Source organism: Actinomadura spongiicola (assembly GCF_003432485.1).
In the GTDB taxonomy this organism is placed as follows: Bacteria; Actinomycetota; Actinomycetes; order Streptosporangiales; family Streptosporangiaceae; genus Spirillospora; species Spirillospora spongiicola.
Window position 1 is genome coordinate 111,338 of the sequence record NZ_QVNQ01000009.1, and the last position, 55,804, is coordinate 167,141.

Consider the following 55,804-nt stretch of genomic DNA (forward strand, 5'->3'; position numbering starts at 1 on the left):
GCGGGCGTCCCGTCGGCGGCGACCTCCTCGGCGGTCCGGCCGAACGCCAGCGCCGACGTCTGCGCCAGCATGTTGGCGGTGAGCAGGTCGTGCATGCCCGCGCGGTCCTCGAACGGCTCGGCGAACCCGATGAAGTCGGCGGGGACGAGCCGGGTGCCCTGGTGCAGCAGCTGGTAGAAGGCGTGCTGCCCGTTCGTGCCCGGCTCGCCCCAGAAGATCGCGCCGGTCTGCGCGACGACGGGCGCGCCGTCGGCCCGCACCGACTTGCCGTTGGACTCCATCGTGAGCTGCTGGAGATAGGCGGGGAACCGGGCGAGGCGCTGGCTGTAGGGCAGCACGGCCCGGGTCTGCGCGCCGAAGAAGTCGGTGTACCAGACGCCGAGCAGCCCCATCAGGACGGGCATGTTCGCCTCGAACGGGGCGGTCCGGAAGTGCTCGTCGATCTCGCGGAACCCGGCGAGCATCTCGCGGAACGCCTCCCCGCCGATCGCGATCATCAGGGAGAGGCCGATGGCGCCGTCGAGGGAGTAGCGGCCCCCCACCCAGTCCCAGAACGCGAACATGTTCGCGGTGTCGATGCCGAACTCGGCGACGCGGTCGGCGTTGGTCGACACGGCGACGAAGTGCCGGGAGACGGCCTTGTCGTCGCCGAGCCGCTCCACGAGCCACTGCCGGGCGACCTTCGCGTTGGTGAGGGTCTCCAGGGTTCCGAACGTCTTGGAGCTGACGACGAACAGCGTCCGCTCGGGGTCGAGACCGGCGAGCTTCCCGACGATGTCGGCGGGGTCGATGTTGGAGACGAACCGGCAGGTGATCCCGGCGTCGGCGTGGTCGGCGAGGGCCTCGTAGGCCATGGCGGGACCGAGGTCGGAGCCGCCGATGCCGATGTTGACGACCGTGGTGATGCGCTTGCCGGTGAAGCCCGTCCACTCCCCCGCGCGGACGCGTGCGGCGAAGTCGGCCATCGCGTCCAGGACGGCGTGCACGTCGCCCGCGACGTCCTGCCCGTCGACGGTGAGCGCCTCGCCGGGCGGGAGCCGCAGCGCCGTGTGCAGGACGGCGCGGTCCTCGCTGACGTTGATGTGCTCGCCGGAGAACATCGCGTCGATCCGGCGGCGCAGCCCGGCCCGCTCGGCGAGCGCCACCAGCAGCCGCAGCGTCTCGGCGGTGGCGCGGTGCTTGGAGTAGTCCAGGTGGAGGTCCCCCGCGGTGACGGTCATGCGGTCGGCGCGCGCCGGATCGTCGGCGAAGAGTTCGCGCAGGTGCCGACCGGCGAGCGCCGCGTGATGCTCGACCAGCGCGGACCACTCGGGCGACTCGGTGATATCTGCCATTGCCTCTCTCATCTCGTCACGGGGCGGACGGCGCCGCCGTCCCCCGGACGCGCGGCCGTGCCCCACCGGCGATCATAGGGCGGCCACGGACGCCGCCGCGGGCGGGCGGAAGGGCAAGCGGCGCTTACCGATCCCTCCAGGAGATCGCATGCTCGCCGTCTCGACGACCGTGCGCCGACGTTTCACGCTTTCACCATCCCTCCCACGAGCGACACGCATGAGGCGCCGATGACTCGATCGACCTCCCGGGACCGCGGACGCCGGTTCCGTCTCCTCACCGCGACCGGAGCCGGTCTGGTGCTCGTCCCCCTCGCCGCGGCCTGCGGGTCCGGCGACTCCGGCGGCTCGGGCGCCATCAGGATCGGTGTCCCGGCGCCGTTGAGCGGCGACTCCGCCTCGGCCGGGCAGGACATCCTCGCCGCCGCCAAGGTCGCCGCCGCCGAGATCAACCAGGCGGGCGGCGTGGACGGCCGCGACGTCCAGATCGTGGAGGCCGACGACCAGTGCAGCGCCCAGCAGGGGGCGCAGGCCGCGCAGAAGCTCCTCAACAGCGGGGTCGTGGCCGTCGCCGGCGGCTACTGCTCGGGCGCCGCGGTGCCCGCGATCCCGATCTACGGGCGGCGGAACGTGCCGTTCGTGCTGGACGCGTCCACGAACCCGTCCCTGACCGACACCGGGAAGGGCAAGGTCTTCCGCACGTGCGGACGCGACGACAACCAGGGCCTCGTCGCCGCGAAGTTCATGACCGGGCAGCTCAGGGCCAGGCGGATCGCCCTGCTGCATGACAACACGACGTACGCCAAGGGCCTCGCGGACGCGGCGGCGAACTCGGTGAAACAGTTCGGCGGGCAGGTCGTGTACCAGGACGCGCTCCAGCCCGGCCAGTCCGACTACAGCCCGGTCCTCACCAAGGTCGCGTCGACGAAGCCGGACGTGCTGTACTTCACCGGCTACTTCGCCGAGGCGGGGCTGCTGATGAAGCAGCGTAAGCAGCTCGGGCTGACCTTCACGCTGATGGGCGGGGACGCGACGACCGACTCGACCGTCCTGAAGACGGCGGGCCCGGCGGCCGACGGCTACATCGCCACGACGGCGCCGCTCGCCAAGGACCTGCCCGCCGCGGCGGCGTTCGTGTCGGCGTACAAGGCCGCGAACAAGGCCGACCCGGGGCCGTTCTCGGTGTACGAGTACGACGCGGTGAAGGTCGTCGCCAAGGCCGTCGACGACGCCGGGTCCACGAAGGGCGCGGACATCACCGAGGCGCTGCACAAGATCAAGGACTTTCCGGGGATCACCGGCCCCATCACCTTCGACGACAAGGGCGACCGCACCGACCCGCTCTACATCACCGTCCGGGTTCGGAACGGCGCGTTCACCGCCCACAAGAAGCTCGACAAGAGCGGCGGTACGTGGGTGGACGCCAAGTCCTCATGAACAGGTCATGAGCGCATGAGCGAATTCGTCCAGTACCTCGTCAACGGGCTGACGATCGGAGCGTTCCTCGCGCTGATCGCGCTGGGCTACTCGATGATCTACGGGGTGGTCCGGCTGATCAACTTCGCGCACGGGGACGTGTTCATGATCGGCGCGTTCGCCGGGTTCGGCACGCTGACCACGCTCGGCGTGACCGGCGGGACGGCGCTGCCCGCGATCGTCGCCGCCGTCGCCGTCGGCGCCCTGACCACCGGGGTCGTCGGCACCGGGATCGCCAGGGCCGCCTACGTCCCGCTGCTGGCCTCGCCCCGGCTGGCGCTGCTCATCGCCGCGATCGGGGTGTCGCTGGCGTTGCAGGAGGGGGTGAAGGTGCTCACCGACGCCCGGTTCAAGTCGTACCCGAACACCCTTGACGGCGGTCAGATCCTCAGCGGCTCCGTCCGCGTCACCTGGGGGCAGCTCGCGCTGGTCGTGCTGTCGGTGGCGCTGATGGCGGGGCTGTGGCTGTTCGTCACCCGCACCATGACGGGCACGGCGATGCGCGCGCTCGCGATGGACCGCGACGCCGCCCGCCTCCAGGGCGTCAACGTGGAGCGCCTCATCCTCGTGACGTTCTTCGTCGGGTCGCTGCTGGCGGGCGCGGCGGGCGTGATGTACGGGCTGTACTACACGCAGATCAGCTTCGGGATGGGGTTCCTCATCGGGCTGCGCGCGTTCACCGCGGCGGTGCTCGGCGGCATCGGGAACCTGCCGGGGACGATGGTCGCGGGCGTGGCGATCGGCCTGGTCCAGTCGTTCTCCGCCGGGTACGTGTCGTCCCGCTGGACCGACGTGATCATCTTCGGGCTGCTCATCGCCGTGCTGGCGTTCAGACCCACCGGCCTGTTCGGCGAACGCGTCGTGGAGCGCGCATGAGGGCCCGTGTGGAACTCGGGCGCGCGGAACAGGTCGTCCGGTACGGCGGTTGGCCGTCGCTTGTCGTCGTGGCGCTGGTGGCCGGGCAGGCGATGGACGACTACGGCCTCACGGTCGGCGCCACGATCCTGATCTACGCGATCCTCGGGCTCGGCATCAACATCGTCGTCGGGTACGCGGGCCTGCTGGACCTCGGGTTCGCGGCGTTCTTCGCGATCGGCGCCTACACGGCGGGCCTGCTGATGGTGGAGCTGGAGTGGAACTTCTGGCTCACGCTGCCCGCGGCGGTCGCCGCCGCCGCGGTCGCCGGGGTCGTGATCGGCTATCCGACGCTGCGGCTGCGCAGCGACTACCTCGCGATCGTCACCCTCGGGTTCGGTGAGATCATCCGGATCACGGTGATCAACCTGGAGGTCACCGGCGGGCCCAACGGCCTGACCGGCATCCCGCCGGTCACGCTCGGCGGCCGCGAGATCGTGATGCCGAGGGACTTCTACCATCTGGCGCTGGCGTTCTTCGTCGTCGTGCTGGCGGCGACGGCGCTGCTCGCCCGGACCCGGCTCGCGTACGCGTGGCGCGCGGTCCGGGCCGACGACACCGCCGCCGAGGCGGTCGGGGTGCCGACCCGGCGGGTGAAGCTGCTCGCCTACGTCCTCGGCGCGATGACCGGCGCGGTCGCCGGGCCGCTGAACGCCGCGCAGCTCGGCACCGTCGACCCGTCCAGCTTCACGTTCCTGACCTCGCTGATGATCCTGCTCGTGGTGATCATCGGGGGGATGGGCAGCCGGCCCGGCGTGGTGATCGGCGCCGTGGTGATCGTCGCGCTGCCGGAGGTGCTGCGCGAGGTCCAGGAGTACCGGGGGCTGTTCTTCGCGCTGCTGCTCATCCTGATCGTGCTGCTGCGCCCGCAGGGCGTGTGGCCGTACCGGCCGCGGCGGTTCCGCCTTCCCGCCGGGGCCGGGCCGGCGCCGGAGCCGGTGTCCGCGACGGGCACGCTGCTGGAGGTCGCGGGCCTGTCCCGGAGCTTCGGCGGCGTCACGGCCGTGGCGGACCTCGCGCTCCGCGCGGACGCCGGACAGGTGGTCAGCGTGATCGGCCCGAACGGCGCGGGCAAGACCACCGCGTTCAACTGCGTCACCGGGCTGATCCCGCCGTCCGCGGGGACGGTCGTGCTCGCCGGACGGGACGTGCGCGGCCGGGCCCCGCACCGGGTCGCCGCCGCCGGGCTCGCCCGCACGTTCCAGAGCATCCGCCTGTTCGACGAGATGACCGTCGCGGAGAACGTCCTGATCGGCCGGTTCGCCCGCGACCGGCGCCTGCTGCGGCCGCTGTCGCGCGCCGACCTGGACGCGGTGCGCCGCTGCCTGGACTTCGTCGGGCTGCTGGACGCCGCGGACCGTCCGGCGGGCGGCCTCGCCTACGGGGACCGGCGGCGGCTGGAGATCGCGCGGGCCCTCGCCGGGGATCCTCGTGTCCTGCTGTTGGACGAGCCCGCCGCGGGCGCGAACCCGACCGAGAAGCGGGCGCTGATGGGCCTGATCGCGCGGATCAGCGCGCTCGGCACCGCGGTCGTGCTGATCGAGCACGATGTCGCGCTGGTCATGTCGATCTCCGACCGGGTGACGGTGCTGGAGCACGGCCGGACGATCGCGGTGGGCCCGCCCGCCGAGATCCAGGAGGACCAGCGGGTCATCGCCGCCTATCTCGGCGTCCCCGACGATCCGGACCCCGACCTCGTCCCGGAGGTGCCGCGATGACGCTCCTGCGGGTCACCGACCTGCGCAGCCGGTACGGGCAGGTCGAGGCGCTGGCCGGGATCTCCTTCGACGTCGCGGACGGCGAGATCGTCGCGCTGCTCGGCAGCAACGGCGCGGGCAAGACCACCACCCTTCGCACGGTCACGGGCCTGCACCGGGCCCGTTCCGGGCGTGTCGAGTTCGACGGCCGCGACATCACCCGCCTCGGCGCGCACCGGATCGTCGCGGCCGGGCTCGGGCACGTCCCGGAGGGCCGCCGCGTGTTCCCCGCGCTGAGCGTCGCCGAGAACCTGCTGCTCGGCGGGTACCTCCGCCGCCGCGACCGGGCCGCGGTCGCGGCCCGCCGGGAGGAGGTGTACGCGATGTTCCCCCGGCTCGGGGAGCGGCGCGGCCAGCTCGCCGGGCTGCTGTCCGGCGGCGAGCAGCAGATGCTCGCGATCGGCCGCGCGCTGATGATGCGTCCCCGCCTGCTCGCGCTGGACGAGCCGACGATGGGACTCGCGCCGCAGATGGCACAGCAGGTGCTGCGGGTCGTCCGGGAGATCCGCGACCAGGGCGCGACGATCCTGATCGTCGAGCAGAACGCGCACCAGACGCTCCGCCTCGCCGACCGCGCGTACGTCCTGGAGACGGGCCGGATCGTGCTGTCGGGGCCCGCCGCCGACCTGGCGCGGGACGACCGGGTGAAGGCCGCCTACCTGGGCGGCGACCCGGTCATCGACGACCGGTGAGCAGCGCCTCCGCCGCGTCCTCGACGGCGTCCTCGGACAGCAGGACGTGGCGGGCGGCGTCGCCGAGAGGGATGAAGCTGTCCTCGCTCGCGACCCTGACCGCCCGGCCCTGGAAGCCGGCGTCGGCGAGCGCGGTGAGAACCGCCTCGGACACCCCGCCGGTCCGGCGCGTCTCGTCCGCGATCAGGACGGCCCCGGTGGCGCGGGCCTCGCGGAGCAGGTCGTCCACGGGCAGCGGCGCGAGCCACCGCAGGTCCAGGACGCGGCACCGGACTCCACGGGCCTCCAGGCGCCGGGCGACCCGCAGGCTCATCCGCACGCCGTTCGCGAACGTCACGATGGTGAGGTCGCCGCCGTCGCCGTAGGTGCGGGCACGGCCGATCGGGACGGGCCCTCCGGGCGGTGCGAGCCACCCGCCGTCGTCGTCCTCGTGCAGGTCCCGGACGTGGTACAGCGCGATGGGCTCCAGGAAGGCGCACACCCGGCCGTCCGACGCGGCGACGTCCACGCAGGCGCGGAGCATCCCGGCGGCGTCGTCGGGGCGGGCCGGCGACGCGATGACGAGGCCGGGGATGTCGCGGAGGGCGGCGACGGCGTTGTCGTTGTGGAAGTGGCCGCCGAACCCCTTCTGGTAGGCGTAGCCGGGGACGCGGACGACCATCGGGTTGCGGTACCGGCCCGAGGAGAAGAACGGCAGCGTCGCGGCCTCGCCTCGGATCTGGTCGGCGGCGTTGTGCAGGTAGGCGAGGTACTGGATCTCGGGGACGGGCAGCATCCCGGCCGGGCCGAGCCCGAGCGCCAGGCCGAGGATGGACTGCTCGTCCAGGATCGTGTCGAACACCCGCGCCGCCCCGGCCCGTTTCAGCAGGCCGCGCGTGACCCCGTAGACGCCCCCCTTGCGCGCCACGTCCTCACCGAAGACGAGCAGGTCGGGACGTTCGTCCAGGAGGTCGCCGAGCGTCCGGTTGATCGCCTGCGCGACCGTGACCCGCTCCCCCGTCCCGGGCGGCGTCGTGCTTTCGGGGGTCACGTCCTTGGTGGACGTGGCGGTGCGGATCGGCGCCATCACCGCGGCGGCGGACGCGAGCCGCGGCGCGTCCGCCACCTCGGCGGCGAGCGACATCACCTCGTCGCGTTTCGCCTCGTACAGGTCGATGATCTCGTCGGCGGTGGCGGCGCCGTGGTCGACGAGCAGCCGCGCCGTCCGCGGGAGCGGGTCCCGGTCGAGGTCGGCGGCCAGTTCGGCGGGCGTCCGGTAGGCCGATTCGACGTCGGACCCGGCGTGTCCCATCAGCCGGACGGTCCGCAGATGCAGGAACGCGGGACGGCGACGTTCCCGGACCCAGCGGACGGCCTGGTCCGCGACGGCGTGGGCGTCGGCGAGGTCGCACCCGTCGGCGTGGAAGTAGGCGAGCCCGGGACGCGACCCGTAGGCGGCGTGGATCCAGCCGGGCGGGGTGCGGACGCTGATGCCGATGCCGTTGTCCTCGCAGACGAGCAGCAGCGGCAGCGGCAGGCCCTGGAAACCGCAGTTGACGGCCGCGTTGATGGCGCCCGTGGCGGTGGAGTGGTTGGCGGAGGCGTCCCCGAAGCCGCACACGGCCACCGCGTCCCGTGGCCAGGGCGTGTCCACGCCGAGGCGGGCGGCGCGCTCGATCGCGAACGCCACGCCGAGGGCGCGCGGCAGGTGCGAGGCGATCGTGGACGTCTGCGGGATGACGTGCAGGCGGTGGCTGCCGAACACCTTGTGACGGCCGCCCGCGATGGGTTCCTCGGCGGCGGCGACCAGGCCGAGGAGCACGTCGCGGAGCGGGTTCCCGCCGGGCACCTGACGGGCCCGTTCCAGGAAGAACGCGCCCGACCTGTAGTGCAGCAGCGCCGGGTCGTCCGGGCGGAGCGCGGCGGCGACCGCGGCGTTCCCCTCGTGACCGGCCGACCCGATCGTGTAGAAGCCGTGCCCTTCGGAGCGCAGCCACCGCGCGGCGAGGTCGAGGTGCCTGCTGCCGAGCTGGGCGTCGAACAGTTCCAGGAGCCGCTCGCCGCCCGGCGTGCCCGGCGGAAGCGGCGCGCCCGACGGGGTGAGGGACGCGGCCTTCTCCAGGAAGTGGACGTCGACGGGCTCGGCCATTCGGTCTCCTGCGCGGAATCGAAACGCGGTTCGAGCGTCGAGGGAATGCTAGAACGGCCCTTTCGGCCAGCCTCAGCCGGGCTGGGCCTGGGGGTTAGGAAGCCGCGCGCTGCACGATCTTGGCGTGGACGCCGTGGCCCGTTCAGGCTGGAGGCGTGTCCACCGTGCTCACGTCCGTCATCGGCGGCGCCCGGGTCCCGTCCGGGGCGGGCCGCCTGTACCGATCCACCGATCCGTCCCGGACCACCGATGTGGTCGCGGAGGTGTCCCTCGCGGACGCGGACGACCTCGTTCGCGCGTGCGAGGCGGCGCGGAACGCCCAGGACGCCTGGCGGGACGTGCCGCCGCCCGTGCGCGGGCAGGTCGTCGCCGCGATCGGCCGGCTCGTCGAGGCCAACAAGGCGGCGCTGGCCCGCGTCGTGACCCGCGAGGTCGGCAAGCCGTACGCCGAGGCGCTCGGCGAGGTCCAGGAGATCGCGGACACGTGCGCGTTCTTCCTCGGGGAGGGACGGCGGCTGTACGGGCACACCGTCCCGTCGGAGATGCCCGACAAGCAGCTGTTCACGTTCCGCGACCCGGTCGGCGTCGTCACCGCGATCACGGCGGGGAACTTCCCGGTGGCTGTGCCGTCCTGGTACATCGTCCCGGCGCTGCTGTGCGGGAACGCGGTGGTGTGGAAGCCCGCGGAGTACGCGGCGGCGTGCGCCGAGGCGTTCTACCAGGTGTTCGCGCACGCCGGGCTGCCGGACGGCGTCCTGAACGTCGTGTACGCGGACGGGCCGGAGACGTTCCGCGGCCTGGAACGGGCCCTGGTCCGGGGGCTGGTCGACAAGGTCGGGTTCACCGGGTCCACCGAGGTCGGCGCGCGGATCGGGGAGCTGTGCGGGCGGCACCTCCAGTCGCCGTGCCTGGAACTCGGCGGCAAGAACCCGATGGTCGTCACCGAGGACGCCGACCTGACGCTCGCCGTCGAGGGCGCGCTGTTCTCCGGGTTCGGAACGGCCGGGCAGCGCTGCACGTCGCTCGGCACGGCGATCGTCCACGAGTCCGTGCGGGACGAGTTCGTCCGGCTGCTGGACGAGGCGACGCGGGCCGCGACCGTCGGGGACCCGGCGGGCGACGTCCTGTACGGGCCGCTGATCGACGAACGGTTCGCGGACGGGTTCGAGAAGGTCCTCGGCTGGATCGGCCCGCGCCACGCCGTGCACGGCTCGTCCGGGACCGGCCGGATCTCGCCGTCGAACCCGCGCGACGGCTTCGACGGCGACGCCGAGGCCGGGCTCTACTACCACCCGGTGATCGTCGACGGGGTCCGGCCGGACGACGAACTGTTCCTGCACGAGACGTTCGGCCCGATCGTCGGCGTCGCGCCGTACCGGACGCTCGACGAGGCGATCGCTCTCGCCAACGCCCCCGGTTACGGGCTGTCGGCGTCGATCTACACGACGGACCCGGCGGAGGTGTTCGCGTTCCGGCGGCGGATCTCCGCGGGGATGGTCAGCGTGAACAACTCCACGTCGGGCGCCGAGGCGCACCTGCCGTTCGGCGGGAACGGACGGTCCGGGAACGGCGGCCGCCAGTCGGGCATCTGGGTTCTGGACCAGTTCACCCGCTGGCAGTCGATGAACTGGGACTTCTCGGGACGGCTCCAGAAGGCGCAGATGGACGTCGTGGAGATCACGCCCGACCTCGGCTTCCGGCTGTAGGAGGGCGCTCACGCCGAGGCGGGCGGGTCGGTCACGCCGCCGATCTCCGCCTCGACACCACGGGCGACCTCGGTGAGGCCGCGCAACACCTCCTTGACGAGGGGGTTGGTGTTGGTGGCGCGGCACAGGACCGTGACGTGCCGCCGCGGGGCGCGGCGGCTGAGCCGCAGCGCCCGCAGGCCCGGCGCGGGCACGCAACCCAGCTCCGGGACCAGCGCGATCCCCAGGCCGCAGCCGACCAGCCCGCACACGACCGCGTAGTCGTTGCTGCGGAAGGCGATGTTCGGCGTGAACCCGGCGGTGCCGCACAGCCGTTCCAGCGCCTGCGCGCCGGGGCTCTCCGGGCGGCTCGCGATCCACGTCTCCGACCGCAGGTCCCGCAACCGGGCCGTGCGGCCGCCCGCCAGGGGATGGTCCCGGGGTACGCACAGCACGAGGTTCTCGTCCATGACGGGCGTCTCCACGATCTGGTCGGGCCAGGTGCGCGGGAACTGGTCGTACCGGTATACGAGCTGGAGGTCGAGGTCGCCGTCGAGCAGCTCGGGCAGCAGCTCGTCCGGTTCGCCCTCCGACAGGGTGATCTCGATGCCGGGCCGGATCCGGGACAGCTCCGCCAGCACCCGCGGGAGGATGCGGGCGCTGGCGGTCGGGAAGCTGCCGAGCTGCAGGGCGCCGCGCTCGCCGCTCGCGACCGCGCGCAGTTCGCGTTCCAGCGTGTCGAGCGCCGACAGCACGTCGTTGCCCTTGCTGACCATTAAGAACGCGGCGCCGGTCGGCCGGACGCTGCGCGCCCGCCGCTCGAACAGCTCCAGCCCGCAGGCCCGTTCCAGCGCGGCGATCTGCTGGGAGACGGCGGACGCGGTGTACCCCAGGTTGCGGGCCGCGTCCGCGAAGGAGCCGGTGCGGACGACCTCGCGCACCGTCTGGATGTGCAGGGGACTGATCAATGTGCGCACTCCACCAGTGATCGTGACGTCTCCCCCGGCGACGTCCCTCCGGACTCGTCGTGTTCCGGTCGCTCGGCGACCAGTGGGAGTCCTGCCACCCCGGGGGCCCGTTCACGCCTCGTAGAGATGACAGCGGGTCCGGGCTCCGTTTGTGCACTCCGGCCGGAGCGCCCGCCCCGTCCCCTTACCTCCGACGTAATCGCCCGGCCTCCGACGCGTCCGTAACGTCGAGGTCATCGACGAAGAGAGAGGGACCACGATGACCGCGATCCGTTCCATCACCCCCGCCGGCCTGTCCACCGACGCCTCCCGCCTGCTGCGCCTCGCGCTCCGCCTGGACGCCGTCGTGACCGGCGTCAACGGGCTCGCCTACCTGACGCTCGCCGGCCCCCTCGGCGACCTGCTCGGCCTGGACGCGGGGCCCGGCCGCGCGATCGGCGTGTTCCTGCTGCTCTACGCGGTCGCCGTGTGGGCCGTCTCGACCCCGGCCCGCCCCCACCGCCGGGCCGTCGGCGCGATCGTGGAGGCGAACCTGCTGTGGGCGGTCCTGAGCGTCGTGACGGTCGCCGCGGGCTGGCTTTCCCTGACCACCGTGGGCGGCGTCTGGGCGGTGCTCCAGGCGGGCGTCGTCGCCGGGTTCGCCGCGCTCCAGTACACGGCGCAGCGCCGGGCCCTCCGCTGAAGGCACTCGCGATCAACACGTGGGCCGGCGCATCGACCGGGCGGGAGGGGGCACGAGCAGCGCATGGAACAGATGATGCTGAGGAGCGCCGCGTTCGACGATCACACGCTCATGCCGGCGGACTACTCGCACGACAGCGGCGACGTGTCCCCTCCGCTGGAATGGTCGGAGCCTTCCGGGGAGGTGGTGGAGCTCGCGCTCGCCTGCGAGGACCCCGACGCGCCCACCGGCACGTTCGCGCACTGGCTGCTGGCCGGGATCGACCCGGCGACCACGGGGCTGGACGCCGGTGAGCGGCCCACCGGCGCCGTCGTCGGCCGCAACGACTACGGCGCCGACGGGTACGGCGGCCCGAAGCCCCCGGCGGGCGACGACCCGCACCGGTACTTCTTCCGGCTGTACGGGCTGTCGGAGCCGTCCGGGCTCCGCGACGGCTTCACCGCGGAGGACCTGCGCGTCGCCGTCCAGGAGAAGGTCGTGGCGTCCGGCACCCTCGTCGGCACGTTCGTGAGGTGAGCGGTGGCCCGGGGTCCGTACCGCCACCGGCAGCCGGCGGGGAGAGAGCCGCTGGAGGCGCGCAGCCCGCTGCGGCTACGGGCGATCCTGTCCACGATCGCGCTGGTCGCGGCGACGGCGGCCGCGGTCGTGTTGGCGGTGGCCGCGCAGCGCGACGACGACGGCGGCCTCTGGACGGCGGCGGCGCTGTGCGCGGCGGTCGCCGTCGTCGCCGCGATCGACCTGGTCGTGATCGCCCGGCGGTCCAGGTCCTGAGCCTCGGGCGGGGTCAGTGCCGGTGGTCGAGGGCGGCGGCCCCGGGGTCGGCGAGCAGCCGGTCGATCCGCTCGCGGCTCCGCTCGTCGCTCGGCGTGTAGACGATGAGCCGCGTCTCCGGTGACGAGCCGACGTCCATGACGGTGGTGCGCGTCCGGATGTGCCCGGCGGCGTGGTGGCGGAACACCCGGACGGACGGGCCCGGCGTGGCGACGTCGTGCGAGGCCCACAGCCGCGCGAACTCCGGACTGGCGTCCTGCAACCGCCGGACGAGGTTCTTCCAGCCGGGCTCACCGAGGTGCCGGCTGTAGCGGTGCCGGAACACCGCGACGTTCCCCGCCGCCGTCTCCTCCAGGTTGGCGATCGGGTTGCAGCACGGCGGCAACGTGAACGAGATCAGCAGGAAGTTCCGCTCCCCCGGGGGCGCCGCCACGACGTGCGGGAAGACGGCCGCGTAGGCGGCGTTCCAGGCGAGGACGTCGCAGCGGCCGTTGGCCACCGCCGCGGGAAGCGGGACCAGCGCGTCGACGATGCCCTGGAGGTCCTCGGGCAGGCACTCGGACTCCCCGCCCACCGTGGCGTCCGGGACCTCCGCCAGGTGGTACAGGTGCTCCCGCTCCGTGGCGTCCAGTCTCAGCGTCCGCGCCACCGCGTCCAGCACCTGGGGGCTGGCGTTGATCGGACGGCCCTGTTCCAGCCACGTGTACCAGGTGACGCCGATCCCGGCGAGCTGGGCGACCTCCTCGCGGCGCAGGCCCGGGGTGCGGCGCCGGATTCCGGGCGGCATCCCCACGTCCTCGGGCGTGATCCGCTCCCGCCTGCTCCGCAGGAACGCCGCCAGCTCGGTACGACGCGGCCGTGCCCGGGCGCGGGTGCGGCCGACGGCGCGGGAGGCGGTGTCGGAGTCCATGGTGGCGGTGTCCAGGGTGGTCACGGGATCAAGCCTGCACCCGGTCGGCGCTCGGTGCCAGGTGCTGCCGGTACCAGGATCGGCAGGCTCTCGTTACCGGTATCCGTTTCCTCGCAGACTGCCACATATGACACAGACAACCGATCGGCGGGGGATCATTCCCGACCGGGGGTCGCGGGACGGGGCCGGTGGGGTGGCGCTGGCCGTCATCCTGCTCGGGCAGTTCATGTGCATCCTGGACACCAACATCGTCAACGTCGCCCTGCCGACGCTGCGCGCCGACCTGCACGCGTCCGGCGCCGGGCTCCAGCTCGTGGTGGCCGGGTACATCATCGCCTTCGCGGTGCTGCTGATCACGGGGGCGCGGCTCGGTCGCCTCGCCGGCCATCGCCGCATGTACCAGGCGGGCCTCGCGGCGTTCACCGTGGCGTCGCTGGCGTGCGGGCTGGCGCCCTCCACGGGGACGCTCGTGGGCTTCCGCTTCCTCCAGGGGGCCGCGGCGGCGCTGCTGACACCGCAGGTGATGTCCATGATCCAGCGGAGCTTCACCGGCGCGGCGCGGGGGCGGGCGATCGGGCTGTACACGGCGACCATCGGGGGCGGCGTCGTGGTCGGGCAGGTGGCCGGGGGCGTGCTGGTGAGCGCGGACCTGTTCGGCGCGGGCTGGCGGACGGTCTTCCTGGTGAACGTGCCGATCGGTGCCGCGCTGCTGCTCGCCGGGCCGCGCGTCCTGCCGCGCGACGAGCCCCGGTCGCGCGGTGCGGGGGTGCGCGGCGAGCTGGACGTCGCGGGGCTGCTGACGTTGAGCCCGGCGGTGCTGCTGTTCGTCGTCCCGCTGATCATGGGGCATGAGCTGGGCTGGCCGGCGTGGGGGTGGGCGTCGCTGGCGGCGAGCGTCGTGTTCGTGGCCGCCTTCGTCCTCGTGGAGCGGCGGTTCGCGGCCACGGGCGGACGGCCGCTGCTCTCGGCCCGGGTGCTCCGGGCGCCGCTGCTGGCACCGGCCTGTGTCGCGCTCCTGTTCGGGCCGGGGAGCTGGGGGGCGTTCCTGTTCACCACGACGCTGCACCTCCAGGGCGGGAGGAACCTGTCGCCGGTGGAGTCGGGGCTCGCGTTCGTGCCGTGCGTCCTGGCGTACGCGCTGGTCGGGCTGACCTGGCAGCGGCTGCCCGACCGCCTGCACCGTGCCGCGGTCCCCGTCGGGTTCGTCGTCGCCGCGGCCGGCTACGCGTGGCTCGGGCCGCTCGGCGGGGGCGGCGTGGCCTACGAGGCGCTGACGGCGGTCATCGGGATGGGCCTCGGCGTCATGTCGATCACGATGACGGTCGCGCTGGCGCACGTCCCGGCCCGCGACGCGTCCGACGCGAGCGGGCTGCTGCTCACGGTGATGCAGCTCGGGCAGGTGATCGGGATCGCCACCGTCGGAACGCTGTTCCTGACGCTGGCCGGGCCCGGCGGCGCGACCGGGCACGCCGAGTACGGCACGGGGTGGGCGCTCTCGGCGGTGGCGCTCTTCGGCGCCGCGGCGGGGCTGTTCCTCGCCCGCGGCCGAAGGCCGAAGGCTCAGTAGCGCGTCAGGCGGGCGCGGGCCGCCTCCACGGCGGGCGGGACCGGGCGGCGGGCGCCGACCAGGCCGGGCAGGGCGCGGGCCGCGTCGGCGAGCCCCGCGCGGCCGTCCCGGGTGGTCAGCGCCGACACGGCGGCGCGGCCGACGACCGGGAGCGGGCGGCGCAGCCACGCGGTCAGCACCCGGTTGCGGACCTCGCGGCGGCGGCGCGCGGACGGGTCGCGGCCCGCCGTGGACGGGTGGTGGTGGACGACGAGTTCGGGCACGTAGGCGAGGCCCCACCCGGCGGCGGCCAGGTCGAGGGCGAGCAGTTCCTCCTCGCCGCCGAAGTGCAGGACGCGGGAGAACCCGCCCGCGTCGAGGAACGCGTCGCGCCGCACGATGACCGAGCAGGCGAGGAAGCCGAGGACGGCGGGTCCTGGCAGCCCGTCCGGGCGGCCGAGGGGCGAGCGGGCCATCAACTCGGAGACGGGCTCCGGCCGCTGCTCGTCGCCGACGAGCACGCGGGCCGCGAGCAGCGCCGTCCGTGGATGCGCGTCGAGGATCTCCACGGCGCGGTCGAGGGAGCCGGGCGCCCACCACGAGTCGTCGTCGGCGAACGCGACGAACCGGGTCGTGGCGTGCTCGGCGGCGACGGTGCGGGCGGCGGCGCCGAGGTTGCGCGGCAGCCGGAGCACGCGGGCCCCGGCCGCCTCGGCGACCTCCGCGGTGTCGTCGCGGGACGCGTTGTCGGCCACGATGACCGGGGCGTGCCCCTCACCGGCGGCGTGCCCGGCGGCGTGGCGGGCGAGGCTGCGGCGCAGCTCCGGCGCGCGGTCGCGGGTCGCCACCACCACGGTCACGGCGGCCCCGCCATCGGTGTCGACGCCCATGGGGTCCTCCTAGCTCACGTAGCGGCGGGCCGTGGACTCCCGCTGGGAGGTCTCCAGGCGGCGGAGCCGGGCCTCGACGTCCGGGGGCAGCGGCCGCCGCTCCCGGGCCACCCAGGCGAGGCCCGCGGCGGCCTCGGCGAGCGCGCCCGCGGTGACGCGGTCGCGCGGGAGCGTGCGCAGCAGCGCGGCGGTGCGGCGGGCGGCGGCGGGCAGCGGGCGGCGCAGCCAGGTGAACCACAGCGTGTTGCGGATGCCGTGCCGCCGCCGCAGGTGCGCCTCGCGGACCCGGGACGGCTCGTGGTGCACGACGACGTCCTCGGCGAAGCACAGCCACCAGCCGAGCGCCATCAGGTCGGCGCTCAGCAGTTCCTCCTCGCCGCCGAGCCACAGCCGCGCGGAGAACCCGCCCGCCTCGCGGAACGCGTCCGTCCGCACCATGGACGCCCCGGCGAGGAACGACCCGAGCGCGGGGCCCGGCAGCCACGGCGGCCCGGGGACGGGCGAGTGCCGCAGTTCGGGCACGATCGGGTCCTCGCGGCCGCCGGGGTCGACCAGGATCCGTCCGGTGACGACCGCGAGCCGGGGGCGCGCGTCGAGCAGGTGTGCGGCACGGGACGGCGCGTCCGGCTCCCACCAGGTGTCGTCGTCGCAGAACGCCACGTAGGGGGTGCGGACGTGGTCCACGGCGACGTTGCGGGCGACGGCGCCGAGGTTGCGCGACGACCGGATCAGCCGGGCTTCGGGGTACTCGCGCGCCACGGCGTCGGCGCTGCCGTCCCGCGAGGCGTTGTCCACGACGATGACCGGAGACCGCTCCCGGAGCTCTCGGACGCGGGCGAGCGTCGCGAGCAGGGACCGGCGCCGGTCCCGGGTGATGACGACCACCGTGAACCTCATGAATCCGCTGTACCCGGGCCTTTCGCCTGTATGTGAAGACAATCCTCATTATCTGGCACTTCAACTACAAGCGACTTTTCGGACTTTAGCGTTTAGGGCCATGGTCTGCGGCAATGTCCCGGCCGGAGGTCGAAATCACCTATAGGGAATTTCGCTCCCCGTAGGAACCACCAGGGCCGATGCCTACGACGACGGCATCGCCCATTCACCGAACGCTGCGCCGAAACGGGGTCATCCATGCGCGTGCTCGGAATAAATGCGATCTTCCACGACCCGGCCGCCGCGCTGACCGTGGACGGCGCCGTCGTCGCGGCGGCGGAGGAAGAGCGCTTCAGCCGCCGCAAGCACGGGAAACGTCCGGTGCCGTTCTCCGCCTGGGAACCGCCCGAGAAGGCGGCCCGCTGGTGCCTGGAGGAGGCCGGGCTGGAGCCCGGTGACCTCGACGCGGTCGCCTACTCCTACGACCCCGACCTCGTCGAGCCCGGAATCGACGGCCACGACGAGCAGTGGGAACGGTTGCGCACGCTGTACGCGCGGCGCGCCCCGAACTTCCTCGCGACCGCGCTGCCCGGGCTGGATCCCGGGATCGTCCGGTACGTCCCTCACCATGTGGCGCACGCCGCGTCCGCCGCGCTCGCCGCGCCCGGGCCGGGCGACGGCGACGTGCTGGTCCTCGACGGCCGCGGCGAGTCGCACTCCCATCTGGCCGGGACCTACCGGAACGGCGTCCTGACACCGCTGTGCGCGCAGCGGCTGCCGCACTCGCTGGGCCTGATGTACGAGGAGCTCACCGAGCACCTCGGCTTCCTGCGCTCCAGCGACGAGTACAAGGTGATGGCGCTGGCGTCCTACGGCGAGCCGCGGTTCGCGGACGAGCTGCGCGAGCACGTCCGCGCCACGGGAGACGGCGGCTTCACGGCCGCCCGCGTCGACTGGGGCGCGCTCGCCAAGGCGCGCCGGCCCGGCGGCGAGTGGACCCGCGACCACGCCGACCTCGCCGCCAGCGCCCAGGTCCGCCTCGAAGAGGTCCTGCTGGAGCTGGCCGCGTGGCTGCACGGCCGCACCGGCTCCCGGCGCCTGACGCTCGCCGGGGGCGTCGCGTTGAACTGCGTCGCCAACTCCCGGCTCGCCGCGACCGGCCCGTACGACGACGTGTGGGTGCAGCCCGCCGCGGGCGACGCGGGAACGGCGCTCGGCGCCGCGCTGCACGTGGCGCGCGACGGCGGCGACCCGCTCACCGCCATGCCCGGCGCGGACCTCGGCCGCCACTTCGACGACCGGGAGATCGCCCGGTGGCTCGACACCGCCGGGATTCCCCACGAGCGGCCGGACGACCTGGCCGCCGCCGTGGCGGACGCGCTCGCCCGCAACGAGATCGTCGCCTGGTTCCAGGGCCGGTCGGAGTTCGGCCCGCGCGCCCTCGGACGCCGCTCGCTGCTCGCCCATCCCGGGCACGCGGGCAACGTGGAGCGGCTCAACGACGTCAAGGGCCGCGAGCAGTTCCGGCCGATCGCGCCGATGGTCGCGCTCGACCACGCGGCGGAGATCTTCGACGGTCCGCTGCCCAGCCCGTACATGCTGTTCGTCCACGAGGTGCGACCACACTGGCGGGAGCGGATACCCGCGGTCGTGCACGTGGACGGCACCGCCCGCATCCAGACGGTCGCGGCCGCCGACGAGCCGCTCCTCGCGCGCCTGCTGGAGGAGTTCCGCCGCCGCACCGGCCTGCCCGTCGTCGTCAACACCAGCCTGAACACCGCCGGAAGGCCGATGGTCGACGACCCGCGCGACGCGCTGGAGTGCTTCGGCTCCGCCCCGGTCGACCTGCTCGCCATCGGCCCCTACGTGGTGCGCCGCCGGGAGGTGCACGCCCGATGAACCGCACCGTCGTCATTCCCACGATCGGCAGGGAGAGCCTGCGCGCGACGTTGCGCGCCCTGCTCGACGCCAGCGCCGCCGACCCCGGATCGGCGCCGCGGGAGATCATCGTCGTGGACGACCGTCCCGGGCCCGGCGCCCCGCTCCCCCTCCCGGCGGAGACCGCCCCCGTCCCTGACGGGGGCACGACCGCCCGCGTCCCTCGCGACGGCCCGGAGATCCGGGTGATCCGCTCCGGCGGGCGCGGCCCCGCCGCCGCCCGGAACGCGGGCTGGCGCGCCGCGACGACCGAGTGGGTCGCGTTCCTGGACGACGACGTCGTGCCCGCGCCCGGGTGGCCCGCCGCACTGGCCGCCGACCTCGGTGGCCTGCCACCCGGGGTCGGCGGTTCCCAGGGCCGGGTCACGGTCCCGCCGCCGGACGGCGGCCGGGCCCCGACGGACTGGGAGCGGGGCACCGCCGCGCTGGCGGGCGCCGACTGGATCACCGCCGACATGGCCTACCGGCGCGGCGTCCTGGAGGAGGTCGGCGGTTTCGACGAGCGGTTCCGCCGCGCCTACCGGGAGGACGCCGACCTGGCGCTGCGCGTCCTGGACGCCGGGCACGGCCTCGTCCTCGGCGCCCGGAGGGTGACGCATCCGGTGCGTCCCGCCGGGTTCTGGGCGTCGGTGCGGGCGCAGGCGGGGAACGCCGACGACGTCCTCATGTGGCGGGTGCACGGCCGGTGCTGGCGCGCCCGCGCGGGCGAGGGGCGCGGCCTGCTCCGCCGTCATGTCACGACCACCGCGGCGGGCCTGCTCTCGGTCGCGACGGCGCCGGCGGCCCGGCACGGCCGCCCGACCGTGCACCTGGCCGCCGTGGCCGCGTGGGCCGTGCTGACGGCCCGGTTCGCGCACCGGCGGATCAGGCCGGGGCCACGGACACCGGACGAGATCCTCAAGATGACCGTGACCAGCGCCGCGATCCCGCCCGTCGCGGTGTGGCACCGGCTCCGGGGTCTGGTCGTCCACCGCCGCGCCGGACGCTGGGACGGGCCGTGGGCCGTGCTGTTCGACCGCGACGACACCCTCATCAAGGACGTTCCGTACAACGGGGACCCGGCGCGGGTGGAGCCGATGCCGGGCGCGCGACGCGCCCTGGACCGGCTGCGGCGCCACGGCGCCCGCATCGGCGTCGTGTCCAACCAGTCGGGCGTCGCCAAGGGGCACATCACCGCCGACGACGTGCGGCGCGTCAACGCGCGGGTCGAGGAGCTGCTCGGCCGCGTCGACGTCTGGGAGTTCTGCCCCCACGACGGCGACGACGCCTGCGACTGCCGCAAGCCGCGCCCCGGGATGATCGTGCGGGCGGCGCGGCGGCTCGGCGTGCCGCCGTCCGGCTGCGCCGTCATCGGCGACATCGGCCGCGACGTCGAGGCCGCCGCGGCGGCGGGCGCCCGCGGCATCCTCGTCCCGACCCGCCGCACCCTCGCGGCGGAGATCGCGCGGGCGCCGGAGACGGCGCCGACGCTGCTCGCCGCCGTCGATCTGGTCCTCGGCGGAAGGCGGCGCCGATGAGGGTCCTCGTGTCCCGCCAGGACAACCTCGGCGACGTGCTCCTCGCCGGGCCCGCCGTGCGGGCGGTCGCCGCCCGCGCCGACGAGGTCGTGCTGCTGTGCGGCCCCCGCGGCCGCGCCGCCGCCGACCTGCTGCCCGGCGTCGACCACGTCATCGAGTGGCGCGCCCCGTGGATCGACCCGGACCACGTCCCGGTCAGGCGCGACGAGATCGACGAGCTGACGCGCGGGCTCCGCGGCTTCGACCGCGCGCTGATCCTGACCTCGTTCCACCAGTCGCCGCTGCCGCTGGCGCTGCTGCTGCGCCTGGCCGGGACACCGTGGATCGGCGGCATCAGCGAGGACTACCCCGGCTCGCTGCTCGACCTGCGGCACCGTCCCGACGAGGACGTGCCGGAGCCGCTGCGCATGCTCGCGCTGGCCGAGGACGCCGGGTTCCCGTCCCCCGACGACGCGCGGCTGCGGGTCCGGGGCCCGCTCCCTGACACCGGTCATCTCACCGGCGGCCCCGGGTACGTCGTCGTGCATCCGGGGACGTCCGTGCCCGCGCGGGCCTGGCCGCCGCACCGCTGCGCCGAGGCGGTCCGGGTGCTGGACGCGGCGGGCCACCGCGTCGTCGTCACCGGCCACGGCGACGAGAAGGAACTGACCGCGCTCGTCGCCGGGGAGGACGGCCTGGACCTCGGCGGCCGGACCACGCTGCCGGAACTGGCGTCGGTGCTGGCGGGCGCCCGCGCCGTCGTCGCCGGCAACACCGGGCCCGCGCATCTGGCGGCGGCGGTGGGCACGCCCGTCGTGTCGCTGTTCGCCCCGACCGTGCCCGCGGCCCGGTGGGCGCCGTTCGGGGTCCCGATGGCGCTGCTCGGCGACCAGCAGGCGCCGTGCAAGGACAGCCGCGCCCGCGAGTGCCCGGTCGACGGCCACCCGTGCCTGTCGTCCGTCGGCGCCGACGAGGTCGCCGCCGCCCTGGAGATCGTGATGAGACGGGAGGCCGTGCCGTCCGACGAGAAGGTGGGTACCCGGTGAGAGTTCTGCTGTGGCACGTGCACGGCTCGTGGGCGACGTCGTTCGTCCACGGCCCGTGGACCACGCTCGTCCCGGTCACCCCGGACCGCGGCCCGGACGGGAGGGGACGGCCCGACACGTTCACCTGGCCCGACCGGGCGGTCGAGGTGCCGCCCGAACGGCTCCGCGACGAGGACGTCGACGTCGTCGTCCTGCAACGCCCCCACGAGCTGCGGCTGGCCGAGGAATGGCTCGGCCGCCGCCCCGGACGCGACGTCCCCGCCGTCTACGTCGAGCACGACACGCCGCGCCGGACGCCGTCCGACATCGGGCTGCCCGAGGAGGTCGTCCCCGACAGCCGCCACTTCCTGCATGACCGCTCCGACATCCTGGTCGTCCACGTCACGCACTTCAACCGGCTGTTCTGGAACTGCGGCGACGCCCCGACCCGGGTCATCGAGCACGGCGTCGTCGACCCCGGCTACCGGTACACCGCCGACATGCCGCGGGCGGGCGTCGTCATCAACGACCCGCTGCGCCGGGGCCGCGTCGCCGGGACCGACCTGCTCGCCGAACTCGCGGGCGCGGTGCCGCTCGACCTGTTCGGGATGAACGTCACCGGCGTCCCCGACCGGCTCGGCATCCCGCACGAGTCGCTGTGGACCTTCGAGGACCTGCCGCAGGCGAGGATGCACGAGGAACTCGCCCGCCGCCGCGTCTATGTCCACCCCTACCGGTGGACGTCCCTCGGCCTCGCGCTGATCGAGGCCATGATGCTCGGCCTGCCCGTGGTGGCGCTCGCCACCACCGAGGCGGTCGAGGCGGTGCCGCCGGAGGCCGGGGTGCTGTCCACGCGCGTCGCCACGCTGGCGGACGCCGCGCGGACCCTGGCCGCCGACCCGCCGCGGGCCCGCCAGATGGGCAAGGAGGCGCGGGCCCACGCCGTCGACCGGTACGGCCTGGCGCGCTTCCTGCGCGACTGGCGGCGAACTCTCCGGGAGGTAACGCGATGAGGATAGCCATGATCTCCGAGCACGCCAGCCCCCTCGCCGCCGGGCGCGGCGCGGCGGCCGGCGGCCCCACGGGCAAGGGACTGGGCGGGGCCGACGGCGGCGGGCAGAACGTGTTCGTCGCGGAACTGGCCGCCGAGCTCGGTCGCCAGGGGCACTACGTCACCGTCTACACCCGCCGCGACTCCCCCGCCCAGCGGGAAAGGGTGCGGCTGGCGCCCGGCGTGACCGTCGAGCACGTCCCCGCCGGTCCGCCCGAGCACATCCCCAAGGACGACCTGCTGCCGTGGATGCACGACTTCGGGCGTTACCTGGAGCGGCGGTGGGCCGCCGACCCTCCCGACGTCGCGCACGCCCACTTCTGGATGAGCGGGCTCGCCGCGGTCCAGGCCGCGCAGGCGGCCGGCCGGCCGCGCGTGCCGGTCGTGCAGACCTACCACGCGCTCGGCACGGTGAAGCGCCGCCACCAGGGCGACGGGGACACCAGCCCGGCGTCGCGGATCAGGCTGGAACGCGCCGTCGGGCGCGCCGTCGACGGCGTGCTCGCCACCTGCTCGGACGAGCTCACCGAACTGGCCGCGATGGGCGTCCCGCGCGACCGCGTCCACGTGGTGCCGTGCGGCGTCGACGTCGACCTCTTCACCCCCGACGGCCGCACGACGATGACGCGGGGCCGTGACGGGCACCGGCTGGTGGTGCTGTCACGGCTCGTCGAACGCAAGGGCGTCGACACCGCCATCCGGGCGCTCGCGCACGTCCCGGGCGCGAGGCTCACCGTCGCGGGCGGCCCGCGCCGCGGCGACCTGCACACCGACCCGGAGGTCCGCAGGCTGCGGGACGTGGCCCTGGACGCGGGCGTCGCCGGGCGGGTGGAGTTCCTCGGCCGCGTCGGCCGCGACGAGGTCCCCCCGCTGCTCCGGTCGGCGAGCCTCGTGGTGACGCTGCCCTGGTACGAGCCGTTCGGGATGGTGCCGCTGGAGGCCATGGCCTGCGGCGTCCCCGTCGTCGCGAGCGCCGTCGGCGGTCATCTCGACACGGTCGTCGACGGCGTCACCGGCGTCCACGTCCCGCCCCGCGACCCGGAAGCCGCGGCCCGCGCGATCCGGGCGCTGCTGGACGACCCCGCCGGACGCGCCGGAATGGGTTTCGCGGGCGGCGACCGGGCCCGTGACCGCTACTCCTGGACCCGTGTCGCCGCCGACACGACGGAGGTGTACCGCCACGCCGCGGCGCTGAGCGAGGTGGCCGCATGACGCAGACGGCGCAGACCAGGACCTCCACCGACCGGGACCGGCGGCTGGAGGCGCTCGCGGAGGCGGCGCTGCGGTTCCGCGCGCAGGTGCCCACCATCGAGGCGTGGGGCCGCGACCTCGCCCGCGTGCTGCGCGGCGGCGGGCGGCTGCTGGCGTGCGGCAACGGCGGCAGCGCCGCCGAGGCGCAGCATCTGACCGCCGAGCTCGTCGGCCGGTTCGAGGACGACCGGCGGCCGCTGTCGGCGATCCCGCTGCACGCCGACACCTCGGCGACCACCGCGATCGGCAACGACTACGGTCCCGTCGACGTGTTCGCGCGGCAGGTCCAGGCGCACGGCCGCCGCGGCGACGTGCTGGTGTGCCTGTCGACCAGCGGGCGCAGCCCCAACGTCCTCGCGGCGGCGCACCGGGCGCGGCGGCTCGGCGTCGCCGCGTGGGCCGTCACCGGTCCGGGGCCGAACCCGCTGACCGAGGCCTGCGACGACGCCGTCACCGTGGACGCCCGGGCGACCTCGACCGTGCAGGAGATCCATCTCGCCGCGATCCACCTGCTGTGCGGGGTGGTCGACGAGACGCTGGGGGTGGGGAGATGAGCCCGCGATCCACCCCGCGACCGACCGCGCGGCCCACCGCCCGGACCGCGCCGCGGTCCGGGGGGCCGCTGGTCGTCGTGGGGGACGTGCTCCTCGACGTCGACATCGTCGGAAGCAGCAGCCGGCTCTGCCCGGACGCGCCCGTGCCCGTCGTCGAGCAGGCCGAGGAGCGGCCCCGTCCCGGCGGCGCTGGCCTCGCGGCGCTGCTCGCGGCGGCCGACGGGCGGGAGGTGGTCCTGGTCACCGCGCTCGCCGACGACGACCGCGGGCGGCGGCTGCGCGCGATGCTGGACCGGCATGTGGAGGTCGCCGCGCTCCACCTGCACGGCAGCACCCCGTGCAAGCTGCGGATCCGGTCCGGCGGGCAGTCGGTGGCGCGGCTGGACGCCGGGGAGGGCCGGGCCCTGGACGGGCCCGTCGGCCCGCGGGTCGCCGACGCGATCGCGGGCGCGGGCGCGGTGCTGGTGTCCGACTACGGTCGCGGCGTCACGGGGCACCGCGCCGTCCGGTCGCTGCTCGGCGGGCTGCCCCCGGACGTGCCCGTCGTGTGGGACCCGCATCCGCGCGGTGAGGCCCCCGTCCCCGGCGTGCGGCTGCTGACCCCGAACGAGGAGGAGGCGGCCCGGCTCGCCGCCGCGGACGGCGCCGACATCACCGGGTTCGGGCTGTCGGCGGCCGGGCGGCGCGGCCGCCATCTCGGTCGCGCCTGGAACATCGAGGGCGTCGCGGTGACGCTCGGCGCGGAGGGGGCGCTGCTGTGCGACGGGTCGGAGGCGCCGTTCCTCGCGCCCGCCCGACCCGCGCGGGGCGACGCGTGCGGCGCGGGCGACAGCTTCGCCGCCGGGGCCGTCGCCGCGCTCGCGGACGGCGGAACGCTCGCCGGCGCCGTCACCGAGGGCGTCGACCGGGCGTCGGAGTTCGTCCGCGCGGGGGCCGCCGCGGCCGTCGCCGCGCAGCTCGCCGAGACCGGCACCGCCCGGCTCGCGCCCGAGCGCGGCGACGACGCCTGGGACGTGGTCGAGCGGACCCGCCGGGCGGGCGGCACGGTCGTGGCGACCGGCGGCTGCTTCGACCTGCTCCACGCCGGCCATGTCAGCCTGCTGCAGCAGGCGCGGCGGCTCGGCGACTGCCTCATCGTGTGCGTGAACTCCGACGCGTCGGTGCGGCGCCGCAAGGGCCCGTCCCGTCCGGTGACGCCCGCCGCCGACCGCGTCCGGGTGCTGGAGGCGCTCAGCGACGTCGACGCCGCGGTCGTCTTCGACGACGACACCCCGGCGCCGCTGCTGGAGCGGCTTCGCCCGGACGTGTGGGTGAAGGGCGCCGACTACGCGGGAACGACGCTGCCCGAGGCCGGGACGGTCCGGGCCCACGGCGGCGAGGTCGTCCTGCTGCCCCTCCTGGAGGGGCGTTCCACGACGCGTCTGCTGTCGACGACGCGATCGACGCCGACCACGAAGGGAAACGTGTCATGAACGTCCTCATTACCGGTGGCGCCTCGGGGCTCGGCGAGGCCGTCGCGCGCAGGGTCGCGGCGGACGGCGGGCGCCCGCTCGTCCTCGACCGGCATCCCCCGAAGGACGACGTCGAGTACCGGCAGGCCGACCTGGCGGACCGCAAGTGCGCCGAACTCGCCGTGCACGGCCTGGCCCGCGCCGCCGGGGGCCTGAACGCCGTCGTCACCGCCGCGGGCATCGACGCGTGCGGGGCGCTCTGCGACGTCCCCGCCGAGGACTGGGAGCGGGTCGTGCAGGTGAACCTGCTCGGCACCGTCACCGTCGTCCGCGCCGCGCTCCCCTACCTGGAGAACGAGCCGCACGGCCGGGTCGTCACCATCGGGTCGACGCTCGGGCTGCGCGCCGTGAGCGACGCCACCGCCTACTGCGCGTCCAAGTTCGGGGTCGTCGGGTTCACCCGGGCGCTCGCCGCCGAGACGGCCGGGAAGGTCGCCGTCACGATGGTCGTGCCCGGCGGCATGGACACCGCGTTCTTCGACGACCGCGCCGACAAGTACAAGCCCGGCCCGGACGCCACGCTCAACCAGCCCGGTGACGTGGCGGCGACCATCGCGTTCGCGCTGTCCCAGCCTCCGGGCTGCGAGGTGCGGGAGATGGTCGTCTGCCCGTCCCGGGAGACGTCGTGGCCCTGACCGGCCACCGGATCGTGGTCCTGCGCGCGCTCGGCCTCGGCGACCTGCTGACGGCCGTCCCGGCGCTGCGGGCCCTGCGCCGCGGTACGCCCGGCGCGCGGGTCACGCTCGCCGCGCCCGCCGGGCTCGGTCCGCTCGCCCGCTCCACCGGAGCGGTCGACGACGTCGTCCCGGCGGACGGCCTGGCGCCGCTGCCGCCGCTCGGGCCGGTCGGCACGGCGGTGAACCTGCACGGCCGGGGACCGGAGAGCCACCGCGTCCTCGCCGCGCTGCCACCGCGCCGGCTGCTCGCGTTCGCCTGCGCCGGGGCCGGGCACGCCGACGGGCCCGCGTGGGATCCGGACGAGCACGAGGTGGCGCGGTGGTGCCGGCTCGTGTCCTCCTACGGGTTCGCCGCCGACCCGGGCGACCTGGACCTGCCCGCTCCGGCGGGTCCCTCGCCCGCGCCGGGCGCCGTGGTCGTGCATCCGGGGGCGGCGTTCCCTGCTCGTCGCTGGCCCGCCGACCGGTTCGCGGCGGTCGCGGCGGCGCTGCGGGACGGCGGCGAACGCGTCGTCGTCACCGGCGGCCCGGGCGAGACGGCCCTCGCCCGCCGCGTCGTGGACCTCGCCGGCCTGCCGGTCGAGGCGGACCTGTCGGGCCGCACCCGGCTCACCGAGCTGGCCGCGCTCGTCGCGGGCGCACGGCTGGTGGTGTGCGGCGACACCGGCGTGGCGCACCTCGCGACCGCGTACCGCACCCCGTCGGTGCTGCTGTTCGGCCCGACGCCGCCCGCCCGCTGGGGGCCGCCCGCCCGGGACGAGCACCTGGTGCTGTGGGCGGGCCGGCGCGGCGACCCGCACGGCTCCGAGCCGTGCCCCGGCCTGCTGGAGATCTCCGCGGACGACGCCGTGGCGGCCGCCGGCAGGGCGCTCACCCGCACCCGTTGAAGTCCCGCCGAAGGGGAACACGATGAGACATCCACGCGCCGTCGTCACCGGCGGCTCCGGCTTCCTCGGCTCGCACCTGTGCGAGGCGCTGCTGGCCCGGGGCATCTCGGTGGTGTGCCTGGACAACCTGCTGACCGGGACGTCCCGCAACATCGCGCACCTGACCGGGCGGCGCGACTTCCGGTTCCTGAAACGCGACCTGACCGACCCGGTGCACGTCCCCGGAGAGGTCGGCTACGTCTTCCATCTGGCGTCGGCCGCGTCCCCCGCCGACTACCTGCGGCTGCCGATCCAGACGCTGGAGGTCGGCAGCCAGGGCACCCGCAACGCGCTGGAACTCGCCGAGGGCAAGAACGCCCGGTTCGTGCTCGCCTCCACCTCCGAGGTGTACGGGGACCCGCTGGTGCATCCGCAGCCCGAGTCGTACTGGGGGAACGTGAACCCGGTCGGGCCGCGCAGCGTGTACGACGAGGCGAAACGGTTCGGGGAGGCGCTCACGTCGGCGTTCCGGCACGCCCGCGGCCTCGACACCGGGATCGTGCGGATCTTCAACAGCTACGGGCCGCGGATGCGACCCGACGACGGCCGCGCCATCCCGACGTTCCTGCGGCAGGCGCTGACCGGCGAGGACCTCACGGTGACCGGGGACGGGTCGCAGACCCGTTCGATCTGTCATGTCGACGACACCGTCCGCGGCATCCTCGCCCTCGCCACCGCCGATCATCCCGGGCCGATGAACATCGGCAGCCCCTACGAGATCTCCATGGCGGACCTCGCCCAACTGATCATCGACCTGACGGGGTCGCGGTCACGGATCCGGTTCGTCGACCGTCCGGCGGACGACCCCCGCGTCCGGCGGCCCGACACCCGGCTGGCCGAGGACGTGCTCGACTGGCGTCCCCGCATCACGGTCGAGAACGGTCTACGCGGCACGATCGAGTGGTTCGCGCGGGAACTGGTGACCGCCCGACCCGCCTGACCTGTCGCCTGTCAGCCGCTGCTGCCCGCCGCCACGAGTTCCCTGAGGTCGGCGGGCAGGCTGCCGCGCACCTTCTGCGCGACGGCCCCCTGGGTCGCCTCGTCGGTCACCTCCAGGACCACCCGCGTCAGGAACGCGGCCCTGGGCTCGTCGGAGCCGGCCCGGTGGGCGACCCGCTCGATGAAGTCGTGCCTGCCGAACCGTTCACCCGACCCGGCGCCGCCGTAGATCTCCGTTCGGCGCAGATGCTCGCCGATCTCGTGCGGGAGTTGTGCCGCGAGGTTGTCGGCGAGCCCCTCCGGAATCCGCTCGCCGAGCGTCTCCAGGACCGACCGGGTCGCCCGCTCCGCCTCACCGTGACCGGAGAGGCGTCCGCGGTTCTGGACCTTGCCGATGAACTCCTCGTGCCGCATGGCGGACGCTCCTTCCCCCTACCGTTTCGCTGCACTTTGCCTGACCTGCGAAAACTTCCCGATATGTCGGGGTCTTAACGTGCGCCGAGCACGTCCAGCAGCTCACCGAGCAGGGTGTCGGACGGCGGTGACGAGGAGGCCGATCCCGCGCCCCGCGCCGACAGCGCCCAGTCCCACCAGCGATCCAGCGCACGCGGGTCGAGCAGCCGCCCGGTCGCGTCCTCGGGCACGGTCAGGACGGCGGGCCACGACCAGGCCCGCGCCTGGGCCGTCACCTTCGCGCCGCCGCCGACCGGGTCCACGGCCAGCGCGGGAACGCCGTTCTTCAGGGCGAGGACGAGCCCGTGCAGCCGGGTCGTCACGACCAGGTCGAGCCGGCGCAGCACCGACTCCAGCTCGGCCGGCGTGCCGAACAGCCGCCAGTCGCGCGGATCGAGCCGCGTGTCGAGCGGCAGCCGGGCGCACTCCCGGGCGGCGAGCCACTCCGTCAGCTCCCGCTCGACGGGACCGTGCCGCCGCCGCGCCCCGTACTCGTCCTGGCCGGGCGCGAGCACGACCCCGACGACCGGTACGGACGGGGTCACGGGCAGCGCCGCCAGGTCGGGCCGCGGGGCCCGCGCGCCCGCCGTCGCGGGGGCGTCACGGGGAAGGACGGCGTCGAACCCGGTGACCGCCGGGTCGTCGGGGTCGATGACCGAGACGCCGACGGCGACGCGGACGCAACGCGCGTACCGGCGGTGCAGCTCCTCGATCTGCCATCCGCGCAGCGGCCCGCACGCGAAGACCAGATGGGTGTAGTCGCCGGGGTCGGCGCGGTCGAGGGTTAAGCCGCCGGGCCGGAACACCGGACTCCACGCCTGCTCGCACTCGACGCCCGCGCCAGCCAGCCCCGACCGGACGGCCTCCATCGCGAGAACGTCGCCGGCCGTCGCCTCGCCGTGCAGGAAACTCGGCCATCCGGTCACCAGAACCCGCAACGGTCCGCACCTCCGGAGTCGTCAGGGCCGGTCTGGAGACGCGCCCATGGCCGCCGGTGCGGTGTCCCCGCGCGGTGACAGTTAGCGCGCCGGTCGGTTTACCGGAACGGCCGGATGGGCACAGTCACGTCGCGGCCCACTCGCGAGATCGGAGCCCTGTGCCCCGACCTGCGAGCCTGGGCCGCACCACGTTCCGCGTCCCCCTCCTCCCGGCTTCCACTGGTCACGGCTCGGGACGGTCGACCTGACCGCGCCACCCCCCGGTCTGCACCCCGCGGGACTCGATGAACGTCTTGAAGCGCTGCAGGTCGCCCTTGACGCGACGGGTCAGCGCCCCGAGCCGGTCACCGGCCTTCTCCACGACGCCGTCCGGAGCGAAGTCCAACTGCGCGGTGACGCGGGTCGTGGTCTCGTCCAGCCGGTGGAAGGTCACCACACCGGCGTGCGCGGAACCGTCCACGGACTTCCAGGCGACGCGCTCGTCGGGAAGCTGCTCGGTGATCCGCGCGTCGAACTCGCGGGTGACACCGGCGATCCGCGTCCGCCAGCGGACCGTGGTGTCGTCGACCTGCCGGACCTCCTCGACGCCCTCCATGAACTGCGGAAACGTCTCGAACTGTGTCCACTGGTCGTAGGCGGTGCGGATCGGGACGCTGACGTCGACCGACTCGATGATCGTGCTCACGGCTCCCCCTCCCGGGTCACCGTCTCCGGTACCCGCGACGGCGCCCGTTATCCCGGCGCCCCGCCCCGCCCGCGGCCGAACGGCGCTCGAACCGCCGTGTGACGTGCCGATCGACGGGTAGAGGGTCTGCACCGAGCGATCGCCCCCCGTCCCGACGGCCGCTCACCGAAGGGAGACGACCCGCACCATGACGCCGGCTCAGTCCACCACCCGGTTCGACGACGGACAGACCGAGACACTGCTCGCGGAGATGAACCGGCTCGCACAGGACGATCCCCGGCGGGAGCGGCTCAGGGCCCGCATCGTCGACCTCCACACCCCGCTCGTCCGCGGGGTCGCGCGCCGGTACGCCGGCCGCGGCGAACCGATCGACGACCTCCAGCAGGTCGCCTACCTCGGCCTGGTCAAGGCCATCAACCGGTTCGACCCCGGCATCGGCGACCGGTTCGTCACCTACGCCTACCCGGTCGTGACCGGGGAGGTGAAGCGGCACTTCCGCGACAAGACCTGGGGGTTGCGGGTGTCGCGCCGCATCCAGGAGATGCGACCGGTGCTGCAGCGCACCGTGCAGGAGTTCACCCGCGAGCGGGGACGTTCCCCCACGACGGCGGAGATCTCCTCGCTCATGGGCATCACCGAGGAGGAGACGGTCGAGGTCATCGTCGCCTGCGACGCCTACCGGCCGCTGTCGCTGGAGGCCCCGGCGGACGGGTCGCCGAGCGGCGAGACCGGCACGATCGGCGAGTACCTCGGGTCGGACGACCCGGCCCTGGACGCCTTCATCGACGGTCACGCGCTCGGCCCGCTGATCGCCGACCTGCCCGAACGCGAACGGACGATCCTGCTGCTGCGGTTCTTCGGCAACAAGACCCAGACGCAGATCGCCGAGCAGATCGGCCTGTCCCAGATGCACGTCTCGCGGCTGCTCCGCGCGACGCTCGACAGGCTCCGCGCCGGGCTGCTGACCGAACGGTGACCCGTCAGTCCATCTCCACCCAGCCGTAGGTGCGTTCCACGGCCTTCTTCCAATTCGCGTAGCCGTCCCGCCGCTGCTCCTCGGTCCAGGTGGGCTCCCAGCGCCGGTCCTCATTCCAGTTCCGCCGGAGCTCGTCGGTGGTGCTCCAGAACCCGACGGCGAGTCCGGCGGCGTAGGCTGCGCCCAGCGCGGTGGTCTCGGCGACCACCGGACGGGACACCGGCACCCCGAGGATGTCGGCCTGCAACTGCATGCACAGCTCGTTGGCGGTGACGCCGCCGTCGACCTTGAGGACGTCCAGGTCGACTCCGGAGTCGGCGCGCATCGCCTCCACCACGTCGCGCGACTGGTAGCAGATCGACTCCAGGGTGGCGCGGGCCAGGTGCGCGTTCGTGTTGAACCGTGACAGGCCGACGATCGCGCCGCGGGCGTCCGACCGCCAGTAGGGCGCGAACAGGCCGGAGAAGGCGGGCACGAAGTAGACCCCGCCGTTGTCGTCGACCTGCCGGGCCAGCGACTCGCTCTGCGCGGCGCCGGAGATGATGCCGAGCTGGTCCCGCAGCCACTGCACCGCCGACCCCGTCACCGCGATCGACCCCTCCAGCGCGTACACCGGCGGCCGGTCCCCGAACCGGTAGCAGACGGTGGTGAGCATCCCCGCCTTCGACCGGACGAGTTCCTCCCCGGTGTTGAGGAGGAGGAAGTTGCCGGTGCCGTAGGTGTTCTTGGCCTCGCCGGGGGCGAAGCACACCTGCCCGACCGTCGCGGCCTGCTGGTCGCCGAGGATCCCGGTCAGCGGCACCTCGCCCCCCATCGGGCCGCCGCGGGCGGTCACGCCGTACGGCTCGGGCGCCGAGGACGGCTCGATCCTCGGCAGCATCGAACGCGGGACGCCGAAGAACGACAGCAGTTCGTCGTCCCAGTCGAGGGTCTCCAGATCCATCAGCATGGTGCGGCTGGCGTTGGTGGGGTCGGTGACGTGGACGCCGCCGTCGGCGCCGCCGGTCAGATTCCACAGCACCCAGGTGTCGATGTTGCCGAAGACGGCGTCGCCGGCCTCGGCCGCCTCGCGCACGCCGTCGACGTTGTCGAGAATCCATTGGATCTTGCCGCCGGAGAAGTACGTCGCCGGGGGAAGGCCGGCCTTGCGGCGGATGACGTCGCCGCGGCCGTCGCGTTCCAGGGCCGCGGCGACACGGTCGGTACGGGTGTCCTGCCACACGATCGCGTTGTAGTACGGGCGGCCGGTACGGCGGTTCCACACCACCGTCGTCTCACGCTGGTTCGTGATCCCGAACGCGGCCAGGTCCGTGTGGGACAGGCTCGCCTTGTTCAGCGTGGACTCGATGACGGAGCGGGTGCGCTCCCAGATCTCGGTGGGGTTGTGCTCCACCCAGCCCGCACGCGGCAGGATCTGCTCGTGTTCGAGCTGGTGCCGCGCCACCTCGTCGCCACCGTGATCGAAGATCATGAAGCGGGTGCTGGTGGTGCCCTGGTCGAGCGCTCCGACGAAGTCGGCCATGGCCTTCCTTTCTCAGGCGACGTCCTCCCTCACTCAGGGGACGTCGTACTCCGGTTTGGGCTCGGTCGGCACGGTCCCCTCCTCCTCACCGGGGAGGTTGCGCCCGATGAGGAGGATGTAAAGCCCGGCGCCGACCACGGCGCCGATCAGGGGCCCCACGATCGGGACCCAGAAATACAGCTCCCCGTACTGATCTCGCCAGACGTCCGACCCGTAGCCGGTGAGGAACTGGGCGATGCGCGGGCCGAGGTCGCGGGCGGGGTTGATCGCGTACCCGGCGGCGGCGCCGAACGCCATCCCGATCGCCACCACGACGAGCCCGATGATGAGCGGCGCCAGGTTCGCCAGCGGCGGCGCGTTGCGCAGGTCCGTGAGGGCGAGGACGAGGAACAGCAGGATCGCGGTGCCGATGACCTGGTCGCGGAACGCGCCCCACGTCTCGATCGGCAGCGTCCCGTTGCCGGGCAGGGTGGAGAAGACGATGTGCGACTTCTTCGTCAGGCCCGGGTCGAACCTCTGCAGGATCTCTGAGTAGTTCCACCGGACGATCAGCGCCGCGACCAGCGCGCCGAGTATCTGGGCGAACCAGAACGGCAGCACCTTGCGCCAGGGGAAGCCCTTGAAGACGGCGAGGGCGAGGGTGACGGCCGGGTTGATGTGCCCGCCGCTGATGCGCGCCGAGACGTACACGCCGAGGGTCACCCCGATGCCCCACGCCCACGCGATGCTGTCGTGGTCGCCGAGGCTCTGCGGGTCGCCGAGCCCGCTGCCCGCGACCACCTGCGCGACGACGCCGACACCGAACAGGATCAGGATCATCGTGCCGGCGAACTCCGCCAGCATCTCCCTGACCAGCCCGGGGACGGTCGGACCTCGCGTCATCGCTCCTCCTCGGACACCGGGAGATGATCGTGTCCGGCATCGTTCCCAGGTGCGGTCCGGCAAACCGGCCGACGCGGTCAGTGGCCCCGGAACGCCTCTTCCAGCCACCAGGCGGGCCGGCCGCGCGTGACCTTGGCGTCCACGACCATCGGCCGGTCGCGTGGACCCGCGAGCCAGGCCGCCACCGCGTCGAGGTCCTCGGGGCGCCGGACGGTCACCGCGTCGCAGCCGTAGCCGCGTCCGATCGCGGCGAGGTCGGTGGGCGGGAACGTCACCGTCCTCAGCGGATGCCCGCCGGGGCCGAAGTGATGGACCTCGGCGCCGTACGCCTCGTCGTCGTAGACGACCACGAGGAGGTCGAGCCTCTGCCGCACGGCCGTCTCCAGTTCCACGGCGGCCATCAGCGCGCCGCCGTCGCCGAGCGCCGCGACCGTCAGCCGGTCGGGACGCGCCACGGCGGCGCCGATGGCGGTGGCGAGGCCGAGCCCGACCGCCTGGAACGCCTGCGTGAACACGAGCCCGTCGGCGTCGGGGACGTCCAGGAACATCGCCGGGTAGCCCATGAAGTTCCCCGAGTCGACGGCGACGGTGCGGTCGCGGGGCAGCATCCGGTCCAGGGCGATCGACAGGGTGCGAGGGTCGATGCGCGGACCGTCCCCGCCGCCGTCCTCGCCGCCGTGTTGGGAGTCTTCGACGTAGGGGACGTCCTGCCAGCGTCCCTCGCGGGCGAGCCGCTCCGCGACCTCGGGCGTGCGGTACCCGGACGCGGAGTGCCCGCGCCGGTCCAGCTCCGCGTCCACGGCCCGCGCCGTCTCGGCGGCGTCCCCGATCAGGCCGAGGTCGACGGGACGGTGCGCGCCGAGCGCCCGCGCGTCCACGTCGACCTGCACGACCGTCGTGTCCGCGCCGACGAGGGCGCCGTGCCGGGTCGTCCACATGTTCAGCGAGCAGCCCCAGCCGACGATCAGGTCGGCGCCCCGGATCAGGTCGGCGGCGGCCGGGGTGGCGAAGCCGCCGCTGACGTCCAGGCCGAACGGGTCCCCCACGAACAGGCCGCGTGCGACGGCGGACGTCGCGTTCAGCGCCCCGCAGCGCCGGGCCAGGTCCGCGAGCGGCTCCCCGGCGCCGGACAGCCGCGCGCCCCGGCCCGCGATGAACACCGGCCGCCGCGCGTCCTCCAGCACGTCGGCCAGCCGGACGATCGCGGTGCGCGGCGGCACGGGCAGCGGCGGCACCGGGGACGGGTCCTGGCGTCGCTCGCTACGGGGCGCGGGACGCGGGCCCGCCGGGTCCGGGTACTCGGCGTCCTGGATGTCCAGCGGCAGTCCGAGCAGGACGGTGCGGCGCTCGGCGACCGCGGTGCGGCAGGCGCGGGCCACGTCGGCGAGCGCGGTCCCCGGCGAGTGGACCCGCTCGGGGACGGCGCCGACCGCCGCGGCCAGGGCGGCCTGGTCGACCCGGAAGTTGGAGCGGACCGCGGAGGCGGCGACCTCACCGGCCACGACCAGCAGCGGGGTGCGACTCTTGGCGGCCTCGGCGATGCCGGTGACGGCGTTGGTGAGGCCGGGGCCCTGATGCACCGACACCACCCCGAGGCCGCCGCTGACCCGCGCGTACGCGTCGGCCATCGTGGCGGCGCCGCCCTCGTGCCGGGCGGCCACGAACCGCGCCCCGTTCGCGATCAGCGCGTTGGTGACGTGGAAGTTGCCGCTGCCGACCACCCCGAAGACGGTGTCGGCGCCGAGCCGCGCGAGGTGCCGCCCCACCGCCTCCGCGACCTTCATCGTTCGACCAGTGCCAGTACTCGGGCGGGACTGCCCGAGCCGCCGACGATGGGCAGCGGCGACGCCAGCAGCACGGCGCCGCGGGCGGGCAGCCGGTCGAGGTTCCGCAGCTGGGTGAGCCCGTACTTGCCCGCGCCGAGGAAGTAGGAGTGACAGGGGAACGGCGGTTCGAACCCGTGCGCGGCGCCCGCGTCGGTGCCGACGGTCTCCACGCCGAGGCCGACGAGTCGCGTCTCCTCGGCGAGCCAGCGGGCGCACTCGGGCGAGATGCCGGGCGTGTGGGGGCCGGTGTCGTCGGCGTTGAGGAAGGCGTCCTGGTCACCGGCGCGGGCGTCCCAGCCCGTCCGGTACAGCAGCCAGCCGCCGTCCGGGAGCGGACCGTGCTCGGCCTCCCAGTCGCGGACGTGCTCGATCTCCAGCAGGAAGTCGGGGTCGGTCGCGGCGCGGGCGGAGGCGTCCAGCACGACGGCGGGGGCGACGAGCCGTCCGGGCGGGACCTGGGCGACGTCCTCGCCGTCCCGGCCGGTGACCCAGTGCACGGGCGCGTCGAAATGGGTGCCGACATGCTCACCCGCCTCGAAGTCGTTCCAGTACCAGGCGGGACCACGGTCGTCGTACCGGCTGATCTCCCTGAGCCGGAACGGCGTCGTGTTCGCGAACGGCTCCGGCAGCTTCAGGATCGGGGTGCGCTCCGACAGGGGCGCGGTCAGGTCGACGACCTCGACCCCGCCGTCGCGGACGGCGCTGAGCAACTGGGCGAGCACGGACATCGTTCCTCCGGCGGCGCGAGCGGCTGAGAGTCACGGGAGCCACCCGAACGTACCGCAGATGTGCCTGTTCGAAGTGTCACCCGACGCAGGCCTGCCCCGGTCGCTCACCCTCATGTCACGGACGCCGCCGTGTCGGTCACTCGCTCCCCCAACCAGCCGTTACGCGGAACAAACCGGACGCGGCACAGGTTAGGCTTGCCTAAGTACTGATCGGAATCCTCGGAGGGTTGGATGGCGACGGAACCGGCGCGCAAGGGACGCGGGCTGCACAGGGGGACGGTGCTGCGGACCGCGCGCATCACCCCGCACATGATCCGCGTGGTGATCGGGGGTGCGGGACTCGCCGGGTTCGGCGCGGGAGAGTTCACCGACCACTACGTCAAACTGCTGTTCCCGCAGACCGGCGTCACCTATCCCGAGCCGTTCGACATGGAGGTGATCCGCGCGGAGCTGCCACGGGACCAGTGGCCGGTCACCCGGACCTACACCGTCCGCGCGTGGGATTCCGAGGCCGTCGAGCTCACCATCGACTTCGTCCACCACGGCGAGAAGGGCCTGGCGGGCCCGTGGGCGGCGCGGGCGCGGCCCGGCGACGAGATCTACTTCATGGGACCGGGCGGCGGCTACGCGCCCCGCGCCGACGCCGGCTGGCATCTGCTCGTCGGCGACGAGAGCGCGCTCCCGGCGATCGGCGCCTCGCTCGAGCGGATCCCCCGCGACGCCCAGGCCCGCGTCTTCGTCGAGGTCGCCGGTCCCGAGGAGGAGCAGGACCTGCCGACGCCGTGCGACGCGGAGATCGTGTGGCTGCACCGCAACGGCGGCGCGATCGGCGACCTGCTGGTCGAGGCCGTCCAGAACATGAAGTTCCCCGACGACGACGTGCACGCCTTCGTCCACGGCGAGGCCAACTTCGTCAAGGCGCTGCGGCGGCACCTGCGGGTCGAGCGGGGCCTACCGATGGAGCGGCTGTCCATATCCGGGTACTGGCGGGTCGGCCGGGACGAGGACGGCTGGCAGTCCGGCAAGCGCGACTGGAACCGCCAGGTCGAGGAGGAAGAGGCGCGGGCCCTGGCCTGACCCGCCGCCCCGCCGCCCCGCCGCCGCACCGCCGTCACCCCGCCCGCCGTTCGTGTTCGCGCGACTACCAAGGGTGATCAAGGGTAGCTAGCCGGTGTGAAGGAGAAACTTGGAGATGCCGGACGCAAGGGCCGGCTGCTGATCATCGGCGGGGCGGAGAACCGGACCTGCGGGGCCGGGGCACTGGAGACCTTCGTCGAACTGGCGGGCGGCGAGGACGCCCGCATCGTCGTCGTGACCACGGCGACCGAGGTCCCCGACGAGGTCGCCGACGCGTACACGGCCGTGTTCGGACGGCTCGGCGTGACCTCGGTGCGGGAACTGCGGCTGCTCGGCCGGGCCGCGGCCGACGACCCGGCGACGCTGCGGGCGCTGGAGGCGGCGAGCGGGGTGCTGTTCAGCGGCGGCGACCAGTCGCGGCTGCGCACCCTGGTGGGGTCCAACACCAACGAGCTGCTGAAGCGGCGGCTCCACCAGGATGGCCTGGTCATCGCCGGGACCAGCGCGGGCGCCACGGCCCTCGGCCACTGGATGATCCTCGGCGGGCGGGGGCACGAGGTGGCCGCGTCCACCGTGCGGGTGGGCCCGGGCCTCGGGCTGCTGGACAACGTGCTGATCGACATGCACTTCAACGAGCGTGGCCGGCTGCCGAGGCTGATGAGCGGCATCGCGCTCGACACCAGGCTCCTCGGCGTCGGCATCGACGAGGACACCGCGATCGTGGTCGGCGACGGCCGGTTCGAGGTCGTCGGCACGGGCGTGGTCACGGTCGTGGACGCCGAGCAGTCCACGGTCGCCTACGCCGCCTCCGACGACGAGCCGATGGCGATGCTGGACGTGTCGCTGCACCTGCTGCCCGCCGGCTGCGCGTTCCAGATGAACGACCGGCTCCCGGCGATCGGGAACATGCGCGGCCCGGAGGAGGGGTAGCGGTGCGCCTCGACCAAGTGCGCCGCCTGAGCGGCCCGAACGTGTACCTGCCGCGTCCGGTGGCGATCGCGCGGCTCGACCTCCAGGGCCTCACCGGCCACGAGACGACCGACCATCCCGGGTTCGCGGAGCGGCTGGTGGAGGCGCTCCCGGGCCTGGCGTCGCACCACTGCTCGGCCGGCCGGCCGGGCGGGCTGCTGGACGCGATGGCGCGCGGCACGTACTTCGGGCACGTCACCGAGCACGTGACGCTGGAGCTGTCCGGGCTGATCGGCCGGGAGGTGTTCTTCGGGCGGACGGTGCGGGCGGGCGGGCCCGCCGAGTACGACGTGGTGCTGGAGTGCCCGCGCGACGAGCCGTCCGGCAGCCCCGTGGTGGAGGAGCTGATCGCGCTGGCGCTGCGGCTGGTCGGCGGGGCGCTCGCCGGGTGGGTGCCGGACCCGTCCGGCGACCTGGCCCGGATCGGCGCCGTCCACGAGGCGGAGCGGCTCGGGGTGAGCACCTCGGCGCTGGCCCGCGCGGCGCGCCGCCGGGGCGTACCGGTCCGCCGGGTCGGCGGCCTGAACCTGCTGCGGCTCGGATACGGGCGGTACCGGCGGACGGTGTGGGCGGCGATGACCGACGGCACCTCGGCGATCGGGATGGAGGTCGCGGGCGACAAGCGCCTCGCGCACCGGGTGCTCGCCGACGCGGGCGTGCCCGTCCCGGAGGGGCGGGTGGCGGCGTCGGCGGCGGAGGCGCTGGAGGCGCTGCGCGCCATCGGCGGCCCGGTGGTCGTCAAGCCGCTGTCGGGCCACCAGGGCGAGGGCGTCCATGTCGAGTTGTCCACGCCGCCGGAGGTCGTGGCGGCGTTCGCGGCGGCGGCCGGGGAGGACGGCGAGGTGATCGTCGAGTCCTACATCCCGGGCCGGGACTACCGCGTCCTGGTCGTCGGCGGCCGGGTCGTCGCGGCGGCGGAGCTGACCGCGGCGTGCGTCACCGGCGACGGGACCGCCACGGTCGCCGAGCTGGTGGAGCGGGTCAACGCCGACCCGGCGCGCGGCGAGGGCCACGACCGGCCGCTGACGCGGCTGACGCTCGGCGCGACGGAGCTGGCGGTGCTGGCGCGGCACGGCCACGGCCCGGGGTCGGTCCCGGCGTGCGGGGAGCGGGTGTGGCTGCGCCGCAACGCGAACCTGTCCACCGGCGGGACCAGCAGGGACGTGACGGGCGAGGTGCACCCGGACGTCGCCGAGCTGTGCGTGCGGGCCGCCGCGACGGTCGGGATGGACGTGTGCGGCATCGACCTGCGGCTGCCCGACATCGCCGTGCCGCCGCCCGCCGACCGCGGCGCCGCCGGGATCCTGGAGGTCAACGCGGCTCCGGGCCTGCGGATGCACCTGGCGCCGCACGAGGGCACCGGACGGGACGTCGCGGGCGACATCATCGACCTGATGTACCCGGCGGGCACGCCGTCGCGGATCCCGGTCGTGTCGGTGACGGGCACCAACGGCAAGACCACGACCGTCCGGATGATCGCGCACATGCTGGAGCTGGCCGGGCGCCGTACCGGGATGACCAGCACCGAGGGCGTGTACGTGGGGCGGCGGCTGGTGCACGCGTCCGACGCGTCCGGGCCGCGGTCGGCGGAGATGGTGCTGGGCGATCGGTCGGTGGAGGCGGCGGTGCTGGAGACGGCGCGGGGCGGGATCGTGCGGCGCGGCCTCGGCTACGACCGCGCCGACGTCGCCGTCGTCACCAACATCACCCGCGACCATCTCGGCGCGGACGGCGCCGACTCCCTGGACGACCTCGTCCACATCAAGGCCCTCGTCGCCGAGGAGATCCGGTCCGGCGGCCACCTCGTCCTCAACGCCGAGGACCCGGCGACGGCGGGCCTCGCGGACCGTCCCGGCGTGCGGGCCCGCGCGCCCGTGCTCCGCTACTTCGCGGCGTCGCCCGACGCGCCCGTGCTCGCGGAGCGTCTGGCGGGCGGCGGCCTCGGCTACTTCGTGGACCGCCATGGCTGGTTGACGGAGGCGTGCGGCGACCGCCGGACCCGGATCCTGCCGGCCGACGAGGTGGCGGGCTCGTTCGGCGGGCACGCCGCCCACGTGGTCGCGGACGCGCTCGCCGCCTGCGCCGCCGCCCGCGCGCTCGACGTCCCGGTGGACGTCCTGGCACGCGCCCTGCGCACGTTCGACCCGCACACGCGCAACCCGGGCCGGGGCTGCGTCTACCAGGTCGGGGACAATCCCGTCCTGGTCGACTACGCCCACAACCCGGCGTCGGTCGCGGCGATCGGCGCGTTCGTCGAGCGGCGCTGGGGCGGCCCCGATCGGAAGGGAGAGGGGCGCGGTGGAGGGGTCGCCGCGGTGACGCTGCCGGGCGACCGGTCCGACGAGCTGGTGATCGAGACGGCGCGGGCCGTGGCCCGGACGTTCGACCGTGTCGTCGTCTACGAGGACGAGGACCTGCGCGGCCGCCGCTCCGGCGAGATGACCCGCCTGATCGTGCGGGGGCTGCGGGACGGCCGCGCGGACGTGCGGACGCACCCGGCGGGCGACCTGAAGGGGGCGCTGACGTCGGCGCTGGACGTCGCCGAGCCGGGCGAGCCCGTCCTGCTCCTGTACGAGAAGCTCCAGCCCGTCGTGGAGCTGCTCGACACGCTCGGCGCGGAGCCGGGCGGGGACGCGGTCAGGTGAGCGGCAGGCCGACGTAGTTCTCGGCGAGCGAGGTCGCGGCGGCCTTCGACGTGGCCACATACTCCAGGTTGGAGCGCTGGAGCCGCCGCTCGAACGCGGTCGCGGCCGGGTCGACGTGCAGCAGCGTCGTCATCCAGTAGGAGAAGTGCTCGGCCCGCCAGACGCGCCGCAGGCACGCGTCGGAGTAGCCGTCCAGCAGCGTCTCCGACCCGGTGGCGTACCGCTCGGTGAGCGCCCGCGCGAGGATCGTCACGTCGGACACGGCGAGGTTGAGGCCCTTCGCCCCGGTCGGCGGGACGATGTGGGCCGCGTCCCCGGCGAGGAACAGCCGGTCGTGCCGCATCGGCTCGGCCACGAAGCTGCGCATCGGCGTGATCGACCTGTCGGTGATGGGGCCCTCGCGGAGGGTCCATCCGTCGTCGGTCGTGAACCGCGCGGCCAGCTCGTCCCAGATGCGGGCGTCGGACCAGGCTGCGATGTCCTCGTCCGGTGACACCTGCAGGTACAGGCGGCTGACCGTGGGCGAGCGGAGGCTGTGCAGCGCGAACCCGCGGTCATGGTGGGCGTAGATCAGTTCGTCGGTGGACGGTGGCACGTCGGCGAGGATCCCCAGCCACGCGAACGGGTACTCGCGGGAGTACGTCCGCAGGCCCGGCACGGCCGTGCGGCCGACGCCGTGGAACCCGTCGCAGCCCGCGATGTAGTCGCAGTCCAGGGTGCGGGTCTCGCCGCCGCTGCGGAACGTCACGCTCGGCGCGGACGCGTCCAGGTCGACGACCTCCGCCTCGAACCGCACGTCGCCGCCGTCCGCCAGGCGCCGGGCGACGAGATCCTTGACGATCTCGGTCTGCGCGTAGACGGTCACCGCCCGGCCGGTCAGATCGGTCATCGGGATCCGGTGCCCGGCGCCGCCGAACCGCAGCTCCAGACCGTGGTGGACGAGGCCCTCCCGGTCGAGCCGGTCCCCGACGCCGCTGTCGCGCAGGACGTCGGTCGTGCCCTGCTCCAGCATCCCGGCCCGCTGCCGATGCTCCACGTAGTCGCGGTCCCGGCTCTCCAGCACGACCGAGTCGACGCCCTGGAGGTGAAGCAGATGGGACAGCAGCAGCCCCGCGGGCCCGCCGCCGATGATCGCGACCTGTGTGCGCATCGATCCTCCTCGCCGCCGGTTCATCCGGCGCCGCTCGTGTCGAAGTTCGTGTCGGGACGGCCGCGCCAGTGCGCCGCCACGTCGCGGGACAGGGCGCGCACGGCCGTCGTCAGCGGCGGCAGCAGCCGCCGCAGGTCGGCGCCCCGGGTGCCGGAGACCAGCGACATCGCCGCGACCACCTCCCCGGACCCGTCCCGGACCGGGGCGCCGACGGACGAGGCGCCCAGCGTCATCTCGTCGCGGGTCAGCGCGTAGCCGGAGCGGCGGACCTGTTCGAGGGAGCGGCGCAGGTCGTCCGCGTCGGTGATGGACCGCGACGCGTACCGTGCCAGCTCCCCGGCCAGGACCTTCTCACGGACGTCCGGCGGCGCGTGCGCCAGCAGCACCTTGCCCAGGCCGGTGGTGTGCAGCGGCAGCGTCTGCCCGACCTGCGTCACGACCGGCACCGAGCGGGTGCCGCGGAGCCGCTCCACGATCAGCACCCGGTCGTCGCGCAGGACGCCGAGCTGCACGTTGTCGTGCGTGGCCTCGTACAGGTCCTCCATGTGGGGCAGCGCCAGCTCGCGCAGCCCCATCACGGCCGGGGCCTGGCTGCCGATCCGCCACAGCCGGGTGCCGATGCGGTACGTGCCGTCCGGGACCCGCTCCAGGAACCCGCCCTCGGTCAGCTCGCCGACAAGGCGGTGACCGGTGGCCAGCGGCAGTCCGGCGCGGCGGCAGATCTCGCTCAGGTTCGGCCGGACACCGCCCTGCGCGAACGCGTTCAGGATCGCCATCACCTTGCCCGCGACGCTGACCGGCCGCTCGCCCCCCACGTGTCACCACCCGCCCGTGACGTCACTCCTGTTCGTTGAGTACCCGTTGGGCGACGGCGAACGCCGAGTTCGCCGCGGGCACCCCGCAGTAGATCGCCGACTGGAGGAGCACCTCCTTGATCTCGTCGGCGGTCAGCCCGTTGCGGAGCGCGGCCCGCACGTGCATCGCCAGCTCCTCCAGGTGACCGCCGGCGACCATGGCGGTGAGCGTGATGCAGCTGCGGGTCCTGCGGTCCAAGCCGGGACGGCTCCAGATCTCCCCCCACGCGTACCGGGTGATCAAGTCCTGGAAGTCGGTGGTGAAGTCGTCCTTGCGGGCCTCCGCGCGGTCGACGTGGGCGTCGCCGAGGACCTGGCGGCGCGTCGTCATGCCCTGCCCGTGCCGGTCTGCCTCGTGCAGGCGCCCGTCGGTGCTGCGGTCGGTCATCGGTCGGCTCTCCTCCAGGTGCGGTCCAGATGCGCGATGATCGCGTCGGTGACGGGGCCGGGCCGTTCGGCGTTCGCGAGGTGCCCGGCGCCCTCGACGACCGTGAGACGGGCGTCGGGGATGCCCGCCGCCAGCCGGTCGGCGTGGCCGTCCGCGGGCGTCGGCATGTCCAGTTCCCCGGCGATCACCAAGGTGGGGGCGGTGATCTCGCCGAGCCGGGCGGTGACGTCGAACCGGGCCAGGGCGTCGCAGCAGGCCGCGTAGCCCTCGGGGTCGGTCGCGCGGAGCATCGCCACGTACGGGTCCGCGCCGGTGAAGGACGGCGTGAACCAGCGTCCGGCGGCCGTGTCGGCCACCGGGCCGACGCCCTCGCGGCGGACGAGCGCCGCCCGGTCCCGCCAGGGCCCCGGGTCGCCGAAGCGCGGGGACGTGCAGCACAGCACGAGGCCGGCGACACGGTCGGGGGCGCGCAGCGCGAGCGCGGCGCCGATCGCCCCGCCGAGCGACACGCCCGCGTACGCGACCCGGTCGACGCCGAGGTCGTCGAGCAGGCCGGCGATCCCGTCGGCGAGGTCCTCGACGGTGAACGGCCCGTCCGGCGGCGGCTCCAGCCCGTGGCCGGGCAGGTCGTAGCGCAGGACGCGCCAGGACCGGGTCAGCGCGGGCAGCTGCGGCGCCCACAGGTCCATGGTCGTGCCGAGGGACGGGCCGAGCACGACGACGGGCGCGTCGGCCGGGCCGTCCAGGCGGTGACGCGGTGGACGGGCGGTCATGCGCGGCTCCCACGGTAGGCGGCCAGGGCCCGGTCGACGAGCGCGGCGGCGGCGCCGACGCCCGGGTCGTCCCCGAGGACGCTCAGCAGGTCGTCGAGGTCGGCGCGCATCGGCTCCGGGAACACCTCCAGGCCCTCCAGCAGTTCCACGGCGGTCTCGGCGGCGCCGCCGGTGAGGCGCAGGCACTCGCGCAGCGGCTGCCACTCGGCGTGCCACTCCCCCGCGGGCCGCTCGTGCGGCGCGGCCTGCGCGGCGAGGATCACCTGTACCTGTGCCGGGACCTGGAGCGCCGCGGCGCGGATCACGGTGGACAGCGCCGGGTTGCGCTTGTGCGGCATCGACGACGACCCGCCCTTGCCGGGACCGGCGGCCTCGGCGACCTCGGCGAGCTCGCTCTGCGACAGCAGCCACACATCGGTGGCGATCTTCCCGAGCGCGCCGGTGACCAGCGCCAGCGCAGCCGCGAGGTCGGCGACCGGCGTGCGGCGCGTGTGCCACGGCAGGACGGGACACGCCAGCCCCGTCTCCTCCGCGTACGCGGCGACCAGGTCGAGGGCCCGGTCGCCGTAGGCGTCCAAGGTCCCGGCGGGGCCGCCGAGCTGGACGGGCAGCGGCACGGCGGCGAGCCGGGCGCGGGCGTCCAGGCAGCCCGTCAGCCAGTTCGCGACCTTCGCGCCGAACGTCGTCGGCAGCGCGTGCATGCCGAGCGTGCGGGCGGGCATCGGCGTGTCGCGGTACCGCGTCGCGAGCCCGGCCAGCGCGTCCAGTGCCCGGTCGAGCCGGGCGAGGACGACGCGCCTGGTCCGGGCCGCGACGAGCATGGCGCCGGTGTCGACGATGTCCTGGCTGGTGGCGCCGCGGTGGACGTGGCCGCCCGCGGGACCGGCCAGCCGCCGCAGGTCGGCGACCAGCGGCACGACGGGGTTGCCCGCGTCGCGGGCGCGGCGGGCCAAGTCGACCAGGTCGAACCGGTCGGCGACGGCGGCGGCGGCGATCGCCTCCGCCGCGTCGGCGGGCACGATCCCGAGCCGGGCCTGCGCGCGGGCGAGGGCCACCTCGGCGTCCAGCATGGCCGCCAGGTAGGCGAGGTCACCGGTGGCGGCCTCCGCCTCCGTTCCCGCGCGGACGGGCGACAGCAGGCCCGCGTCCGGCGACACCGCGGCGCGGTCCCGCCCGCGCTCGGCGCGTTGCCGGTCAGGGTGGCCGGGCCGGTCGGGCCGGTCGGCGTGGGCGTCAGAAGCCAAGGAAGACCGTCTCCCGCTCCCCCTGGAGGTGGACGTCGAACCGGTACCGCCGCTCCCCCTCACGCTCGGCGATCAGGGTCGCGCGCCGCTCGTCGGGGACGGCGCCGAGCAGCGGGTCGTGCGCGTGCGCCGCCGCGTCCTCGGGGAAGTACAGCCGGGTGAACACGGGCTTGAGCAGGCCCCGCGCGAACACCAGCACGGCGATGTAGGGGGCGGCGTCGCCGACCGCGCCGGGCTTGACGGTGCCGAACCAGAAGCCGCCGTCGGAGTCGGTGGCGCACCGTCCGAAGCCGGAGAAGTCGTGCCCGGCCCGGACGAGGCCGCCGAGGCTCCGCGGGACGCGGCCGTTCTCGTCGGCCTGCCAGATCTCCAGCAGCGCGTCGGGGACGGGCTCGCCCGCGCCGTCCAGGACGCGGCCGCGCACCCGGATCGCGTCCGGGCGCCAGCCGGGCACGACCTCCGGCCCGGCCTCGTAGGGCAGCGCGTAGCCGAAGAACGGGCCGACGGTCTGCGACGGGGTGGTCATCAGGCCTCCATCGGGGTGTCGCCGAGGACGATGTCCCACGCGTAGCCGAGCGCCCACTCCGGCCGGGTCAGGTCCATGTCGAAACGGGCGATCAGCTTCTCGCGGTCCCGCTGGTCGGGGATCGACTGGAAGATCGGGTCATAGGCGAACAGCGGATCGCCGGGGAAGTACATCTGCGTGACGAGACGCTGCGTGAACGCCGTCCCGAAGATCGAGAAGTGGATGTGCGCGGGCCGCCAGGCGTTGTGGTGGTTGCCCCACGGGTACGCGCCGGGCTTGATCGTGATGAACCGGAACCGGCCCTCGTCGTCGGTGAGGCAGCGTCCCGCGCCGGTGAAGTTCGGGTCGAGCGGCGCCGGGTGGACGTCGCCGAGATGGGCGTAGCGGCCCGACGCGTTCGCCTGCCACACCTCCACCAGCGTGTTCCGCACCGGACGGCCGGCGCCGTCCAGGACGCGACCGGTCACGGTGATCCGCTCGCCGAGCGGCTCACCGGCGTGCTGGGTGGTGAGGTCGAAGTCCCGGGTGCCGAGTTCCTGGTGGCCGAAGACCGGCGCGGTCGCCTCGATGCTGTCCGGGCCGAGTTTCGGCATGATCAGCTCCTGCGCCGGGGCGCGGAGCACGGTGCTCTTGTAGGCCGGGTACAGGTACGGAGGGTGCGTCATGCGTTCGTCCCCTCCGCCGGGCGGCCGGCCACCCGCGTGCGGGCCCGGCCGGCGCGTCCTGCGCCGGTGGGCGTCGGCGCGCGCTCGTCGCCCGTCGGCGCCACGAGCTTGTCCATGTTTCCCATTCCCCCTCGTGCGGGCGGCTCCGGCCGTCGTGCGGGAGCCGCTGGCACCAGCCTGACAGGCGGCGCGGCGAGCGCCGCACGCGGGTTTCCGCTCAGTGGAAGACCCGCCCGGGGGCGTGCGGGGCGTGCCCGGATCAGATCCGTTCGGGCAGGCCGAACACGGGGAACATGGCCGGGTAGAAGAACGCGGAGACGTGCGCGACGCCGTCCTTCGTGACGTCGAGGACCTGGATCTGGTAGGGGCGGTGCACGCCGTCCTCGTCGCGCATGTAGAGCCCGAACGCGGGCTGACCGTTCGCGGCGGTCGGGACCATGCGGATGTCGTCGGGGGCGGGGCCGCACTGCGCCTCGATGAGCCGCACGACCCGCTCGGCGCCGACGAACCACTCCAGGTGCGGCGGCATCTCCCAGATGACGTCCTGCTTGAACAGCTCGATCAGGCCGGCGATGTCGGCGGTCTCGAACGCCTTGGCGTACCGTTCGAGGAGCTCACGCTGCGCCGGGTCGGTCGGCTCGACCAGTTCGTCGCGCAGGGGGGCGTTGTCCTCCAGCTGCGCCCGCGCCCGCTGCAGCGCGCTGTTGACCGCGGCGGTCGAGGTGTCGAGCAGTTCGGCGACCTCCGCGGCCCGCCACTTCAGGACGTCCCGCAGGATCAGCACGACCCGCTGCTTGGCGGGCAGGTGCTGAAGCGCCGCGACGAACGCCAGGCGGGTGCTCTCCCGCGCGGCGACGATCGTGGCCGGGTCGGCGGCGTCCGCGCCTAGCACGGCGTCGGGCGCCGGCTCCAGCCACGGCACCTCGGGCGAGGCGACGACCGGTCGTTCCGGTTCGTCGCTCGGCGCGCCCAGCCCGGACGGCATGGGCCGGTTGCCGCGCTGGTCGATCGCGGTGAGGCACACGTTCGTCGCGATCTTGTACAGCCACGTCCGGAGGGACGAGCGTCCCTCGAAGTTCCCGTAGGACCGCCAGGCCCGCAGGTAGGTCTCCTGTACCAGGTCCTCGGCGTCGTGCATGGAGCCAAGCATCCGGTAACAGTGCGCCAGCAGCTCCCGCCGGTAGGGGTCGGCTGCTGCCTGGAAGTCCCGGTCTGTGTCTATGGTGCTGTTCGCCATGAGAGGCCGTCACCTTCGTTCGGCGTCGACGCGCGGACGGCTCCACCGACGGGGCCCGTCTGCTTCCGTGTCGTCTCCGACCGTATGCGGACCCACTGACAGAACCGTGCGACCCGTCCTCATCCTACGCCCCGACCAGCGCGAACTTCCCCGACGCCGTCCGGGACGGGCCCGGGAAACCGAGTTTCTCCCGCGCGAAACACTTCCGTGGCGGCGGGTATGCCTGCACCCTAGAGTGCACATCAACCGGCGGCCTCGGGAGGGACCGTGATCGCGAGACCGGAGGGCGGCCCCCGCGTCGTGGTGGGGGTGGACGACTCCGCGGGCGCCCGGTGCGCCCTCTCCTGGGCGATCGGCGAGGCGCGGCTGCGGCGGCTGCCGCTGCTGGTCGCGCACGCCGCGCCGCTGCCCCCGCACGTTTCGGCGGCCGGGCAGCTCGGCTGCGGCATCACCGAGGCGCTGCGCGGCTCCGGCGCCGAGCTGATCGCGCGGCTGCTCGCGGAGGTGAGCGACGGCCCGCCGGACGGGGTGGAGATGACGGCGCTGGCCCTGGTCGGCGAGCCGGGGGCCACGCTGGTGCGGCTGGCGGGCGAGGACGACATCCTCGTCGTCGGGCACGGCGCACGCGGCCCGTTCTCGCGGCTGCTGCGCCCGTCGGTGCGGCTGCACTGCGCGCGGCGGGCGCGGGCGACGCTGGTGTGCGTCCGGCCGCCCACGTTCGACACGCTGCTGGAGCGGCTGATCGCGCGGGACGAGTCCCCCGAGCACGTGCCGGACTCCCGGTTCCGCCGCCTCGGGCGTCGCCTGCGCCTGCCGCTGTGAGTCGCGCGGGTCCGGGCGGGACGTCCCGCATAGGGTTTCCTCATGCGCAAGTACGTCATCGTCGGGCCACTCGGCAGCGGTAAGGGGACGCAGTCCGCGCTGCTCGCACGCGATCTCGACATCGTGCACATCAGCGTCGGCGACGTCTTCCGGTGGCATGTCAAGAACCACACCAAGCTCGGCGCCCAGGTGCGGCGCATCATGGCGGCCGGTGAGCTGGTCGGCGACGACCTGGTGGAGGGCGTGGTCCGCGACCGCCTCGACCAGCACGACTGGAACTACGGCTTCGTCATCGACGGGTTCCCGCGCAACAGCAGGCAGGCCGAGTTCTTCCTGGAGGGCTACGACATCGACGGCGTGATCCATCTCGACCTCCCGGACGGGGAGGTCCGGCGCCGCGTCCTGGCCCGCCGGTACTGCTCCCGGTGCGGGATGGACTACAACCTGATCGCCGACCGTCCCACCGAGGAGGGACGCTGCGACGTGTGCGGCGGCGAGCTGGTCGCCCGGGAGGACGACACGGAGGAGGCCCTCGTCGAGCGGCTGCGCCTGTACCACGAGAAGACCGACCCCGTCCTGGAGCTGTTCGGCCGCAAGGAGTACGTGGTGACCGTCGACGCAACGCCGGGCGTCGACGAGGTGCAGCGGACGATCAGGGAACGTCTCGCGCTGCCCCCGCCGCTCTGACCTCCAAGGATCACATCGAACGGCCCGCCAGCTCGGCGGGGAGGTCCTCGCGGTGCAGGACGGTCAGGGACGTGACGGCGCGGGTCAGCACCACGTACAGCCGGGCCAGGCCGCGTGCCTCCGCGGCGGCGATCGCGGCGGGCTCCGCGACGATCACATGGTCGTACTCCAGGCCCTTGGCGAGGGTGGCCGGGACGAGGAGGAGACGGGCGTCGCCGCCCGAGTCGGGCCCGAGCACGCCGTGCTCCAGGCCGGCGGACCGCAGCGCGGCGGCGTGCGCGTCCGCCGCCGCGTCCGGGACGATCAGGCCGACCGAGCCGGGCCGGGCGAGGGCCTCGCGGGCGGCGTCGACGGCGTCGGTCACCGGGTCGGCGACGCGCCGCACGTCCAGGGCGCCCGCGCCGGGACGCAGCGAGCGGGGCCTTTCCAGTGTGGGCGCGACGTGCGGGAGCAACCGGGCCGCGTAGTCCAGGACGGTTCCTGGGACGCGGAAGCCGAGGGTGAGCTCGGTGACGTCGCCGTCCTGCCCGAGGTGGGTGAGAACGTCCTTCCAGGACCGCGCCGACCAGGCCGTGGTGCCCTGCGCGATGTCGCCGAGGACGGTCGCCGAGCCCGTCCCGCAGCGGCGGCCCAGCGCCCGCAACTGCATCGCCGACAGGTCCTGCGCCTCGTCCACGACGAGGTGCCCGAGTGACGGGGTCCGCTCGATCAGGTCGTTCAGCTCGTCGAGCAGCGCGCGATCGGCGGCTGTCCAGGCGGCCGAGCGGTGGGAGCGGGCCGGTTTCGCCCACAGCAGCGCGGCCTGCTCGTCGTCGTCCAGGACGCCCTTGGCGGCCCGGCGCAGGAAGTCGGCGTCCGACAGCAGCCGGTACAGGACCTGCTCGGGGGTCAGCTTCGGCCATACCTCGTCGAGGACCCGCCGGACGGGCGCGCTCCGCGCGACCTGATCCTGGACCCGGTCGTCGGGCGCCTCGCCGCGCCGCTCCATCCGCACGAGGATCTGGTGCGCGAGCCGCTGCGCGAACGCGGCGCGGCCGCTGCCGTACCGGGTCGTGCCGCGCAGCGCGGCGGCGATCTCCCGGACCTCGTGGTCGGCGAGCCGGTGGCGGGCCGAGCCGCGGGTGACGACCAGGCCGTCCACCGGCTTGCGGACGTGCAGCCACAGGGCCTTGCGCAGCACGTCCGCCATCCGCGCCTCGCCCTTGAGGGCGGCGACCCGCGCCGGCTCCCCCGCCGTCGGCGCGCCGAGCAGGTCGTCGACCGTGGCCTGCTCGACCTTGACCTCGCCGAGCGCGGGCAGGACCGCCGAGATATAGGCGAGGAACGCCCGGTTGGGGCCGACGATCAGGACCCCGGCCCGCGCCAGCCGCTCCCGGTGCGTGAACAGCAGGTACGCCGCGCGGTGCAGGCCGACGGCCGTCTTTCCGGTGCCCGGCGCGCCCTGCACGCACACGGTGCGGGGCAGGTCCGCGCGGACGATCGCGTCCTGTTCCGGCTGGATGGTGGCGACGATGTCGCGCATCGGCCCGGTCCGGGGACGCTCGATCTCCTCGGTCAGGATGCGGGACGGGCCGAGGTCCCCGCCGTCGAGGGGTTCGTCCTCGAACGCGGTCAACTCCCCCGCCTGGAAGCCGAACCGGCGCCGCAGCCGCCATCCCATGGGTTCGGTGGGACCGGCCTGGTAGAAGGCCCGCGACACGGGGGCGCGCCAGTCCAGCACGAGCGGGCGTCCCTCGTCGCCGTCGTGGACGTGCCGCCGCCCCACGTACATGACCGCCGGCAGGTCGGAGTCCTCCGCCGGAACATCCGGGCCGTCCGGGCGGACGTCGCGGTCCATGCGACCGAAGAACAGCGGGGCGTCGGGATGGTCGGCGAGCGCGGCGACGCGCTGGTCGAGCAGCGATTCCAGGTACTGCTTGGACACCCAGTCGGCCGCCACGTCCGCGGACAGGCCGCTCGCGTGCTCGCGCATCCGGCGCAGCGCGGCGCGGGACGCGGCCAGGTGCGCGCGTTCGGCGGCGAGAACGGCCGCCTGGTCGGGCTGGACGGGCTCGTCGGGTTCGCCGGGCATGGGCGTGGACCTCCGGAAGGAAGGGGGGCGAGGGCGAAACTCACCACCTTACCGACAGGGGTCGAGGTCGGCGCAGTCCGTTTTCCGGCGGCGGTGCGCCTTGCCGGTCGGGCCGGGGTGTGTGACGTTGGGCGGCATGGTCACTCTGACGGGACGGTCGGCGTTGGTCACGGGAGCCTCGTCCGGCATCGGCGCGGTCGTCGCCGAGGCGCTGGCGGCCGCCGGGGCGCGCGTCGGCGTCGTCGCGCGCCGCAAGGACAGGCTGGAGCAGGTCCTCGCCCGGTGCCGGGAGCACGCGCCCGACTCGGCGCTGTGGACGGCCGACCTCGCCGAACTCGACGCGATCCCCGATCTCGCGGCCGCCGTCGAGCGGGAGTTCGGCGGCGTGGACATCCTGGTCAACAACGCGGGAATGCCGAAGCGACGCCGCGTCCAGGACCTGTCCCCCGCCGAGACCGAGGACGTGATGCGCCTCAACTACCTGTCCCCGGTGCGGCTCACGCTCGCGCTGCTGCCCGGGATGATCAGGCGCGGGCGGGGGCATCTGGTGGCGGTCGGCTCGGTCGCGGCGCGGCTCGGGCCCCCGCACGAGGCCGCGTACGCGGCGTCCAAGGCGGCGCTGACCGCGTTCTGGGAGAGCCTGGCGGTCGACCTGGACGGCACCGGCGTGCGGGCCCACGTCGTCCAGCCCGCGCTCATCGCCGGGACCGAGCTGTTCACCCTCCCCGGCAACGAGGAGCCGATCAGCGACCTGTCCGACGCGCTGCCGCCGCGCGAGGTCGCCGACGCGATCCTCGACCTCGTCGGCTCCGGCGGGTTCGAGCGGTACGTGCCGGGCTGGTTCAGCGAGATGGCCTCCGGGAAGGCCGCCGACGTCGACGCGTTCGTCGACGGCGTCAAGGAGTGGACCCGCGACCGGCTCCAGCCCTGAACCGGGGGCGTTCACCCTAAAATGGGAGGTGAGGGCGCCACCTCACCTCGTCACCCCCGGAGGAACGACGACCCATGGGCACAGCCCGCCGTTCCGTGCGCGAGTCCCTGCTGGACGCCGCCGCCGACCTTCTCGTGGAACGCGGCTACCGGGCGGTCCGGATGCGGGACGTCGCGGACGCGGCCGGGGTGAGCCGGCAGACCGTCTACAACGAGTTCGGCGACAAGTGGGGCCTGGCGCGGGCGGTCGTGGTCCGCCACAACGAGCGCTACCTCGACGGCATCGACGCGGTGCTGTCCCGGCACGACGACCTGTACTCGGCGGTGGTCGCCGCCGTGACGTACACACTGGAGATGTCGGCGGACGACCGGCTGAAGAAGGCGGTGCTCACCGGCGCGGGCGGCGACGAGATGCTGCCGCTGCTCACCACGCGGGCCGAGCCGGTGATGTTCACCGCCAGCGCCCGCATCGCCGAGCACGCCCTGCGCCGCTGGCCGCACCTGGACCGTGCCGCCCTCACCGAGATCACCGACGCGGCGGTGCGGCTCACCGCCAGCCACATCATGCTGCCGTCCGGGCCGCCGGAGCGGCTCGCGCACGTCATCGCCCGGATGGTGACGCGTTACCTGGACGTCCCCGGCCCCCGCTGACGGGCCCTCAGCGGGAACCCTGAGCGGGGCCGGGGTCGAACGCCGCGCGCAACCGGCGAGCGGCGTAGTCCATCGCCTCGGCACCGGCGTCGAAGAACTCGGGGAGCAGGAAGAACGCGTGCACGACGCCGTCGTAGCGGCGCAGCTCCACCGGCACCCCGGCGGCGGCGAGCCGGCGCGCGTACGCCTCCGCCTCGTCCCGCAGGATGTCGTACTCCGCGGTGATCACTGTGGCGGGCGCGGCGCCGGTCAGGTCCGGGGCGCGCAGCGGCGCGAGCCGGACGTCCGCCGGGTCGGCCGCGCCCCGGTAGAGCTCCAGGAACCAGGCGAGCGTCGCGGCGTCCAACCCGTAGCCGGACCGGTAGCGCCGCCAGCTCGGGGTGTCCATCGCGGTGTCGGTCACCGGGTAGACGAGCAACTGGTGGGCGAGGCGAACGCCCCGCTCGCGCGCCAGCAGCGCGACCGCCGCCGCCAGGTTCCCGCCCGCGCTGTCCCCCGCCACGGCGACGGCCCCGGGACGGGCGTTCCACCGTTTCGGCTCCCGCGCGACCGACGCCACGACGGCCCAGGCGTCGTCCACGGCGGCGGGGAACGGATGCTCCGGGGCCAGGCGGTACCCGACGTTCAGCACGACACAGCCGGTCTTCGCGGCGAGGTCGCGGCAGGCGCCGTCCACGCTGTCGACGTCGCCGAGGACCCAGCCCCCGCCGTGCAGGTACACGATCGCCGGAAGGGCTCCCCTGCCGGGAGGCTCCGGACGGTACAGGCGCACCGGCACCGGACCGCCCGGACCCGGCACGCGGACGTCCCGGACCTCGGGCAGCTCCCGCCGGACCCCCGGGAGCGCCGGGCCGATCCGCGCTCGCATCTCCTCGATCGTGGGCTCCGCCGCGTCGCCCGTCCGTTGCGGAGCCGTCCAGGACGCGAGGACGTCCAGGAAACGCGCGGTCTGCGGGTGCAGGGGCATGTGCGGGCGGCGGCCGTCAGCGTCCTGCGGCCTCGGCGACCAGGGCCTCGAACAGGCGGCCGTCGTCGCCCTCCTCCGGATGCCACTGGACCGCGAGCCCGAAACGGTGGCCCGGCAACTCCACGGCCTCCACCACCTGGTCGTCGGCCCAGGCCACCGGAACCAGGCCCTTCCCGAGCCGGCCGACCGCCTGGTGGTGGTAGGTGGGGACGTTCGCGGACTCGCCGAGGATCTTGCCGACCAGGCTCGTCCCGCTGATCCGCACCGGGTGGGACCCGACGATGCCGGTCTCCGGCGCGTGCCCCCGGTGCCCCACCGCCTCCGGCAGGTACTGGATGAGCGCGCCGCCGCGCGCCACGTTCAGCACCTGCATGCCCCGGCAGATCGCCAGGAACGGCAGGTCGGCGTCGATCACCGCGCGGGCGAGCGCCAGTTCGAACCGGTCGCGCTGCGGCTGCGGCGGCCCGGTCTCGGCGTGCCGGACGGCGCCGTACAGTTCCGGGCCGATGTCCCCGCCGCCCGCGAGGACGATCCCGTCCAGCCGTTCGATCAGGGCGCCCAGCCCGCGCAGCGACGCGGTGGACGGCAGCAGGACCGGAACGCCGCCGGCGCGCTCGACCGAGCGCGCGTACGGCGCCGGGAGCAACGCGACCTCGCGCACCCAGGTGCCCCAGCGGGCCGCCTCCTGGTAGGCGGTGATGCCGATGAGCGGCGGCGCGCCGCCGCCGGCGTGCGGAGCCGGGGCCCCGCGGACGGCCTCTGTCATGCGTGCTTCCCCTCTGCCGGAACTCCGGCCACGCGGCGGCTCGGCTCCGGACGGTCCGCGCACCCGCCGATCGCGTCTCCACGCCGATCGCGCGGCACGCGCGCCGTCCGCCCCCTCCGGCCGCCCTGCCTCCGAGGTTTTACCTTCCGGTCAGCTTGCCGCACGGGGCCGGATCCGCGTAGTACCCGGGAAAGATCGGTCCGCCTTCGGCCGGATCCCGGAACACCGCTCGGGCGTCGTCTCGGGACGGCGCGCTCCGCGAAATCCGCGAATCTTCCACCGGGTGCCAGATTCGTCCCCCCGTTCGTCCACCGCCGCGCGGCGGTCACCTCGGCGCAGGTCAGTACCGATCAGTATATCTCCGCTCCCTTTTGATAAACCGACTACAGAGAATCGCGCTTCGATTACGCTCCGCGTCGACGGGAATGGCGGCGACCCGATCGACTTGAACACCTGCGGATTTCGATGAGAGAGTTTCACCAAGCCGGGCATCGAATTAAGAGATGATCACCGACAATCCCGGATACGGTCGCCGAAGCCCCAGGGGGCGAGCTACGCCAATGGCACCCGAACCCCGAATCGTCGAAGAGACCTTCACCCGCCTCGAAGCCGACCCGGCCGGAGCCGCGAGCTATTTCTACGGCCGCCTTTTCGCCGCGGAGCCCCTTTTGCGGACCCTGTTCCCGCCCGCGATGGGCGTCCAGCACGCCCGGTTCTTCCGCGCCCTCACCCGGATCGCCCGGAGCCAGGACGATCCGGAGGACCTCGACCGGCTCCTGCGCCGCCTCGGCCGCGACCACCGCAGGCACGGGGTCCTGCCCGAGCACTACGCCGCCGTCGAGGCGGCGCTGCTGGCGACGCTGCGGACCTTCGCCGCCGACCGGTGGACCGTCGAGGCCGCGGACGCCTGGACCACCGCCTACCGCGCCGCCGCCGCAACCATGATCGAAGCCGCGCGGGCGGACGCGGCGGACGCTCCGCCCTGGTGGGTCGCCGAGGTCACCGGACACGACCGCCGCGCCGCCGACCTCGCGGTCCTCACGCTCACGCCCGAGCGCCCGCTGCCGTTCCTGCCGGGCCAGCATGTGACCGTTCAGACGCCGCGCTGGCCCCGGGTCTGGCGGTCGTACTGGATCGCCAACGCGCCCCGCCCCGACGGGACGCTACGCCTGCACGTCCGCGCCCGTCCCGCCGGCTGGGTGAGCGGCGCCCTGGTCCGGCACACCGCGCCCGGAGACTCCGTGCTGGTCGGCCCGGCCGCGGGCGCCATGCCCCTCGACCCGGACCCGGGGCGCGGGCTGCTGCTGGTCGGCGGCGGCACCGGCCTCGCCCCCATGAAGGCGCTCGCCGAACAGGCCGTGTCCACCGACCCGGACC

General features: G+C 74.4%; 52 protein-coding genes (2 of these 52 cut by a window edge). 28 read left to right on the forward strand and 24 right to left on the reverse strand.

Translation table 11 applies throughout. From position 1 onward, the window contains the following. Window positions 1-1,334, reverse strand: the 5' portion of a protein-coding gene (gene pgi / locus D0T12_RS26615) for a glucose-6-phosphate isomerase (RefSeq protein ID WP_117402670.1). 301 nt of this gene lie to the left of the window's left edge; 1,334 of the gene's 1,635 nt are visible here — the first part of the coding sequence; the start codon lies at window positions 1,332-1,334; the stop codon falls past the left edge of the window. A 228-nt stretch (window positions 1,335-1,562) separates the two neighbouring features. Here pgi and D0T12_RS26620 point away from each other — a divergent pair, with 228 nt between their 5' ends. From D0T12_RS26620 to D0T12_RS26635, 4 genes are read left to right on the forward strand one after another with little or no spacing between them, the layout of a single operon-like run. Then, window positions 1,563-2,768 carry a branched-chain amino acid ABC transporter substrate-binding protein gene (locus D0T12_RS26620; RefSeq protein ID WP_117402672.1) on the forward strand — a complete coding sequence of 402 codons (1,206 nt, stop codon included), beginning with the start codon at window positions 1,563-1,565 and terminating at the stop codon, window positions 2,766-2,768. 15 nt (window positions 2,769-2,783) lie between these two features. After that, the gene (locus tag D0T12_RS26625) at window positions 2,784-3,683 is read left to right on the forward strand and encodes a branched-chain amino acid ABC transporter permease (RefSeq protein ID WP_117402674.1); all 900 of its coding nucleotides are present in this window, start codon (window positions 2,784-2,786) and stop codon (window positions 3,681-3,683) included. Next, complete coding sequence (locus D0T12_RS36785) at window positions 3,680-5,440, forward strand: branched-chain amino acid ABC transporter ATP-binding protein/permease (RefSeq protein ID WP_117402676.1); 1,761 nt, start codon at window positions 3,680-3,682, stop codon at window positions 5,438-5,440. The genes D0T12_RS26625 and D0T12_RS36785 overlap by 4 nt, the downstream gene beginning before the upstream one ends. Then, window positions 5,437-6,171: an ABC transporter ATP-binding protein gene (locus D0T12_RS26635; RefSeq protein WP_117402678.1), complete on the forward strand. Its 735-nt coding sequence runs from the start codon at window positions 5,437-5,439 to the stop codon at window positions 6,169-6,171. Before D0T12_RS36785 ends, D0T12_RS26635 begins: the two co-directional genes overlap by 4 nt. On the opposite strand, the gene D0T12_RS26640 is transcribed toward D0T12_RS26635, so the two are convergent. Continuing rightward, window positions 6,155-8,299 carry a thiamine pyrophosphate-dependent enzyme gene (locus tag D0T12_RS26640; RefSeq protein ID WP_117402680.1) on the reverse strand — a complete coding sequence of 715 codons (2,145 nt, stop codon included), beginning with the start codon at window positions 8,297-8,299 and terminating at the stop codon, window positions 6,155-6,157. The two genes, D0T12_RS26635 and D0T12_RS26640, sit on opposite strands and share 17 nt — an antisense overlap. A 155-nt stretch (window positions 8,300-8,454) precedes the next feature. Between D0T12_RS26640 and D0T12_RS26645 the strand changes: the two genes are divergently transcribed. Further along, window positions 8,455-10,005, forward strand: coding sequence for an aldehyde dehydrogenase family protein (locus D0T12_RS26645; protein ID WP_117402682.1), 1,551 nt, complete (start codon window positions 8,455-8,457; stop codon window positions 10,003-10,005). 8 nt (window positions 10,006-10,013) lie between these two features. Here D0T12_RS26645 and D0T12_RS26650 read toward each other — a convergent pair whose 3' ends face one another. After that, entirely contained in the window at window positions 10,014-10,952 is a 939-nt protein-coding gene (locus tag D0T12_RS26650; RefSeq protein WP_117402684.1) for a LysR family transcriptional regulator, read from the reverse strand. 259 nt (window positions 10,953-11,211) lie between these two features. On the opposite strand from D0T12_RS26650, the gene D0T12_RS26655 reads away from it, so the two are divergent. From D0T12_RS26655 to D0T12_RS26665, 3 genes are all read left to right on the forward strand, one after another. Beyond that, the gene (locus D0T12_RS26655) at window positions 11,212-11,634 is read left to right on the forward strand and encodes a hypothetical protein (RefSeq protein ID WP_117402686.1); all 423 of its coding nucleotides are present in this window, start codon (window positions 11,212-11,214) and stop codon (window positions 11,632-11,634) included. Between the two features lie 63 nt (window positions 11,635-11,697). Further along, complete coding sequence (locus D0T12_RS26660) at window positions 11,698-12,150, forward strand: YbhB/YbcL family Raf kinase inhibitor-like protein (RefSeq protein ID WP_117402688.1); 453 nt, start codon at window positions 11,698-11,700, stop codon at window positions 12,148-12,150. 3 nt (window positions 12,151-12,153) lie between these two features. After that, on the forward strand, window positions 12,154-12,405 hold the full coding sequence (locus tag D0T12_RS26665; RefSeq protein ID WP_117402690.1) for a DUF6343 family protein: 252 nt from the start codon (window positions 12,154-12,156) through the stop codon (window positions 12,403-12,405). Window positions 12,406-12,418: 13 nt separating this feature from the next. Here the strand turns inward: D0T12_RS26665 and D0T12_RS26670 are convergent, their stop codons facing one another. Then, window positions 12,419-13,339 (reverse strand): helix-turn-helix transcriptional regulator, encoded by a 921-nt coding sequence (locus D0T12_RS26670; protein WP_233526304.1) that lies wholly within the window; start codon window positions 13,337-13,339, stop codon window positions 12,419-12,421. Window positions 13,340-13,442: 103 nt separating this feature from the next. On the opposite strand from D0T12_RS26670, the gene D0T12_RS26675 reads away from it, so the two are divergent. After that, window positions 13,443-14,882: an MFS transporter gene (locus tag D0T12_RS26675; RefSeq protein ID WP_117402692.1), complete on the forward strand. Its 1,440-nt coding sequence runs from the start codon at window positions 13,443-13,445 to the stop codon at window positions 14,880-14,882. Here D0T12_RS26675 and D0T12_RS26680 read toward each other — a convergent pair. Continuing rightward, window positions 14,876-15,751: a glycosyltransferase family 2 protein gene (locus D0T12_RS26680; RefSeq protein ID WP_117402694.1), complete on the reverse strand. Its 876-nt coding sequence runs from the start codon at window positions 15,749-15,751 to the stop codon at window positions 14,876-14,878. The two genes, D0T12_RS26675 and D0T12_RS26680, sit on opposite strands and share 7 nt — an antisense overlap. A gap of 9 nt (window positions 15,752-15,760) precedes the next feature. Beyond that, window positions 15,761-16,648 (reverse strand): glycosyltransferase family 2 protein, encoded by an 888-nt coding sequence (locus D0T12_RS26685; RefSeq protein WP_117402696.1) that lies wholly within the window; start codon window positions 16,646-16,648, stop codon window positions 15,761-15,763. Between the two features lie 237 nt (window positions 16,649-16,885). Here D0T12_RS26685 and D0T12_RS26690 point away from each other — a divergent pair, with 237 nt between their 5' ends. The 10 genes from D0T12_RS26690 to D0T12_RS26735 are packed head-to-tail and all read left to right on the forward strand — an operon-like array spanning window position 16,886 to window position 27,996. Then, window positions 16,886-18,526, forward strand: coding sequence for a carbamoyltransferase family protein (locus D0T12_RS26690; protein WP_117402698.1), 1,641 nt, complete (start codon window positions 16,886-16,888; stop codon window positions 18,524-18,526). Further along, window positions 18,523-20,082: an HAD-IIIA family hydrolase gene (locus tag D0T12_RS26695; RefSeq protein WP_117402700.1), complete on the forward strand. Its 1,560-nt coding sequence runs from the start codon at window positions 18,523-18,525 to the stop codon at window positions 20,080-20,082. The genes D0T12_RS26690 and D0T12_RS26695 overlap by 4 nt, the downstream gene beginning before the upstream one ends. After that, entirely contained in the window at window positions 20,079-21,107 is a 1,029-nt protein-coding gene (locus D0T12_RS26700; RefSeq protein WP_117402702.1) for a glycosyltransferase family 9 protein, read from the forward strand. Before D0T12_RS26695 ends, D0T12_RS26700 begins: the two co-directional genes overlap by 4 nt. Further along, a complete protein-coding gene (locus tag D0T12_RS26705) occupies window positions 21,104-22,099 on the forward strand; it encodes a glycosyltransferase family 4 protein (protein WP_117402704.1) in 996 nt (331 codons plus the stop codon). Before D0T12_RS26700 ends, D0T12_RS26705 begins: the two co-directional genes overlap by 4 nt. Beyond that, the gene (locus D0T12_RS26710; protein WP_117402706.1) at window positions 22,096-23,349 is read left to right on the forward strand and encodes a glycosyltransferase; all 1,254 of its coding nucleotides are present in this window, start codon (window positions 22,096-22,098) and stop codon (window positions 23,347-23,349) included. The genes D0T12_RS26705 and D0T12_RS26710 overlap by 4 nt, the downstream gene beginning before the upstream one ends. Then, window positions 23,346-23,942 carry a D-sedoheptulose-7-phosphate isomerase gene (locus tag D0T12_RS26715; protein WP_117402708.1) on the forward strand — a complete coding sequence of 199 codons (597 nt, stop codon included), beginning with the start codon at window positions 23,346-23,348 and terminating at the stop codon, window positions 23,940-23,942. Before D0T12_RS26710 ends, D0T12_RS26715 begins: the two co-directional genes overlap by 4 nt. After that, window positions 23,939-25,414, forward strand: coding sequence for a D-glycero-beta-D-manno-heptose 1-phosphate adenylyltransferase (gene rfaE2, locus D0T12_RS26720; RefSeq protein ID WP_117402709.1), 1,476 nt, complete (start codon window positions 23,939-23,941; stop codon window positions 25,412-25,414). Before D0T12_RS26715 ends, rfaE2 begins: the two co-directional genes overlap by 4 nt. Further along, window positions 25,411-26,088: an SDR family oxidoreductase gene (locus tag D0T12_RS26725; RefSeq protein WP_117402711.1), complete on the forward strand. Its 678-nt coding sequence runs from the start codon at window positions 25,411-25,413 to the stop codon at window positions 26,086-26,088. Before rfaE2 ends, D0T12_RS26725 begins: the two co-directional genes overlap by 4 nt. Next, on the forward strand, window positions 26,079-27,017 hold the full coding sequence (locus D0T12_RS26730; RefSeq protein WP_233526305.1) for a glycosyltransferase family 9 protein: 939 nt from the start codon (window positions 26,079-26,081) through the stop codon (window positions 27,015-27,017). The genes D0T12_RS26725 and D0T12_RS26730 overlap by 10 nt, the downstream gene beginning before the upstream one ends. 22 nt (window positions 27,018-27,039) lie before the next feature. Further along, on the forward strand, window positions 27,040-27,996 hold the full coding sequence (locus D0T12_RS26735) for an NAD-dependent epimerase/dehydratase family protein (RefSeq protein WP_117402713.1): 957 nt from the start codon (window positions 27,040-27,042) through the stop codon (window positions 27,994-27,996). 11 nt (window positions 27,997-28,007) lie between these two features. On the opposite strand, the gene D0T12_RS26740 is transcribed toward D0T12_RS26735, so the two are convergent. The 3 genes from D0T12_RS26740 to D0T12_RS26750 form a co-directional block, all read right to left on the reverse strand. Continuing rightward, on the reverse strand, window positions 28,008-28,409 hold the full coding sequence (locus tag D0T12_RS26740) for a DUF2267 domain-containing protein (protein WP_117402715.1): 402 nt from the start codon (window positions 28,407-28,409) through the stop codon (window positions 28,008-28,010). Window positions 28,410-28,483: 74 nt separating this feature from the next. Further along, on the reverse strand, window positions 28,484-29,386 hold the full coding sequence (locus D0T12_RS26745) for a polysaccharide pyruvyl transferase family protein (protein WP_117402717.1): 903 nt from the start codon (window positions 29,384-29,386) through the stop codon (window positions 28,484-28,486). A 223-nt stretch (window positions 29,387-29,609) separates the two neighbouring features. Next, entirely contained in the window at window positions 29,610-30,071 is a 462-nt protein-coding gene (locus tag D0T12_RS26750) for an SRPBCC family protein (protein WP_117402719.1), read from the reverse strand. Window positions 30,072-30,258: 187 nt separating this feature from the next. On the opposite strand from D0T12_RS26750, the gene D0T12_RS26755 reads away from it, so the two are divergent. After that, complete coding sequence (locus tag D0T12_RS26755) at window positions 30,259-31,047, forward strand: SigB/SigF/SigG family RNA polymerase sigma factor (RefSeq protein WP_117402721.1); 789 nt, start codon at window positions 30,259-30,261, stop codon at window positions 31,045-31,047. Window positions 31,048-31,051: 4 nt separating this feature from the next. Here D0T12_RS26755 and glpK read toward each other — a convergent pair whose 3' ends face one another. From glpK to D0T12_RS26775, 4 genes are all read right to left on the reverse strand, one after another. Further along, window positions 31,052-32,569 (reverse strand): glycerol kinase GlpK, encoded by a 1,518-nt coding sequence (gene glpK, locus D0T12_RS26760; RefSeq protein ID WP_117402723.1) that lies wholly within the window; start codon window positions 32,567-32,569, stop codon window positions 31,052-31,054. A 33-nt stretch (window positions 32,570-32,602) separates the two neighbouring features. Continuing rightward, window positions 32,603-33,451: an MIP/aquaporin family protein gene (locus D0T12_RS26765; RefSeq protein WP_117402725.1), complete on the reverse strand. Its 849-nt coding sequence runs from the start codon at window positions 33,449-33,451 to the stop codon at window positions 32,603-32,605. Between the two features lie 77 nt (window positions 33,452-33,528). Beyond that, window positions 33,529-35,235, reverse strand: a complete 1,707-nt coding sequence (locus D0T12_RS26770) for a thiamine pyrophosphate-binding protein (protein ID WP_117402726.1) — start codon at window positions 35,233-35,235, stop codon at window positions 33,529-33,531. Further along, window positions 35,232-36,005, reverse strand: a complete 774-nt coding sequence (locus D0T12_RS26775) for a cyclase family protein (protein ID WP_117402728.1) — start codon at window positions 36,003-36,005, stop codon at window positions 35,232-35,234. Before D0T12_RS26775 ends, D0T12_RS26770 begins: the two co-directional genes overlap by 4 nt. Before the next feature lie 231 nt (window positions 36,006-36,236). On the opposite strand from D0T12_RS26775, the gene D0T12_RS26780 reads away from it, so the two are divergent. From D0T12_RS26780 to cphA, 3 genes are all read left to right on the forward strand, one after another. Next, window positions 36,237-37,082 (forward strand): siderophore-interacting protein, encoded by an 846-nt coding sequence (locus D0T12_RS26780; protein ID WP_117402730.1) that lies wholly within the window; start codon window positions 36,237-36,239, stop codon window positions 37,080-37,082. 96 nt (window positions 37,083-37,178) lie between these two features. After that, on the forward strand, window positions 37,179-38,012 hold the full coding sequence (locus tag D0T12_RS26785) for a cyanophycinase (protein ID WP_117402732.1): 834 nt from the start codon (window positions 37,179-37,181) through the stop codon (window positions 38,010-38,012). Between the two features lie 2 nt (window positions 38,013-38,014). Further along, on the forward strand, window positions 38,015-40,696 hold the full coding sequence (cphA, locus tag D0T12_RS26790; protein ID WP_117402734.1) for a cyanophycin synthetase: 2,682 nt from the start codon (window positions 38,015-38,017) through the stop codon (window positions 40,694-40,696). Here cphA and D0T12_RS26795 read toward each other — a convergent pair. The 8 genes from D0T12_RS26795 to D0T12_RS26825 form a co-directional block, all read right to left on the reverse strand. Continuing rightward, window positions 40,689-41,846, reverse strand: coding sequence for a 4-hydroxybenzoate 3-monooxygenase (locus D0T12_RS26795; protein ID WP_117402736.1), 1,158 nt, complete (start codon window positions 41,844-41,846; stop codon window positions 40,689-40,691). The genes cphA and D0T12_RS26795 overlap by 8 nt on opposite strands. A gap of 20 nt (window positions 41,847-41,866) precedes the next feature. Continuing rightward, window positions 41,867-42,661 carry an IclR family transcriptional regulator gene (locus D0T12_RS26800; RefSeq protein ID WP_233526306.1) on the reverse strand — a complete coding sequence of 265 codons (795 nt, stop codon included), beginning with the start codon at window positions 42,659-42,661 and terminating at the stop codon, window positions 41,867-41,869. Window positions 42,662-42,683: 22 nt separating this feature from the next. Then, window positions 42,684-43,088 carry a 4-carboxymuconolactone decarboxylase gene (pcaC, locus tag D0T12_RS36020; RefSeq protein ID WP_199487722.1) on the reverse strand — a complete coding sequence of 135 codons (405 nt, stop codon included), beginning with the start codon at window positions 43,086-43,088 and terminating at the stop codon, window positions 42,684-42,686. Then, window positions 43,085-43,861 carry a 3-oxoadipate enol-lactonase gene (gene pcaD, locus D0T12_RS26805; protein ID WP_199487723.1) on the reverse strand — a complete coding sequence of 259 codons (777 nt, stop codon included), beginning with the start codon at window positions 43,859-43,861 and terminating at the stop codon, window positions 43,085-43,087. Before pcaD ends, pcaC begins: the two co-directional genes overlap by 4 nt. Then, complete coding sequence (pcaB, locus tag D0T12_RS26810; protein WP_233526307.1) at window positions 43,858-45,105, reverse strand: 3-carboxy-cis,cis-muconate cycloisomerase; 1,248 nt, start codon at window positions 45,103-45,105, stop codon at window positions 43,858-43,860. The genes pcaD and pcaB overlap by 4 nt, the downstream gene beginning before the upstream one ends. Continuing rightward, window positions 45,095-45,631 carry a protocatechuate 3,4-dioxygenase subunit alpha gene (pcaG, locus tag D0T12_RS26815; RefSeq protein ID WP_117402738.1) on the reverse strand — a complete coding sequence of 179 codons (537 nt, stop codon included), beginning with the start codon at window positions 45,629-45,631 and terminating at the stop codon, window positions 45,095-45,097. The genes pcaB and pcaG overlap by 11 nt, the downstream gene beginning before the upstream one ends. Next, entirely contained in the window at window positions 45,631-46,296 is a 666-nt protein-coding gene (gene pcaH / locus D0T12_RS26820; RefSeq protein WP_117402739.1) for a protocatechuate 3,4-dioxygenase subunit beta, read from the reverse strand. Before pcaH ends, pcaG begins: the two co-directional genes overlap by 1 nt. Window positions 46,297-46,555: 259 nt before the next feature. Next, complete coding sequence (locus tag D0T12_RS26825) at window positions 46,556-47,533, reverse strand: sigma-70 family RNA polymerase sigma factor (RefSeq protein WP_117402741.1); 978 nt, start codon at window positions 47,531-47,533, stop codon at window positions 46,556-46,558. Window positions 47,534-47,800: 267 nt separating this feature from the next. Between D0T12_RS26825 and D0T12_RS26830 the strand changes: the two genes are divergently transcribed. Together D0T12_RS26830 and D0T12_RS26835 are read left to right on the forward strand one after the other, a co-directional pair. Continuing rightward, window positions 47,801-48,355 (forward strand): universal stress protein, encoded by a 555-nt coding sequence (locus tag D0T12_RS26830; protein WP_117402743.1) that lies wholly within the window; start codon window positions 47,801-47,803, stop codon window positions 48,353-48,355. 42 nt (window positions 48,356-48,397) lie between these two features. Then, the gene (locus D0T12_RS26835; RefSeq protein ID WP_117402744.1) at window positions 48,398-49,042 is read left to right on the forward strand and encodes an adenylate kinase family protein; all 645 of its coding nucleotides are present in this window, start codon (window positions 48,398-48,400) and stop codon (window positions 49,040-49,042) included. A 10-nt stretch (window positions 49,043-49,052) separates the two neighbouring features. Here D0T12_RS26835 and D0T12_RS26840 read toward each other — a convergent pair whose 3' ends face one another. After that, window positions 49,053-51,113, reverse strand: a complete 2,061-nt coding sequence (locus D0T12_RS26840; RefSeq protein ID WP_117402746.1) for a HelD family protein — start codon at window positions 51,111-51,113, stop codon at window positions 49,053-49,055. A gap of 136 nt (window positions 51,114-51,249) precedes the next feature. On the opposite strand from D0T12_RS26840, the gene D0T12_RS26845 reads away from it, so the two are divergent. Continuing rightward, window positions 51,250-52,044, forward strand: a complete 795-nt coding sequence (locus D0T12_RS26845) for an SDR family NAD(P)-dependent oxidoreductase (protein WP_117402748.1) — start codon at window positions 51,250-51,252, stop codon at window positions 52,042-52,044. Between the two features lie 74 nt (window positions 52,045-52,118). Beyond that, window positions 52,119-52,694, forward strand: a complete 576-nt coding sequence (locus tag D0T12_RS26850; RefSeq protein WP_117402750.1) for a TetR/AcrR family transcriptional regulator — start codon at window positions 52,119-52,121, stop codon at window positions 52,692-52,694. Window positions 52,695-52,701: 7 nt separating this feature from the next. Here D0T12_RS26850 and D0T12_RS26855 read toward each other — a convergent pair whose 3' ends face one another. Beyond that, window positions 52,702-53,661 (reverse strand): alpha/beta hydrolase, encoded by a 960-nt coding sequence (locus D0T12_RS26855; RefSeq protein ID WP_117402752.1) that lies wholly within the window; start codon window positions 53,659-53,661, stop codon window positions 52,702-52,704. Window positions 53,662-53,677: 16 nt separating this feature from the next. After that, the gene (locus tag D0T12_RS26860; RefSeq protein WP_117402754.1) at window positions 53,678-54,427 is read right to left on the reverse strand and encodes a gamma-glutamyl-gamma-aminobutyrate hydrolase family protein; all 750 of its coding nucleotides are present in this window, start codon (window positions 54,425-54,427) and stop codon (window positions 53,678-53,680) included. Window positions 54,428-54,987: 560 nt separating this feature from the next. Here D0T12_RS26860 and D0T12_RS26865 point away from each other — a divergent pair. Next, window positions 54,988-55,804, forward strand: the 5' portion of a protein-coding gene (locus D0T12_RS26865; protein ID WP_117402756.1) for a globin domain-containing protein. The gene runs 467 nt beyond the window's last position; 817 of the gene's 1,284 nt are visible here — the first part of the coding sequence; its start codon is at window positions 54,988-54,990; the stop codon falls past the right edge of the window.

What these genes read in the sequence shown, in the direction of transcription:
- D0T12_RS26620 (WP_117402672.1), top strand. Translation starts at nt 1,563, where the DNA reads ATGACTCGATCGACCTCCCGGGACCGCGGACGCCGGTTCCGTCTCCTC.
- D0T12_RS26625 (WP_117402674.1), top strand. Translation starts at nt 2,784, where the DNA reads ATGAGCGAATTCGTCCAGTACCTCGTCAACGGGCTGACGATCGGAGCG.
- D0T12_RS36785 (WP_117402676.1), top strand. Translation starts at nt 3,680, where the DNA reads ATGAGGGCCCGTGTGGAACTCGGGCGCGCGGAACAGGTCGTCCGGTAC.
- D0T12_RS26635 (WP_117402678.1), top strand. Translation starts at nt 5,437, where the DNA reads ATGACGCTCCTGCGGGTCACCGACCTGCGCAGCCGGTACGGGCAGGTC.
- D0T12_RS26640 (WP_117402680.1), bottom strand. Translation starts at nt 8,299, where the DNA reads ATGGCCGAGCCCGTCGACGTCCACTTCCTGGAGAAGGCCGCGTCCCTC.
- D0T12_RS26655 (WP_117402686.1), top strand. Translation starts at nt 11,212, where the DNA reads ATGACCGCGATCCGTTCCATCACCCCCGCCGGCCTGTCCACCGACGCC.
- D0T12_RS26660 (WP_117402688.1), top strand. Translation starts at nt 11,698, where the DNA reads ATGGAACAGATGATGCTGAGGAGCGCCGCGTTCGACGATCACACGCTC.
- D0T12_RS26675 (WP_117402692.1), top strand. Translation starts at nt 13,443, where the DNA reads ATGACACAGACAACCGATCGGCGGGGGATCATTCCCGACCGGGGGTCG.
- D0T12_RS26680 (WP_117402694.1), bottom strand. Translation starts at nt 15,751, where the DNA reads ATGGGCGTCGACACCGATGGCGGGGCCGCCGTGACCGTGGTGGTGGCG.
- D0T12_RS26685 (WP_117402696.1), bottom strand. Translation starts at nt 16,648, where the DNA reads ATGAGGTTCACGGTGGTCGTCATCACCCGGGACCGGCGCCGGTCCCTG.
- D0T12_RS26690 (WP_117402698.1), top strand. Translation starts at nt 16,886, where the DNA reads ATGCGCGTGCTCGGAATAAATGCGATCTTCCACGACCCGGCCGCCGCG.
- D0T12_RS26695 (WP_117402700.1), top strand. Translation starts at nt 18,523, where the DNA reads ATGAACCGCACCGTCGTCATTCCCACGATCGGCAGGGAGAGCCTGCGC.
- D0T12_RS26700 (WP_117402702.1), top strand. Translation starts at nt 20,079, where the DNA reads ATGAGGGTCCTCGTGTCCCGCCAGGACAACCTCGGCGACGTGCTCCTC.
- D0T12_RS26710 (WP_117402706.1), top strand. Translation starts at nt 22,096, where the DNA reads ATGAGGATAGCCATGATCTCCGAGCACGCCAGCCCCCTCGCCGCCGGG.
- D0T12_RS26715 (WP_117402708.1), top strand. Translation starts at nt 23,346, where the DNA reads ATGACGCAGACGGCGCAGACCAGGACCTCCACCGACCGGGACCGGCGG.
- rfaE2 (WP_117402709.1), top strand. Translation starts at nt 23,939, where the DNA reads ATGAGCCCGCGATCCACCCCGCGACCGACCGCGCGGCCCACCGCCCGG.
- D0T12_RS26725 (WP_117402711.1), top strand. Translation starts at nt 25,411, where the DNA reads ATGAACGTCCTCATTACCGGTGGCGCCTCGGGGCTCGGCGAGGCCGTC.
- D0T12_RS26735 (WP_117402713.1), top strand. Translation starts at nt 27,040, where the DNA reads ATGAGACATCCACGCGCCGTCGTCACCGGCGGCTCCGGCTTCCTCGGC.
- D0T12_RS26740 (WP_117402715.1), bottom strand. Translation starts at nt 28,409, where the DNA reads ATGCGGCACGAGGAGTTCATCGGCAAGGTCCAGAACCGCGGACGCCTC.
- D0T12_RS26755 (WP_117402721.1), top strand. Translation starts at nt 30,259, where the DNA reads ATGACGCCGGCTCAGTCCACCACCCGGTTCGACGACGGACAGACCGAG.
- glpK (WP_117402723.1), bottom strand. Translation starts at nt 32,569, where the DNA reads ATGGCCGACTTCGTCGGAGCGCTCGACCAGGGCACCACCAGCACCCGC.
- D0T12_RS26765 (WP_117402725.1), bottom strand. Translation starts at nt 33,451, where the DNA reads ATGACGCGAGGTCCGACCGTCCCCGGGCTGGTCAGGGAGATGCTGGCG.
- D0T12_RS26770 (WP_117402726.1), bottom strand. Translation starts at nt 35,235, where the DNA reads ATGAAGGTCGCGGAGGCGGTGGGGCGGCACCTCGCGCGGCTCGGCGCC.
- D0T12_RS26775 (WP_117402728.1), bottom strand. Translation starts at nt 36,005, where the DNA reads ATGTCCGTGCTCGCCCAGTTGCTCAGCGCCGTCCGCGACGGCGGGGTC.
- D0T12_RS26780 (WP_117402730.1), top strand. Translation starts at nt 36,237, where the DNA reads ATGGCGACGGAACCGGCGCGCAAGGGACGCGGGCTGCACAGGGGGACG.
- D0T12_RS26795 (WP_117402736.1), bottom strand. Translation starts at nt 41,846, where the DNA reads ATGCGCACACAGGTCGCGATCATCGGCGGCGGGCCCGCGGGGCTGCTG.
- pcaC (WP_199487722.1), bottom strand. Translation starts at nt 43,088, where the DNA reads ATGACCGACCGCAGCACCGACGGGCGCCTGCACGAGGCAGACCGGCAC.
- pcaD (WP_199487723.1), bottom strand. Translation starts at nt 43,861, where the DNA reads ATGACCGCCCGTCCACCGCGTCACCGCCTGGACGGCCCGGCCGACGCG.
- pcaG (WP_117402738.1), bottom strand. Translation starts at nt 45,631, where the DNA reads ATGACCACCCCGTCGCAGACCGTCGGCCCGTTCTTCGGCTACGCGCTG.
- pcaH (WP_117402739.1), bottom strand. Translation starts at nt 46,296, where the DNA reads ATGACGCACCCTCCGTACCTGTACCCGGCCTACAAGAGCACCGTGCTC.
- D0T12_RS26825 (WP_117402741.1), bottom strand. Translation starts at nt 47,533, where the DNA reads ATGGCGAACAGCACCATAGACACAGACCGGGACTTCCAGGCAGCAGCC.
- D0T12_RS26835 (WP_117402744.1), top strand. Translation starts at nt 48,398, where the DNA reads ATGCGCAAGTACGTCATCGTCGGGCCACTCGGCAGCGGTAAGGGGACG.
- D0T12_RS26840 (WP_117402746.1), bottom strand. Translation starts at nt 51,113, where the DNA reads ATGCCCGGCGAACCCGACGAGCCCGTCCAGCCCGACCAGGCGGCCGTT.
- D0T12_RS26845 (WP_117402748.1), top strand. Translation starts at nt 51,250, where the DNA reads ATGGTCACTCTGACGGGACGGTCGGCGTTGGTCACGGGAGCCTCGTCC.
- D0T12_RS26850 (WP_117402750.1), top strand. Translation starts at nt 52,119, where the DNA reads ATGGGCACAGCCCGCCGTTCCGTGCGCGAGTCCCTGCTGGACGCCGCC.
- D0T12_RS26855 (WP_117402752.1), bottom strand. Translation starts at nt 53,661, where the DNA reads ATGCCCCTGCACCCGCAGACCGCGCGTTTCCTGGACGTCCTCGCGTCC.
- D0T12_RS26860 (WP_117402754.1), bottom strand. Translation starts at nt 54,427, where the DNA reads ATGACAGAGGCCGTCCGCGGGGCCCCGGCTCCGCACGCCGGCGGCGGC.